We start from the raw sequence: 55,612 nt of genomic DNA, 5'->3' as shown, positions 1-55,612 counted from the left end.
GTGGGTGTTTTTCGAGGCCGCCCTCAAGCGCCAGCCAGACCCGCGCGGCCTGGAAAACGTGGCCACCACCAGCGAGCGCCTGCTGGAGGTTACGGACAGCTTGACTTCGCTGTACGAGGTGGCCCTGCAGGACGTGCTGGGCTGACCCCCTGCGGCCACAAGAGCAACTGCGTGTCTCATCGGCGCGGCGCCCGGCTGCACCGCCTTTCCCGGGGGAGGGAAGGCCGACGTGGCTGGGCTGGTTGCCCCGCTGGGCAGCAGCTGTGGCGCGCGGGACACGGCCTTGGCTCGACCGCCCAGCCGCGCGCCCCCGGCGGATGTGCCACGCCACTCTCCACTCTTTCTACTAACCAGGGGCTGGCTAACCAGGGGTTGGCGCAGGCCGTCCGTCGGGCCGAGCCGTTCAAGCGCTATTCATCCTCCGCGAGTGGCCGGATGGTGAACCTGAGCCGCGCGCCAGCACATGCTGTCGATCTCAATCAGGTCTATAGGTAAAAATTGCCTCTAGCGCCCGTGCAGCAAGCGCGGACAGCTATTGAATCGGGAGCGGTTGCCGATCAGGCTGCCTTCGGCGTGCGCGGCGCGCGGCCGTAGAACTGCGGGTAGTGCTCCTTCACTCCCTGACCGCTGAAGTCCCAACCCGTGCACTGGCCCAAGTGGCGTGGCGGCTCGTCGCCTTCATTCTGGAATGCGGCGTGAATCGTCTGGAACGTGGCCGTGGCCAGGTTGAACAGCAGTTCCCGCAGATGGGTGCAACCGGCCACGCCGCCCAGGTGGGTCTGGATGGACTGGCGCCAGCCGCGCGCCATGCTGCAGCCCACCATCGCCTGCAGGGCGCGCTGCGCTTGTGTGCAGCCCGCCAGGGGATGGGCATCCATGGCGGATTCGATGGCGCGCACCACCAGGTCGCGGTCCACGGTGACGCGCAGCCACAGGTGGTGGATGGGGTCGCCGGCGCGGCGCACGCCGTCCGGGTAGCGCAGCGACGGCAGGTCCTGCGGCTTGCTGTCGTGCAGCTCGCCCTCGATGTCCCAGAGCCCGTCCTCGCGCTCGTAACCCTGGTAGGTGACGCGTCGGACATGGCGGGCAGTGCGGGGGGCAGGGGATGACAGAGGCATGGGGTCGAGATGGGAAACGTATCAGCGGGCAAGCGAGCACTGGCGGGGCACCGCAGGGCACGCGGCTCGCAGGGATCAGCCGTGGCGGATGGCCACGGTCTTGAGGGTGGTGAAGCCGTAGAGCGCCTCGAAACCCTTCTCGCGTCCGTGTCCGCTGGACTTCACGCCGCCAAACGGCAATTCGACGCCGCCGGCTGCGCCGTAGTTGTTGATGAACACCTGGCCGCTGGCAATGCGCCGCGCCATGCGGAACTGGCGCGCGCCATCGCGCGTCCACACGCCCGCCACCAGGCCAAAGGGCGTGCCGTTGGCGAGCTCCACGGCGTGGTCTTCGTCGTCGAAGGGCATGGCGGCCAGCACGGGGCCGAAGATTTCCTCCTGCGCCAGGCGGTGCTGCGCCGGTACGTCGCGCAGCAGGGTGGGGGCCTGGTAGAAGCCCGTGTCGGGCGCTTCGTCCACCACGGTGCCCTGCGCGGCCAGGGGAATGCCAGCCACCTGCGCATCGGACAGGTAATCCCACACGCGCTGCTGCTGGCTCTGGCGGATCAGCGGCCCCAGGTCCAGGTCCATGGCGGCGGGGCCCACGCGCAGCGCCTCGAAGGCCTTTGACAGGCGCTCCAGCAGCGGTTCGTAGATCAGGGAATCGATCAGCACGCGCGAGCCAGCCGAGCAGGTTTGCCCAGCGTTCTGCACGATGGCGTTCACGAGCACGGGCACGGCGGCGTCCAGGTCGGCGTCGGCAAAGACGATCTGCGGGCTCTTGCCGCCCAGCTCCAGCGTGACCGGGCAGTGGCGCTCTGCGGCGGCCTGCTGGATCAGCGTGCCCACCTTGGGGCTGCCGGTGAAGCTGATGTGCTGGATGCCGGGGTGGCGCGCCAGCGCGTCGCCGACCTCGTGGCCGTAGCCGGTCACGAGGTTCAGCGCGCCGGCAGGGAAACCCACCTCGACCGCCAACTGGGCCACGCGCAGCAGGGACAGGCAGGCGTCCTCGGCCGGCTTGACCACGCACACGTTGCCGGCCGCCAGTGCGGCGCCCACGCAGCGCCCGAAGATCTGCATGGGGTAGTTCCACGGCACGATGTGGCCGGTCACGCCATGCGGCTCGCGCCAGGTCAACACGCTGAAGCCGTCGGGGTAGGGAATGGTCTCGCCGTGCAGCTTGTCGCAGGCGCCGGCGTAGAACTCGAAGTAGCGCGCCAGGGCGTGTGCGTCGGCCCGTGCCTGCCGGGTGGGCTTGCCGCAGTCGCGTTGCTCGATGGCGGCCAACTCCTCGGCATGCTCGGTGATCTTGGCCGACAGCCGCATCAGCAGCCTGCCACGCTCGGCCGGGGCCAGCTTGCGCCACACGCTGTGGTAGCACTGCTGCGCCGCATGCACGGCGGCATCGATGTCCTCGGCCGTGCCGCGCTGGATTTCATCGTACGGCTGGCCGTCGGAGGGGTCGATCACGGCAATGGTGCGGCCCGAAGTCGAGGCCACGCCGGCGTTGGCGATGTGGTGGAGCTGCATGGGCCTGATTGTGCGGCAGGCGTGCGCAGCGTGCTGGGCTACGAGCCGGAATGCCGTCCAGCGCCCAAGGGACGGGCGCTGGCAGCTTCTCTTTTGATAGTGCCGGGTCAGCCGGCGTGGAACTTCACCACCAGCGGCACGATGAGCAGCGCCACGATGTTGATGATCTTGATGAGCGGGTTCACCGCCGGGCCGGCTGTGTCCTTGTAGGGGTCGCCCACGGTGTCGCCGGTGACGGCGGCCTTGTGCGCTTCGCTGCCCTTGCCGCCGTGGTGGCCGTCCTCGATGAACTTTTTGGCGTTGTCCCAGGCGCCGCCGCCGGTGCACATGCTGATGGCCACGAACAGGCCCGTGACGATGGTGCCCATGAGCAGGCCGCCCAGCGCTTTCGGCCCCAGCGCCAGGCCCACGATGATGGGCACGGCCACGGGCAGCAGGCTGGGGATGATCATCTCCTTGATGGCGGCGCTGGTCAGCATGTCGACCGCGCGGCCGTACTCGGGCTTGGCCGTGCCTTCCATGATGCCCGCGATCTCGCTGAACTGGCGGCGCACCTCCACCACCACGCTGCCGGCGGCGCGGCCCACGGCCTCCATGGCCATGGCGCCGAACAGGTAGGGAATGAGCCCGCCGATGAACAGGCCCACGATGACCATCGGGTCGCTCAGGTCGAAGCGGATCGCCTGGCCGAAGCTCTCCAGCTTGTGCGTGTAGTCGGCGAACAGCACCAGTGCCGCCAGGCCCGCCGAGCCGATGGCGTAGCCCTTGGTCACGGCCTTGGTGGTGTTGCCCACGGCGTCCAGCGGGTCGGTGATGTCGCGCACGCTGCTGGGCAGCTCGGCCATCTCGGCAATGCCGCCGGCGTTGTCGGTGATGGGGCCGTAGGCGTCCAGCGCCACCACGATGCCCGCCATGCTGAGCATGGACATGGCGGCCACGGCCACGCCGTACAGGCCCGCCAGCGTGTACGACACGATGATGGCCGCGCACACGAAGATCACCGGCCAGGCCGTGGAGCGCATGGACACGCCCAGACCCGCGATGATGTTGGTGCCGTGGCCCGTGGTGGACGCCTGCGCGATGTGGCGCACGGGCGAATATTGCGTGCCGGTGTAGAACTCCGTGATCCACACCAGCGCCGCCGTCAGCACCAGGCCGGTGGCGCAGGCGCCGAACAGCCGCATCTGCGCGCCCGTGCCGCCCAGCGCGTTGTCGGGGATGACCCAGGCCGTAACGAACCAGAACGCGACGAGCGACAGCACGCCCGCGATGGCCAGCCCCCGGTACAGCGCGGGCATCACGTTGCGCATGCCCGGGCCGGCCTGCACGAAGAAGCAGCCGATGATGGAGGCGATGATGGAGACGGCCCCCAGCGCCAGTGGGTAGGTCACGGCCGCGACGGGCGCAGCACCCACCAGCAGCGCGCCCAGCACCATCGTGGCGATGAGGGTGACGGCATAGGTCTCGAACAGGTCGGCCGCCATACCGGCGCAGTCGCCCACGTTGTCGCCCACGTTGTCGGCGATCACGGCGGGGTTGCGGGGGTCGTCCTCGGGGATGCCGGCCTCCACCTTGCCGACCAGGTCCGCACCCACGTCGGCACCCTTGGTGAAGATGCCCCCGCCCAGGCGGGCAAAGATGGAAATCAGCGACGAGCCGAACGCAAAGCCGATCAGCGGGTTGAGCAGCGCCGGCAGGCTGGCCGTGGGGGTGAGCCGGCCATTGCCGACCAGGAACCACGCGAAGGCGGTCACGCCCAGCAGGCCCAGGCCCACCACCAGCATGCCCGTGATGGCCCCGCCGCGGAAGGCAACCTGCAGCGCCGGGCCCATGCCCTGCGTGGCGGCCTGGGCCGTGCGCACGTTGGCGCGCACCGAGACGTTCATGCCGATGAAGCCGCAGGCGCCGGAGAGTACCGCGCCGATGACGAAGCCCACGGCGGTGGTGCCGTCCAGGAACGCCGCAATGAGGATGGCCAGCACGATGCCGACGAAGGCGATGGTCTTGTATTGCCGTGCGAGGTAGGCCGCCGCGCCCATCTGGATGGCGCCGGCGATCTCCTGCATGCGGGCGTTGCCCGGGTCCTTGGAAAGGATCCAGCTGCGTGCCCACAGTCCGTAGGCCACAGCAATCAGTCCGCAAACCAGAGCCAGGACGAGAGGGGCAGTCAGCGCCGAGGTGGAACCAGCCATTCGTTATCTCCATCGGTTGTCAGTTGCACGGAGGGGGAAGCGCAACGCATGGGGGAAGTGCTTCCGCTGCGTTGCTTCCTCGTGCCCCGGTGGTGGGAGACGATTGGCCAACGCAGCCATTTAACGCGAAACCCCCGGTGCAAGCAAGCTGCAAGGGGCGTGCGCCTAAAATCACGGACCGCCTTGCGCACCGCCCCCGGGGCGAAGGCCGTGTCATTCCAACCACTCAACCCCCAAACCATGTCGCTGAACAACGTCAAGCCCGGCAAGAACATTCCCGAAACCTTCAATGTGGTGATCGAGATCCCGGCGGAATCCGATCCCATCAAGTACGAAGTGGACAAGGAGTCGGGTGCCGTCTTCGTGGACCGTTTCCTGACCACGGCCATGTACTACCCCTGCAACTACGGCTACGTGCCCCAGACCCTGTCGGGCGACGGCGACCCGGTGGACGTGCTGGTGATCACTCCGTACCCGCTGCACCCCGGCGTGGTGGTGCCCTGCCGCGCGCTGGGCATCCTGAAGATGGAAGACGAGGCCGGCGTGGACGGCAAGGTGCTGGCCGTGCCCACCACCAAGATCCTCAAGATGTACGAGCCCTGGAAGACCGTGGAGGATGTGAACCCCATGCGCCTGAAGGCCATCAGCCACTTCTTCGAGCACTACAAGGACCTGGAAGAAGGCAAGTGGGTCAAGGTGCTGGGCTGGGAAGGCATCGACGCCGCCCACAAGGAAATCCTGGACGGCGTGGAAAACTACAAGAAAGCCTGATGGTGGCGGGGTGCGGCCCGTATCGCACCCACTCCCTCATCCAGCCCGCCGGCACATGCCCGCGGGCTTTTTTCTTGCAGGGATTTCGGCTTCTGGCAAAATTGTCAGCATAAGTAACCGATGACTGCTATGCTGCCAGGGCGTGCGCGACGCTGGTGTGGCCGGCGGTGCTCGACCTGCGCGCAAGCGCGAGAACATTTCCATAGGAGTTGCCATGTCGTCTTCCATCGCCCAGCGTCCTTCGTACGGCAACGCCAACGCCAGCGGTGCCGCGGAATACCTGACCTTCCGCCTGGGTGAGGAGGAGTACGGCATCGACATCCTGCGCGTGCAGGAAATCCGCTCCTACGAGCAACCCACCCGCATGGCGCACGCGCCGGAGTTCATCAAGGGCGTGATCGATCTGCGCGGCGTGATCGTGCCGATCGTCGACCTGCGCCTGAAGCTGCACTGCGCCAGCGCCGACTACACCGACTTCACCGTGGTCATCATCCTCAACGTGGGCGGCACGGTGCTGGGCGCTGTGGTGGATGCCGTGGCCGACGTGGTGGCTTTGCCGGCCGATGCCATCAAGCCCGCACCGCAGTTCCAGGGGCAGGTGGATTCGTCCTTTGTGCGTGGCATCGCGACCGTGGGCGAGCGCATGCTGATCGTGGTGGACATCGAATCGCTGCTCAGCAGTTCTGAGATGGGATTGGTGCAGTCGGTCGCGACGGCCTGAGGGCCTTCGCGCTGTATCTCTGCCAAGCGCGCCCATGGGCGCGCTTTTTCATGGCCGCGTCCAGCCCGTCAGCCTGCCTGCCGGAAGGGGTTGCGCGCGTGCAGATCCTCCAGGTACTGCTCCACGCCTTCGCCTTCACGCGCCAGGAACCGGTCCACGGCTTCGGCAAACGCCGGGTGCGCCAGCCAGTGGGCGCTCTGCGCGCGCACGGGCAGGAGGGCGCGCGCCATCTTGTGTTCGCCCTGCGCACCGCCTTCGAAACGGTACACGCCCTGCGCGATGCACCACTCGATGGGCTGGTAGTAGCAGGCCTCGAAATGCAGGCAGTCCACCCGTTCTAGCGCACCCCAGTAGCGGCCATAGGCCACGGATTGCATGTCATTTGGGGTGTTTACGCAGTTGGGATAAGCGCCAACAGCTATCAAACTCGTAGCGATGGCGCGGCCTGCGCGCTCCGCCACGAAAAGCACCCAGGCCTCGGGCATGTGCTGCTGCATGGCGTGGAAGAAGGCCCGCGTCAGGTAGGGCGGATTGCCGTGCTCCAGGTAGGTGCGCTCGTAGCAGCGGTAGAAGAAGTCCCAGTCTGCCGTGGTGATCTGCGTGCCCCGCAGCACGCGAAAGCACACCCCCGCCTGGGCCACGCGCCGGCGCTCCTGGCGGATCTTCTTGCGCTTGTCCTGGTTCAGGGAGGCGAGGAAGTCCTCGAAATCCGCGAACCTTGCACTGTCCATGGGCCGCCGGTTGTGCCAGTGGAACTGCACGGTGCTGCGCAGCAGCATCCCCGCCTGGTGCGCTGCAGCCAGATCCTGCTGCGCGCCGAACAGCAGGTGCAGGGACGACAGCTCCGCCTGCTTCGCCCAGTCCAGCACGGCGCGCAGCAGGGCGTCCCGCGCGGCATCGTCGCAGGCCATCAGCCGGGTGCCGGGCACCGGCGTGAACGGCACGGCGGCCACGGCCTTGGGGTAGTACGCCAGCCCGTGGCGGGCGTAGGCATCGGCCCAGGCCCAATCGAACACGTACTCACCGTACGAGTGCGCCTTGGCGTACACGATGCAGGCGGCCTGCAGGTCCGTGCCCGCCCACAGGGTGAACACGACGGGCGTCCAGCCCTGGGCGGGCGTGGCGCTGCCGCTGTCTTCGAGCGCGCACAGGTAGGCATGGCGCAGGAAGGGCGTGGGGTGGGGCTGGTGCGCCAGCAGTGCGTCCCATGCATCGGCGCCCACGCGATGGATCGAGTCGTGCAGGTGCAATGCGTAAGCAGGCGTGCTGGCAGGGCAGGGTGTGGTCATGCAGTGGGCGGTGCCGCAATCAGGGCAGAGCGCATCATGTCCCCAAAGCCCGGACCGCGTAGCCGTGGGGATTTCTCCGCGGTGGCGCAGCCTGCTTAAAAATGAGGCGGTGCAGGGGCGGGCGTTATGAATCAACCACTTAAGCCGCATGTGCCCGCCTCGCCCGCAGCTTATCCACAGGTCTGTCCCTGGCCTGTGGGGACAAGCGCGCAGCCGGGGCGTGCCGCAGGGGCAAGGCGCGGCTCGGGGCGGCGCCAGGGCCCGGGTGACATAATCGTCCGAGACCAACCCGCCCCGCTATTCCCATGCCGTTCGTCATCAGCATCGCCCAACTCAACTTCGTGGTGGGCGACGTGCCGGGCAATGCCCAGAAGATTCTTGCGGCCGCGCGCGATGCCCATGCTGCCGGTGCCCGGCTGCTCCTTACGCCCGAACTGGCGCTGTGCGGCTACGCGGCCGAGGATCTGTACCTGCGGCCAGCCTTCGTGCAGGCGTGCGAGCAGGCGCTGGAAGGGTTGGCGGCCGCTACGGCGGATTGGCCGGGGCTGACGGTGGTCGTGGGGCACCCGCGGCGCGTGGCGCACGGGGTGGGCGAGGGGGGGCGCGGCCTGTGCCACAACGCGGCCAGCGTGCTGCGCGCGGGGCGCATCGAGCACACCTACGCCAAGCAGTACCTGCCCAACTACGAAGTCTTCGACGAACGCCGCTATTTCGTCCCCGGGGATGAGAACTGCGTGTTCGAGGTCGATGGCGTGCGCATGGGCCTGCTGATCTGCGAGGACGCGTGGTACCCCGGGCCGGCGCGCAGCGCGCGGGAGGCGGGCGCGCAGGTGCTGGTCACGCTCAATGCGTCGCCCTACCACCTGGGCAAGGCTGTCGAGCGCGAACAGGTGATGCGCGAGCGCGTGCTGGAAACCGGCCTGCCCCTGGTCTATGCGCACTTGGTCGGCGGGCAGGACGAGGTGGTTTTCGAGGGCCGGTCCTTTGCGCTGAATGCCGATGGCAGCGTGGCGGCTCGTGCGCCAGGATTTGAAGAAAAAACGCTGCTGATCAAGGTGCAGCAAGCGCAAGCAGCTATTGTTTTGGAAGCGCCAGTGGCGCCACACGAGGGCTGGGAGGCGGAGCTGTGGTCCGCCCTGGTGCTGGGCGTGCGCGACTACGTGGGCAAGAACGGCTTCCCCGGCGTGCTGCTGGGCCTGTCGGGGGGCATGGACTCGGCGCTGGTGCTGGCCATTGCCGTGGACGCGCTGGGCGCCGACAAGGTGCGCACAGTGATGATGCCCTCGCCCTACACGGCCGACATCAGCTGGATCGATGCGCGCGACATGGCCGGGCGGCTGGGGGTGCGCTATGACGAAATCGCCATCGCCCCGCAGTTCGAGGCTTTCAAGACTGCGCTGGCGCCGCAGTTCGCCGGCCTGCCCGAGGACACGACGGAAGAGAATCTGCAAGCGCGCATCCGCGGCATGCTGCTGATGGCGCTGTCGAACAAGTTCGGCAGCCTGGTGCTGACCACGGGCAACAAGAGCGAGCTGGCCACGGGCTACTGCACGCTTTACGGCGACATGGCCGGGGGCTTTGCCGTGATCAAGGACGTGGTCAAGACGCGCGTGTTCGCCTTGGCCCGGTGGCGCAACGCCAATGACCCGTATGGCACCGGCGCGAATCCCATTCCCGAGCGCATCATCACCCGTCCGCCCAGTGCCGAACTGCGTCCCGACCAGAAAGACCAGGACAGTCTGCCGCCCTATGAGGTACTGGACGCCATCGTCGAGCGCTACATGGAAAATGACGAGCCTCTGGAAGACATCGTGCGCGCCGGCTTTGAACGTGCCGATGTCGAACGTGTGACCCGGCTCATCAAGCTCAACGAATACAAGCGCCGCCAGGCGCCTGTGGGCGTGCGCGTCACGCGCCGCAGCTTCGGCAAGGACTGGCGCTACCCCATCACCAACCGATTCAGGGCCTGAGCCCCCTGTGGCGGCCGCTGGGTCGCCGTGCCGTGCCCGCCGCTTTTTAGATATTTGAGGAGTTCCCCATGCAAATGATCACCGCCGTCATCAAGCCCTTCAAACTGGAGGAAGTCCGCGAGGCCTTGGCCGAATGTGGGGTAACGGGGCTGACGGTGACCGAGGTGAAGGGCTTCGGCCGGCAAAAGGGCCATACCGAGCTGTACCGTGGTGCTGAATACGTGGTGGACTTCCTGCCCAAGGTCAAGATCGAGGTGGTGGTGCGCACCGAAGACGTGGACCGCTGCGTGGACGCGATCGTAGGCGCGGCGCGCACCGGCAAGATCGGCGACGGCAAGATTTTCGTCACCGCCGTGGAGCGCGTGGTGCGCATCCGCACAGGCGACCTGGACGACGCCGCGGTGTAACGAACGGCACGTCTGTCAATCCCGCGCACGCCAGCGCGGTGGGACAGCCGTCAGATCACGCTGCGCAGGGGGATGGCGCTGGCATTCGCGCCTGCGTCCTGTACCAGCGCGGTGAGCAGGGCATCGGGCTCCGTACCCACGCGGATCAGGCCCATCTGCCATTCCCCCATGAGCCCGCCATGTACCGCATGCTGCAGGAAGCCCAGCATGCCGCCGTAGTAGCCGTCGGTGTCCAACAGGCCGATAGGCTTGTCGTGGTAGCCCAGCTGGCGCCAGGTCCAGACTTCGAACAGCTCTTCCAGTGTGCCGATGCCGCCCGGCAGGGCGACGAAGGCATCGCTGCGCTCGGCCATCATGGCCTTGCGCTCGTGCATGGTCTGCACGATGTGCAGCTCATCGCAGAAGTGGTTCGCCAGTTCCTTGTCCACCAGAGCCTGCGGAATGATGCCCACGACCCGGCCGCCTGCCACGCGCGTGGCCTCCGCCACCGTGCCCATGAGGCCGCTGCGGCCGCCGCCGTAGACCAACTGGCCGCCGTGGCGGCCTATCCAGTGGCCCACGGCCGTGGCCGCTTCTGTGAACGAGGGGTTGTTGCCCGGGCGAGAGCCCAGGTACACGCAGATCGAAAAAGCGACATCAGCCATGTAGGAACCTTTGGTAGAGCGCGGCCGCCCACACGGCTGCGCACAGCAGCAGGCTGAGCAGCACCGCTGCGCTGCCTAAGTCCTTGGCGCGCTTGGACAGCGGATGCAGTTCATGCCCGATGCGATCGATGGCGGCCTCGATGCCGGAGTTGAGCAATTCGGTGATCAGCACCAACACCACCACCGCCGCCAGTACAGCGGTCTGCATCCAGTCCCGCCCGACGTAAAAGGACGAAGGCAGCAGCAGGGCTGCCAGGCACACCTCCTGGCGAAACGCCTTTTCTTCCCATCCTGCCCGCAGGCCCGTCAGGGAGTAGCCCGTGGCATGCCACAGCCGGCGCAAGCCGGTGCGTTGCTTGTGGGGGTGTGGTGCGGAGGACGTGGGATCAGGCATTCGGACGGTGATTGTCGCGCTATGGGAAGGCGAACTGCAGGGGTTGTGCGCATAGCTTGCGCGTCAGATGCACACGTGCGTGGCCCAGTCCGCCCCTCAACCCTTGCGGCGGGGCGGCACTTCGTAATGCACCAGGCGGGTACCGGCGAGTGCGTCGTGCCAGAACTGGCGTTGCGGGTGAAATCGGCTGAGCAGGGCCCATACCGCGACCCAGCCCGCCACGATGACGGTGGCTTCGCCCGCGGACAGTTGAAAGGGTGCGATCACCGCCAATGGGGGCAGGAACCACAGCCAGCACAACAAGTAGCGCAGCAGCGCCCGTGGTTGCGAAAGGGAGCGCCCCTGCCGGTCTTCCACCCGGATGTGCCAGGTCTTCATGGCAAGCGTGTGTCCCTGGGACCAGAACCAGACGAAGTAGATGCCGAACACCACGAACAGAAAGGCCTGCAGCGCGTGGCGGTTGTCCAGCCCATGCCGCGTCTGTGTCAGGGTGCTGAACAGGTAGCCCGCGATGAACACCACCCCGAACATCAACATGCCCTCATACAACCAGCAGGCCATGCGGCGCCGCAGCGGAGGGGCGATCGCGCGGGATGCCCCCGGGGCGGCAGCGTCGGAAGGGTGGGGGGTCTGCGGATTGGCGCGCGAGGCAGTCATGCGGGACGGCGAACGGAGATCATGCACCGATCATTGCGGCGGATGCAGGGGGGTCAGGTCCACTGGCGGTTCCGGAGCGGGTTCGGGGACCGAGGCGGGCGCAAGGGGGGGGAGCGGCGCAGGCAGTGCGGACGGGATCGTGACCGGCGATGTTTGCACGACCACGGGGGGCGGCACCGGCAAGGCCTGGGGCGAATGGAATTCCGCTGGCGGCTGGATTTTCGGAGGGTTGGGGACGGCCGGTGGCGCATTGGTGGCTGCAGGGACGCGGGCCAGTTTCTTGGGGGACACCGGGCGTACCGTGGTGGCGGCGCCGGTCGGCCGCGGCGCGGCCTTGGCCGCCAGACGCTTCTTCTCTTCCGCACTCAGCGCCTGGTATGCCTCCCATCGGGCACGCCGGCTGTCGGCCGGGAGCCTGCTGGCGGCGGCATAGTTCAGTCGCGCCTGGCTGCGCTGCTGGGTGCTGAGGCTGGCCCAATCGGTAATGCGTGCGAGCATCTTCGCCTGCTCGTCCTCAGAGAGTGCGTGAAAGCCCGCCGCCAGGTTGAGCCAGTTGCGCTTTTGCCCTTCGCTGAGCACGCTCCAGCGGTCTGCAAGGGGGTAGAGCGCTTCTTTCTGAGGAGTGCTCAGTTCTGTCCAGCGGGGGCCGGCCTCGGCTTGCGGAGCCTGCCGGGGCTCGCTGTAGATTTTGTGCCTGCCATCTCCCAGCGCCTCGGCCGGGACAGGGGTACTGGGCGCCACCCGCACATAGGCAGCCATCCACCACCCCGTCGTCGCCAGCGCACCCAGCAAGACAAAAGCCAGCAAGAATGCTGCTGGCAGGTGGGAGCGTGGGGCGTGCGGGGACGGCTCGTGCATGCAGGCAGTGATCTTATTGCGTCGTATTGGCTGTCTTGAGGTATTGCAGGAAGCCGGGGTCAGCATAGGCCGACGGGGGAAGATCGTCGGTCAGAAGCGCAGCGTCGACTTCGGCGATTTCGGTGGCCACCGTCTCGTCCTGCGCCATATTGATGAAGACCAGCCCCACCACCAGCGCCGTCAGCGGCACGGCGGATACCAGGGCGCGCCACCAGTTGCCACCTTCGCTGCCCCAGCCGCTGAGCGTGGCAGTGGAGCCTTGCGAAGACACGTGCGTGGCCGCGGCTGTCTGACGGGCAGACTGTACGGCGGGGCGCTTGCGCTGCGCCAACGCCTGCATGCGGGCGGCGCGCAGGCGCTCGGTGATGTCGTAGGGAAGGCTGGCATTGCCTTCGCTCAGGCGCGCCGTAAGGCGGCGGGCGAACGCATCCGCGGCCTGGGTGATTTCCGGCGGGTATTCTGGAGGGCGGTTCATAGCACGATTCCTTTGGCCTTCAGTGCCTTGCTGAGGGTTTGGATGGCCCGAAAGCAGTGTGTCTTGACGCTGCCTTCGGAGCAACCCATGGCGGCTGCGGTTTCTGCGACATCCATTTCCTCCCAGTAACGCATCAAAAATGCCTCCCGTTGACGCGGGGGCAGTTCTTGGATCTCGGCATCGATATCGCGCAGTACCTGGGCGCGACGCACAGAATCCTCTGCACTCTGTGCCATTTCGCCATTGGCAGCGGCGTGTACCTCGAGAAAATCAAAATCTGAACCATCGTCCGACGGGCCCTCGAAGTCGCTCAGGCTGGAAAAAAGCGCATTGCGCGTCTTCTGTCGCCGGAACCAATCCAGCATGCAGTTGGTGAGGATGCGCTGGAAGAGCATGGGCAGCTCGGCCGGCGGCTTGTCGCCATAGTGCTCGGCCAGCTTGAGCATGCTGTCCTGAACGATGTCCAACGCGGCTTCCTCATTGCGCACATGGTAAAGCGTGCGCTTGAAAGCACGCTTGTCCACGCTTTTGAGGAAGTCGGAGAGCTCTTGTTCAGTAGCCAAAGGCAAAAACCCAAGGAGGGCGAAAGCGGAGTGCGCGCGCAGGTGCGTGCGGCAAGCTGCGAAAGGCAGATTATCGCATTGCCGCGTATTTTTTATGCCGTGCTGCGCCAACTGCATGTGTGCAGTGCAATAATGTGTACTGCAATTCAAAAAGGCAAACGGGTCCCGATCCGGCGCAACACTCATGGCGCCCATGGCCGAGGCCTCAAGTCCCAAGTCGGCTTCACAAGAGTTCGTACAAGGGGCACCCAAGGTTTTTCGTTAGAGAAATTCGCAAAGGTTGATCATGGAAATCTCCAAGGCCGAACTCACGTCGGCGGCTGCGGCCTCTCGCGGCGGCAACTCCTCATCTTCTCCCGGCACCCAGGACCTCATGGGGTCCGAGATTCTCGTCAAGGCTCTGCAGGCCGAGAATGTCCAGTACATCTGGGGCTATCCCGGCGGCGCCGTGCTGTACATCTACGACGCGCTGTACAAGCAGGACACCATTCAGCACGTGCTGGTGCGCCACGAACAGGCGGCGGTGCACGCGGCCGACGGTTATGCCCGCGCGACGGGCGAGGTCGGGGTGGCGCTGGTGACTTCCGGCCCCGGATTGACGAATGCCGTGACGGGCATCGCCACGGCGTATATGGATTCGATCCCCATGGTGATCATCTCCGGCCAGGTGCCCACGCCCGCGATCGGGCTGGATGCCTTCCAGGAGTGCGACACCGTGGGCATCACGCGTCCCATCGTCAAGCACAACTTCCTGGTCAAAGATGTGCGCGACCTGGCGGTGACGCTCAAAAAAGCCTTCCATATCGCGCGCACCGGCCGTCCCGGCCCCGTGGTGGTGGATATCCCGAAGGATGTGTCGTTCAAGAAGACGGCTTTCCATGGTTATCCGCAGAGCGTGGAAATGCGCTCTTACAACCCCGTCAAGAAGGGGCATGGCGGCCAGATCCGCAAGGCACTGCAACTGCTGCTGGCCGCCAAACGACCTTATATCTACACCGGCGGCGGCGTGCTGCTGGGCAATGCGGTGCCCGAGCTGCGCACGCTGGTCGACATGCTGGGCTATCCGGTCACCCACACGCTGATGGGTCTGGGTGCCTACCCGGCCACCGACCGCAAATTCCTGGGCATGCTGGGCATGCACGGCACGATCGAGGCCAACAATGCCATGCAGAACTGCGACGTGCTGCTGGCCGTGGGCGCGCGCTTTGATGACCGCGTCATCGGCAATCCCAAGCATTTCGCGCAGAACGAGCGCAAGATCATCCATATCGATATCGACCCGTCGAGCATTTCCAAGCGCGTGAAGGTGGACATTCCGATCGTGGGCGATGTCAAGGACGTGTTGACTGAGCTGATCTCTATGATCCGCGAGACCACGACACGCCCCGACGCTGGTGCGCTGTCGGCGTGGTGGGAGCAGATCGAGAACTGGCGCGGCCGCGACTGCCTGAAGTACGACCGCGGCAACACCGAGGTCATCAAGCCGCAGTACGTGATCGAGACGCTGTGGAACATGACCCGCGATGCGGACGCCTACGTCACCTCCGACGTGGGCCAGCATCAGATGTGGGCCGCCCAGTTCTACAAGTTCGACGAGCCGCGCCGCTGGATCAACTCCGGCGGCCTGGGTACCATGGGCGTGGGCATTCCCTATGCCATGGGCATCAAGCTGGCCAAGCCCGAGGCCGAGGTGTTCTGCGTGACGGGCGAAGGCTCGGTGCAGATGAACATCCAGGAGCTGTCTACCTGCCTGCAGTACAACACGCCGATCAAGGTGCTGTCGCTCAACAACCGCTACCTGGGCATGGTGCGCCAGTGGCAAGAGATCGAGTACTCGGGCCGCTACAGCCATAGCTACATGGATGCGCTGCCCAACTTCGTGAAGTTGGCTGAGGCCTACGGCCACGTGGGCATGCTCATCGAGCGCCCGCAGGACGTGGAGCCGGCGCTGCGCGAAGCGCGCAAGCTCAAGGACCGCACGGTGTTCCTGGACTTCCGGACCGACCCCACCGAGAACGTGTTCCCGATGGTGCAGGCTGGCAAGGGCATCACCGAGATGCTGCTGGGGTCGGAAGACCTTTAAGCATCAAAAAGGCCTGTAACGCTTGCCTGGCAAGCGCTGGTAGCTATTTATTTAATAGCGTTTTCTGACGAATCTATTGTCTGCCAAGCCTGGCGCTTACCGGCGCCAGGGGAGGGCAGCGAGAAGAGGAAGCTCATCCCATGAAACACATCATCGCCGTCCTGCTGGAGAACGAACCGGGTGCGCTGTCGCGCGTCGTTGGCCTGTTTTCCGCGCGGGGCTACAACATCGAATCGCTGACCGTGGCGCCTACCGAGGACGCGTCCCTGTCGCGCATGACCATCCAGACCCATGGATCGGAAGACGTGATCGAGCAGATCACCAAGCACCTGAACCGCCTCATCGAGGTGGTCAAGGTGGTTGACCTGACCGAAGGCGCCTACACCGAGCGCGAACTCATGATGGTGAAGGTGCGCGCCGTGGGCAAGGAGCGCGAAGAGATGAGGCGCATGGCCGACATCTTTCGCGGACGCATCATCGACGTGACCGAAAAGAGCTACACGATCGAGCTGACCGGCGACCAGTCCAAGAACGACGCTTTCCTGCAGGCCATCGACCGTACCGCCATTTTGGAGACGGTGCGCACGGGCGCCAGCGGCATCGGCCGTGGCGAACGCATCCTGCGTGTGTAAGTACGACAATCCCCCCCGTTTTCCTTTCCCCCTGAACAGAATCCCAACCGGAGCGACCATGAAAGTTTTCTACGACAAAGACTGTGATCTGAGCCTCATCAAGGGCAAGACCGTGGCCATCATCGGCTATGGCAGCCAAGGCCACGCCCATGCCCAAAACCTCAACGACAGCGGCGTGAAGGTCGTGGTCGGCCTGCGCAAGGGCGGCGCTTCGTGGGACAAGGTCGGCAAGGCCGGCCTGACGGTCAAGGAAGTGAACGACGCCGTGAAGGAAGCCGACGTCGTCATGATCCTGCTGCCCGACGAGCAGATCGCCGAGGTCTATAAGAACAACGTCGAGCCCCACATCAAGCAGGGCGCCTCGCTGGCCTTCGCCCACGGCTTCAACGTGCACTACAACCAGGTCGTGCCCCGCGCCGATCTGGATGTGTGGATGGTGGCGCCCAAGGCCCCTGGCCACACCGTGCGCAACACCTACACCCAGGGCGGCGGCGTGCCCCACCTGGTGGCCGTGCACCAGGACAAGTCCGGCAAGGCCCGTGACCTGGCGCTGTCCTACGCCATGGCCAATGGCGGCGGCAAGGCCGGCATCATCGAGACCAACTTCAAGGAAGAGACCGAGACCGACCTGTTCGGCGAGCAGGCCGTGCTGTGCGGTGGCGCTGTCGAGCTGATCAAGATGGGCTACGAGACGCTGGTGGAAGCCGGCTACGCCCCCGAGATGGCCTACTTCGAGTGCCTGCACGAGCTCAAGCTCATCGTGGACCTGATCTACGAAGGCGGCATCGCCAACATGAACTACTCGATCTCGAACAACGCCGAGTTCGGCGAGTACGTGACCGGCCCTGAAGTGATCAACGAGCAGTCGCGCGCCGCTATGCGCAATGCCCTGAAGCGCATCCAGAACGGCGACTACGCCAAGATGTTCATCCAGGAAGGCCGCCTGAACTACCCGAGCATGACGGCCCGCCGCCGCAACACCGCCGACCACAGCATCGAAGTGGTGGGTGCCCAGCTGCGTGCGATGATGCCCTGGATCGCCAAAAACAAGCTGGTGGACCAGACGCGCAACTGATGCGCGAGCGCGGCCGGGCCGCGCTGGCGTCTTTCCCCAAGGCCACCCTGGTGGCCTTTTTTGCGTGCGGGGCAGCGGCTACACTGCGTCCTTTTCCGCACGCGTGTGCGGAACAAAAATACTATTGATTTTATAGCTGTTGGCGCTTGCTGGATGGGCGCTGGAGGTCGATTGAATGCATGATGGCAACGATGCCGCCGAAAACACGGGCGTGATGGTGCGCAAGCGCCGCAAGGGCATCTACATCCTGCCCAACCTGTTCACGCTGGCAGCGTTGTTTGGCGGGTTCTACGCCATTGTCATGGCCATGAATGGCCGCTTCGACTATGCGGCGGTGGGGGTGTTCTGCGCCATGGTGCTGGACAGCCTGGATGGCCGCGTGGCGCGCATGACCAACACGCAAAGCGCGTTCGGTGAGCAGATGGACTCGCTGTCGGACATGGTGTCCTTCGGCGTGGCGCCTGCACTGATCGCCTACGAGTGGGCCCTCAGCGGCCTGGGGCGCTGGGGCTGGATCGCGGCCTTCGTCTACTGTTCATGCGCTGCCCTGCGGCTGGCGCGCTTCAACGTCAACACCGGCACCGTGGACAAGCGCTGGTTCCAGGGGCTTCCATCTCCGGCCGCGGCGGCGCTGGTGACGGGCTTCATCTGGCTGCTGTCCGACGCGGGTGTGCAGCGCGGGCAGGACGGCCTGCTGACCTGGAGCCAGCTCACCTGGGTGATGTTCGGGCTGACGCTGTACGCCGGGCTCACCATGGTGACCAATGCGCCGTTCTACAGCTTCAAGGACCTGCACCTCAAGCGCAGCGTTCCCTTCACGGCCATCGTGCTCATCGTGCTGGGGATCGCCATCATCAACATCCATGCGCCCACGGTGCTGTTCAGCATTTTCGTGGCTTATGGATTGAGCGGCTACGGCGTGTATGCATGGCGGCGTGCCAAGGGGTATCGGGCCAGCGTGATCAGCACCTCCAAGGACGAGCCCGAGGAGCGCGGGTTGCACGAGTAGCCCTGCGTGTCGCCGTGTGTTTTTTGTGCTAGAGTCGTTCGCATGCATTTCCTGTCGCTAGCACTACTACTGAACTTGTCCCTCGGGCAGGCATAGTAGCGCGCGCGTACACACCTACTTCCCACGGCCCGTGAGCACCAGCGACGGGCCGTTTTTGTTTTTCCGGGGTCGCTGGAGCACAGGTCAGACACCTACCTTGTTCCACGAAAGAGAGAATTCCGATGCTGCAGAACCCCGCCGCCAAATACCGTCCCTTTGCCCCCGTGCGCCTGACGGACCGCACCTGGCCCGACGCGGTGATCGACCGCGCGCCCATCTGGTGCAGTGTGGACCTGCGCGACGGCAACCAGGCGTTGATCGAGCCCATGGACATCGCGCGCAAGATGCGCATGTTCGAGCAACTGGTGAAGATCGGATTCAAGGAGATCGAGGTAGGCTTCCCGTCGGCCTCCCAGGTCGAGTTCGACTTCGTGCGCAAGCTCATCGAGGAAGACCGCATTCCTGACGACGTGACCATTCAGGTGCTGACCCAGGCGCGTGACCATCTGATCCGTCGCACGTTTGAGGCTTTGGAAGGCGCGCCCCGCGCCATCGTCCACCTCTATAACGCCACCGCGCCCGTGATGCGCCGCGTGGTGCTGGACATGAGCGAGGACGAAATCGTGGAACTGGCGCGTGGCAACGCGCAGATGTTCAAAGACATCGCTGCCCAGTACCCCCTTACCGACTGGACGTTCCAGTATTCGCCTGAGATGTACTCGGACACCGAACTGGAGTTTTCCAAGCGTGTGATCGATGCGGTGACCGACGTGTGGCAGCCGACACCCCAGAAGAAGTGCATCATCAATCTGCCGACCACGGTGGAGCATTCCACGCCGAACATCTTCGCGGACATGGTCGAGTGGACGCACCGCCACATCCAGCGCCGCGACAGCGTGGTGCTGTCGGTGCACCCGCACAACGACCGCGGCACCGGCACGGCAACGGCGGAGCTGGCCTTGATGGCGGGCGCCGACCGCCTGGAGGGCTGCCTCTTCGGCAACGGCGAACGTACGGGTAACCTGGACGTGGTGAACGTGGCCCTCAACATGTACACGCAAGGCGTGCATCCGGGGCTGGACTTTTCGGACATCGACGGCATCCGCAGCACCGTGGAGTATTGCAACCAGTTACCCGTGCACCCGCGCCATCCGTACGTGGGCGATCTGGTCTATACCTCGTTCTCCGGTTCGCATCAGGACGCCATCAAGAAAGCATTTGCCGCCCGGCGCGAGGGCGACATCTGGGAGATGCCCTACCTGCCGATCGATCCCAAGGATCTGGGGCGCAGTTATGAAGCCATCATTCGCGTCAACAGCCAGTCCGGCAAGGGCGGCATCGCGTATCTGTTGGAGAGTGAATACGGCGTGCAACTGCCGCGGCGCTTGCAGATCGAGTTCAGCCAGGCAGTGCAGCGCGAAATGGACGCCAGCGGCAAGGAGCTCACGGCCGCCGATCTGTGGAGTTTGTTCGAGCGCGAATACCGTCTGGACGAGGCAGCAACGCCGGTATACCGTATGGAAGGCGAAAACGGCACGGTTGCATTGCGCGGACAACTGCCCTGGCAAGGCCAGACGCTGCAGATTGAAGGCGAAGGCGCAGGCCCGATCGACGCATTCGTACAGGCCGTGGCCGCTGCGCTGGACTGCGATGTGCGCGTGCTGGACTACAACGAACATGCCATCAGCGAGGGCGCCCACGCCAAGGCCGTGGCCTATGTCGAGATGCGCATCGATGATCGCCACACCGTATATGGGGTGGGCATGGATGCCAATATCGTGTCAGCCTCGATCCGTGCCATTCTTTCGGGGCTGCAGCGTGCTCCGCAAATACAAGCCCAGGTGATGGTTGCCTGATTCCCTATCCCCACAACGACCTCAAGAGACGATCCATGACCGACAAGCTCATCATTTTCGACACCACCTTGCGCGACGGCGAACAGTCGCCGGGAGCTTCCATGACGCGCGATGAAAAGCTGCGCATTGCCCGTCAATTGGAGCGGCTGCGTGTGGATGTGATCGAGGCGGGTTTTGCCGCCAGTTCCAACGGCGACTTCGAATCGGTGCAGGCCATTGCGCGCGCAGTGAAGGATTCCACGGTCTGCTCGCTGGCACGTGCCAACGACCGGGACATCGCCCGTGCTGCCGAGGCGCTCAAAGAGGCAAACCGCGCGCGCATCCACACGTTCATCGCCACCAGCGCGCTGCACATGGAAAAAAAGCTGCGCATGACGCCCGAGCAGGTGCTGGAGCAAGCCAGGCAGGCGGTGCGTTTTGCACGCAACCTGGTGGAGGACATCGAATTCAGCCCCGAGGATGGCTACCGCAGCGATCCGGACTTCCTGTGCCGCGTGATCGAGACGGTGATCGCGGAGGGCGCCACCACCATCAACGTGCCCGACACCGTGGGTTACGCCATTCCCGAGCTGTACGGCAACTTCATCAAGAACCTTCGCGAGCGCATTCCCAACAGTGACAAGGCCATCTGGTCCGTGCACTGCCACAACGATCTGGGCATGGCGGTCGCCAACTCGCTGGCGGGTGTGAAGATCGGCGGGGCACGCCAGGTGGAGTGCACCATCAACGGCCTGGGCGAGCGTGCGGGCAATTGTTCGCTGGAGGAGGTGGTGATGGCCGTGAAGACGCGGCGCGACTACTTCGGCCTGGACGTCGGCATCGATACCCAGCACATCGTGGCCGCCAGCCGCATGGTCAGCCAGACCACCGGCTTTGTGGTGCAGCCCAACAAGGCCGTGGTGGGCGCCAATGCGTTCGCCCACGCCTCGGGCATCCACCAGGACGGCGTGCTCAAGGCGCGCGACACGTACGAGATCATGCGCGCCGAGGACGTGGGCTGGAGCGCCAACAAGATCGTGCTGGGCAAACTCAGCGGCCGCAATGCGTTCAAGCAACGTCTGCAGGAACTGGGCGTCCAGTTGGAGAGCGAAGGCGAAATCAACGTGGCGTTTGCCAAATTCAAGGAACTCGCCGACCGCAAGAGCGAGATCTTTGACGAGGACATCCTGGCACTCGTGAGCGACGAAAGCGTGACCAGCGAGAAGGAGCAGTTCGGCTTCGTGTCCCTGGCGCAGCACAGCGAAACGGGCGAGCGGCCCGAGGCGACCATCGTGTTCACCGTGGACGGCAAGGAAGTCCGCAGCTCCTCGGAGGGCAACGGCCCGGTCGATGCCTCGATGAAGGCCATCGAGGCGCATGTGCGCAGCGGTGCCGAGATGGTGCTGTACTCGGTGAACGCCATCAGTGGCTCCACCGAAAGCCAGGGCGAAGTCACCGTGCGGTTGCAGAGCGCCGGCCGGGTGGTGAATGGCGTAGGGGCCGACCCCGACATCGTGGTGGCATCGGCCAAGGCCTACCTCAGTGCCCTGAATAAATTACAAAGTAAAGCTGAGCGCGTGGCAGCGCAGGGCTGATACCGCGTCCTATAATTCAGGCACTTTCTAAAAGAGTCGCGCAAGGCATTGATCTTGCGCGACTTTTTTTGATTTTGTACACTGCCACACAGTTTTTGCTGCTTGGAGCATTTGATGCATATGCGCGCTCGCATCGTCTCCCGTATCTCTCAGGGATTGGCCCTTCTGGTGATGGGCATCGCACTGGCCTCGCCGGGCGTGCATGCGGCCGAACGCAAGAAGGCGGTGGCAAAAAAAGCCGCGTCCACCACGGTTGCCAAACGCACCCCCGCTAAATCGTCGGCCAAGGCGCCCCGCCGGACCGTGGCCGTGAAGGCGGCGCGCGCGTCTGCGGTGAGTGCCCGTGCGCCCGTGCGCGTAGCCGCGGAGCCCGCGCGCCTCTCGTTCGGGCAGTTGGCAGGGCTGCACGATGTGAGCGATCCGCTGGACCTGAAGTCGAGCGTGGCACTGGTGATCGATCAGGACACGAAGGAAGTTCTCCTCAGCAAGAATGACCATGCCGTGCTGCCCATCGCTTCGTTGACCAAGCTGATGACCGGCTTGCTCGTTTCCGAGGCGCACTTGCCCATGGACGAGCTCATCACGATCACGCAGGACGACGTGGATACGGAAAAGGGCAGCGGCTCACGGCTTGCGGTGGGAACGACACTCTCGCGCGGTGAACTGCTGCATCTGGCACTCATGTCCAGTGAGAATCGCGCCGCCCATGCGCTGGGACGCACGTTCCCGGGCGGGCTGGATACGTTCGTGGCACGCATGAATGCCAAGGCGAAGCTGCTGGGCATGGCGGATACGCGCTTTGTGGAGCCCACTGGCCTGTCCAGCCGCAACCAGTCCAGCGCGCACGACCTGGCGACGCTCGTGAATGTGGCGCATGGTGATGCGTTGCTGCGTGAACTCTCCACGTCTCCAAGCCACGAGGTCGCCATTGGCCGGCGCACCCTGCAGTACAACAACACCAACCGGCTGGTGAAGAGCCCTTCGTGGGATATCGGCCTGCAGAAGACTGGCTACATCTCGGAAGCGGGGCGCTGCCTGGTGATGCAGGCCGAGGTGGCGGGCCGCAAGCTGATCATGGTGTTCCTCGATTCGGCAGGAAAGTTCAGCCGTCTGGGCGACGCAGAGCGCGTGCGCTCCTGGGTCGAGAAGACTCACCCCAGCGCCGGCGCCATCCTGCACGCAGGAACCAACGGTTAGCCGCGGCTGACTGCGGCCACGGGTCGCATGCGTCTTGCGACACACCCGCCGGACGGCCGGCGTCAGGCCATTCAGGTCTTGAGCGGGCCGTCCAGGGCCGTGCGCTGCCCCGCCGTATAACCCAGCGCCTGGGAGATTTCATCGGCGGTGGACTGGAGCTTGGGCAGCCATCCGTCATCCAGTCGGTCAGCGGGCGCTGAAATTGACAGGCCTGCCACGAGCTGGCCCTGGTCGTCAAAGACCCCCGCCGCGATGCAGCGCACCCCGAGTTCCAACTCCTCGTTGTCCCGCGCAATGCCGTATTGGCGCGCCTTGCCCAGCTCACGTTCCAGGATGGGCAACTGGGTGATGCTGTTGCGCGTGTGCCCTGGCAGGCCGGTACGCGTGGCGTACGCGCGCACGCGCTGCGGATCGTCGGCCGCAAGGAAGAGCTTGCCCGTAGAGGTGAGGTGCAGCGGGGCGTGGCCGCCAATGGCGCGCACCACCTGCATGCCCGAACGCTCGCTGTAGGCGCGTTCCACGTACACGATCTCGTCCCCCTGGCGCACGCTGAGGTTCACCGGTTGCTGGATCTGCTTGTGCAATTGCCGCATGGGTGCCATGGCGGCGTCGCGCACGCTCAGGCGCCCCTTCACCAGATTGCCCAGCTCCAGCAGGCGCATGCCCAGGCGGTAGCTGCCCGACTCAGGACGGTCCACGAAACGGCCGATGGTCAGGTCATTGAGGATGCGGTGGGTGGTGGACGGATGCAGGCCCGTCTTCTCGCTGATCTCCTTCAGCGAGATGGCTTCCTCGCGCGAAGCGAGTACGTCAATCAACTGGAACATGCGCTCCAGCACCTGGACACTGGGTTTGGCGGGCGCGTCCGGCGAGTGTTTCTTCATGAGGCAGGGCAGAACCAAGGAACCGGTGATTTTATCTTGTGAAATGCCGCGCTGCTTTTACTCACTGGCTGTCTGGCCGGTCCGTGCCTTCCTCCGTGCGGCGCCAGGCCTCGTGCAGGGAGCTGCCGCAGCGAAGACTTGAACGCAGGTTGATAAAAACTTGCGGCCTAGCCACCCCAATGGGTAGGCCAGGCCGGGACCGGATCTTCAACTGCGGAGCAAGGTCCCGCTGCGCTCAAGCGCCGCGGGTGACCGGTTGGGCAGCACCACGACCGTAGGTGCCGTACTTGCCCAGTTCCCATTTGGCAATGGCGTTGCGGTGCACCTCATCCGGGCCGTCGGCGAAGCGCAGGGTGCGCGCGTTGGCATAGGCGTAGGCCAGCGGGAAATCGTCGCTCACGCCGCCGCCGCCATGCACCTGCATGGCCCAGTCGATCACCTGGCAGGCCATGCTGGGGGCGACGACCTTGATCATGGCGATCTCGGTCTTTGCGACCTTATTGCCCACGGTGTCCATCATCCAGGCGGCCTTGAGCGTGAGCAGGCGCGCCATGTCGATCTTGCAGCGGGCTTCGGCAATGCGTTCCTGGGTCACGCTCTGTTGTGCCAGCGTCTTGCCGAAGGCCACCCGGTTGCTGGCGCGGCGGCACATCAGTTCCAGCGCGCGCTCGGCCTGGCCGATCAGGCGCATGCAGTGGTGGATGCGCCCGGGGCCCAGGCGTCCCTGGGCGATCTCGAACCCACGGCCTTCGCCCAGCAGGATGTTGTCCACCGGCACGCGCACGTTCTCGAAGAGGACTTCGGCGTGGCCGTGCGGCGCATCGTCATAACCGAACACGTTGAGTGCACGCACCACCGTGATGCCTGGCGTATCGGCTGGCACCACGATCATGCTTTGTTGCGAGTGCTTGGGCGCCTCGGGGTCGGTCTTGCCCATGGTGATGAACACCTTGCAGCGCGGGTCGTTGGCGCCGCTGGTCCACCACTTGCGCCCATTGATCACGTAATGGTCGCCCTGGCGCTCGATGCGCGTTTCGATGTTGGTGGCGTCGCTGGAGGCGACATCGGGCTCGGTCATGGCAAAGGCCGAGCGCATGCGCCCTTCCAGCAGCGGCTTGAGCCACTGGGCCTTGATGGCCTCGGACCCATAACGCGCGATGGTCTCCATGTTGCCCGTGTCGGGGGCCGAGCAGTTGAACACCTCGCTGGACCACAGCACGCGGCCCATGATCTCCGCCAGCGGCGCGTACTCGGCGTTGGTCAACCCGGCGCCTTCGTAGCCCGATGCTTGGGCGGTGTCCACCGGCAGGAACAGGTTCCACAGCCCCGCGGCCTGCGCCTTGGGTTTCAGGTTTTCGATGGTTTGCAGTGGTGTCCAGCGCCTGCCCGCGGCGGTGTTGGCCGCCATCTCCTCGGCATAGGCCTTCTCGGCGGGGTAGATGTGGTCGTCCATGAACTGGATCAGGCGCGCCTGCAGTTCCTTGGTCTTGGGCGAGTAATCGAAGTCCATGGGGTGCTTTCTCGTCAGTGGGGAAGGGGGATCAACTCTTTTGCGCGAAGGACCAGGCCAGCTGCGCCATGGGCCGTGCGGTGGCGCCAGCGGCCTTGGCCTGTGCGCTGGCGGCCGTGCCGGCCTCCACGCGCTTGGCAATGCCTTGCAGGATGGCGGCGATGCGGAACATGTTGTAGGCCAGGTAGAAGTTCCAGTCCCGGTGCAGCGCATCCACGTCGGTGATGCCGCTGCGTTCGCAGTAGCGCTGGATGTAGTCGCGCTCGCACGGGATGCCCAGCGCCGCCAGGTCCAGCCCGCCGATGCCCCGGCTCAGCGATGCGGGGATGTGCCAGCTCATGCAGTGGTAGGCAAAGTCCGCGAGCGGATGGCCCAGGGTAGACAGCTCCCAGTCCAGCACCGCGATCACACGTGGCTCGGTGGGGTGAAACACGAGGTTGTCAAGCCGATAGTCGCCATGCACGATGGACACGCGGGTTGCGTCGCGCGCGCTGTCGGGCATGTGCGCGGGCAGCCATTGCATCAGTGCGTCCATCTCGGCGATGGGCTGGGTGACCGAGGCGGTGTACTGCTTGCTCCAGCGCGAGATCTGGCGTTCGAAGTAATTGCCCGGCTTGCCGTAGTCCGCCAGGCCGCGCGCCGTGAAGTCCACCCGGTGCAGGGCGGCGATCACGCGGTTCATCTCGTCGTAGATCGCCGCGCGTTCGGCCGGCTGCATGCCAGGCAGCGACTGGTCCCACAGCACGCGGCCCTGCATGAACTCCATCAGATAAAAAGCGCGACCGATGACGGACTCGTCCTCGCACAGCGCAATCATGCGCGGCACGGGCACGTCGGTGCCGGCGAGCCCGCGCATGACCGCGTATTCGCGCTCGATGGCGTGTGCCGACGGCAGCAGCTTGGCCACCGGGCCGGGCTTGGCGCGCATCACATAGCTGCGCGTGGGGGTCACGAGCTTGTAGGTGGGGTTGGACTGGCCGCCTTTGAACATCTCCACCGTCAGCGGTCCGGCAAACCCTTCCACATGCTGCGACAGCCAGGCAGTGAGCGCGTTGGTGTCGAAGGCATGCTGCTCGGAGACGGGGCGTGTGCCGATGAAGTGCTCGAAGTTGCTCATGGGGATGGAGGGTTCTTTCAAAAAAGTGAGCTGCTTGCGCTTGTCAGCTATGGAATTCAAAGGCTTTTTACATGGAAACCATTGCGGGGCAAGCGCTGGAAGCTATGGTTTTTGTAAACCTGGCTCATTGGTTGGCTTCGGAGATGCGCATCAGCGCATCCCGGTCGCGTATCACGAGGCCGCCGGGCTCGATGCGGATGGCGTCCTCGCGCTCCATGGCCTTTAGCTCCTGGTTCACGCGCTGGCGTGACGCGCCCAGCAACTGCGCCAGTTCTTCCTGGGCCAGTTGCAGGCTGATGCGCACTTCGTTGCCGTCGGACAGGCTGGGCACGCCATAGCTGCGCACCAGGTGCAGCAACTGCTTGGCCAGCCGCGAGCGCAGGGGCAGGGTGTTGAGGTCTTCCACCAGCCCGAACAGCTGCCGGATGCGCCGCGCATGCAGCCGCAGCATGGCCTCGTACAGTTCCGAGTGCTGTGCAAGGATCTTCTTGAAGTCGGCCCGCGCCACGCACAGGATGGTGGTGTCGCCATGGGCGTAGGCATCGTGCGTGCGCCGGTCCCCGTCGAAGATCGCCACGTCGCCGAACCAGATGCCCGGCTCCACATAGGTCAGCGTGATCTGCTTGCCGGAGATCGAGGTGGAGCTCACGCGCACGGCGCCGCGCGCGCAGGCAATCCATTCCTCGGGCGGGTCGCCGCGTGCTGCGATGAGTGCGCCATCCTTGAAGCGTTTGACGTAGGAACATCGCAGTATGTCGTGGCGCAAAGAAGGGGAGAGGGAAGAAAACCAGCGACCTGAGTTGATCGCCTCGCGTTCATCGATGGTAAGAATCGGATCGTCCATGGTCTGTCGTTTGCGTGACTGGGTTGCAGTCCATTGTCGCGTGAGGGACCGGGGCGCGGGGAGCGGGCTGTCACATGGGCGTCCGCGGGCGCGCGCGTGCAGGCGCCGCTGCCGCGGAGCCAGCAATGCCATGGATGGGTTTGAATGAGACAAGCCGCCGGCGCTTGACCGTCAAGCGTTAGCAGCTATAAAAATAGTAGCTTTAAGCGCGTGGGTCGGCAGAAGCCGCCCGGGTTTCGCCCGCCGGGGCATGCTGGAGGTTGCGCACGAAGTGGCTGCGTTCCAGCGCGAGCTGTTCGGTGAGGCTGTGGTGTCGCGCCTCACTCACCAGTTCCTTGATGCTCGCCAGCGCATGGGGCGGGCCATCGTTCAGGCGCTGGGCCAGCGCCAGCGCCTCATGCAGGGCGCGGCCGGGATCGGCCAGCCGGTTGACCATGCCCAGGGACTGCAGTCGTGCGGCGTCGATGCGGTCGCCGCACATCAGGATCTCATGCGCCAGCGCGCGGGGCAGCATTTGCGCCAGGCTCCAGCTGGCACCGCCATCGGGCGACAGGCCCGCGTGAACATGGTTCATGGCAAACACCGCGTTGCGCGCGGCCACCATCAGGTCGCATGCCAGCGCGAGTGAAAACCCCGCGCCCTTGGCTTCACCCTCCACGGCGGCGATCACGGGCTTGGGATGGGTGCGTATCGCCTCGATCCAGTGGTGCAGCAGATCCAGGCCATGCACTTGCGCTGGCGCGCTCTGATGCCGCAACGCCTGCAGCCGCTGGGGGCTGCTGCCGGCGCTGAACAGGCCGTCCGCGCCCGTGATGACCACGCAGCGCACGTCGGGATTGCGCTCCGCCACGTTCAGGGCCTCGATGCCCGCCGCGCAGATCGCCGGCTCCAAGGCATTGCGCAGCTCGGGGTGGCGAAGGGTCAAGACCAGGGTCTGGCCCTGGCTGGTGCTTTGCAGTTCGGCGGGCATGGCGGCGCGGGTGGTTGCAGGGTCAGGGTTCTTCGTGCGTCAGGCTCAGGCCGATGGCGCCGCGCCGGCGCAGCCAGGGGCTGGGGCGGTAGCGCGGGTCGCCGTACACGGTCTGCATGTTGAAGAGCACTTCCAGGATGTTGGTGGGGCCCCAGCGGTCGCCCATGGCCAGCGGGCCCAGCGGGTAGCCCAGGCCCAGGGTCACGGCGGTCTCCAGGTCCTTGGGACTGCAGATGCGCTGCTGGCAGATGTCCGCGGCGATGTTGACGATGCTGGCCACGACGCGCTGTGTGACGAAGCCGCCGCTGTCGCGGATCACGCTCACTGGCTTGCCGTCGCGCGCGAACAGCGCGTGCGCGGCGTCGCGCATGTCTTCGCGTGTGGCGGGGTTGGTCGCCAGCACGCGCCGGCGGGTGGCCGCGTCGTCGATCAGCATGTCGATGCCGATGGTGCGTGCGGGGTCCAGGCGCTCCACCACGGCCACGGTGGTCACGTCAAAGCCGAGTGGCGCGACCAGTGTGAGCGCCTGGGCCGAGGGCGAGGTGCCCGTCTCGATCGTTGCCCCCAGGTCCTTGAGCAACTGGTAAAGCTCGGCGCGGCGGGCTGCGCGCGTGGAGACCCAGACCGGCGGGAGGCCCGATACCTCGGGCACCGGCGGCTCGGCCGGCAGCTCGGGCGCACCGTCCACGTAGCGGTAAAAGCCCTCGCCGGACTTGCGGCCCAGCAGGCCGCCGCTCAAGCGCTGCGCCGTGATCACGCTGGGGCGAAAGCGCGGCTCGTCGTAGTACTGGCGGTAGATCGACTCCATGACCGGGTGCGACACATCGAGCGCGGTGAGGTCCAGCAACTCGAAGGGGCCGAGCTTGAAGCCCACCTGGTCGCGCAGGATGCGGTCCACGGTGGCGAAATCGGCCACGCCCTCGCTCACGATGCGCAGCGCCTCGGTGCCGTAGCCCCGCCCTGCGTGGTTGACGATGAAGCCCGGCGTGTCCTGCGCCATCACCGGGGTGTGGCCCATGGCGCGCGCATAGCCGGCCAAGCGGGTGCAGACATGGGGGTCCGTGCGCAGGCCGGCCACGACCTCGACCACCTTCATCAGCGGCACCGGGTTGAAGAAGTGAAAGCCTGCCACGCGCTGTGGCCGCTGCAGCGGTGCGGCCACGGCGGTGATGGACAGCGATGACGTGTTGCTGGCCAGCACGGCTTCGGGCGAGACGATGGCTTCGAGCTGTTTGAGCAGTTCCTGCTTGGCATCCAGTCGCTCGACGATGGCTTCCACCACCAATTCGCAAACCGCGAAGTCGTGCAGCGACGTGACGGGCACCAGCCGCTGCACCAGGCCCGGCAACAGGCTCTCGTCCAGCCGACCCTTGTCCACCAGACGCTGCCACTGCTGGTGGATGTGGGTGCGGGCGGCGTCGGCGGCGCCGCCATGGGTGTCGTAGAGGTAGACCGTGCTGCCTGCCTGGGCGGCGATCTGCGCGATGCCGCGGCCCATGGCGCCAGTGCCCACGATGCCGATTGAAGTGAAGACCGTTTGCATGGCGGCAATTATCTAGCGCTATCGGATGCGACAGGGTTATGGCAAAATTTATAAACAAATTGAAACCATTGTGTTTATGCGTAACCTACTTGTCGGCGCCTGGATCTATGCCGCAGCGTTTGGGGCCAGCGCGCTTTCGCTTGGCGGCAGCCACGGCACAGTGGTTCTGGGGTCCACGATCGATCTCACCTTCGAGGTACGGCCCGATCCCGGCAAGACCGTCGCGTCTTCCTGCCTCGGGGCGCGGCTGGTCTTAGGCGCAACCACTGTCCCCGAAACGCGTGTGCATGTCACTCCCCTGGAAGGAGGCGCCATTCCGATGGTGCGCGTGCAGGCGCTCATTCCCGTGGATGAGCCGGTGCTGACTGCCACGCTCACCGCCGGCTGCGAAGGGCGTGTGTCGCGCACCTACACGTTCTTGGCAGACCCGCCCGGCACTGCACCCCCAGCGGCACGGCAGCCCATCGATCTGTCGCGCCTGGCGGTGCCCGCACCACGCGCTGCGCCGCAAGTGCGGAATGCATTGGGCGGCGAGGGGGAGGACGCACGCACGGTCCGGCGGCCTGGTGCGCAGCCGCGTGTTCCCGCGGCGTCCACGCATGCCCCGGCCGAGCGGGCGGCACGCCCATCGCGGGCAGCTAAGACCGCCACGACGCTGCGCACCAGCGCCAAAGTCTCGCCGCCCGCGGCTGCGGCGGCTCCCTCCCGCCTGGTAATGGAACCCCTGGATTTGGGTCCTGACAATGCGTCCGCGCTGCAGCTCACGCGCGAGCCGCCCCAGATGTCGCCGCGCCCCAGCGAGGCCTTGCGTGCGGAGTCGGCCGCGTGGTGGCAGGCGCTGGACACTTCGACGGCCCAAACACAGCGGTTTGAAGAGCGGCTCAAGAGGCTCGAGGCCGATGCGGCCGCGCAGGGCCAGCTGGTGGAGCGCGAGCGCGCAACGGCGGCTGAGCTGCGCGAGCGCCTGGCGCAGGTGGAGTCGCAGGGGTTCCCCGCGACCGTGGTGTACATGCTCGCGGGGCTGCTGGTGCTCGCGCTGGTCTGCATTGCCTGGCTGCTGCGCCGCACGCGGCGCGAGGCGCTGCAGGCATGGCGTGACTCGGTGGCACTCAGCGGTGGCCTGCGGGACGGGGCCGTGGCCGCGGAAGGCCCTGACGGCAAGCTCCGGCTGCAGGTGGAGCCGGATGCGCGCGATGTCTGGCAGCCGACGGCGCCGCCGCCGCAAGGGCCGGACAGTGGGCCGCTTCCGCTCACGCCTACTACCGCGCCAGTGAGTGCACCCGCGGCGGCTCCAGGCCCCGCGGTGGCGGCGCCGGCTGTGGAGCCCTTGCAGGCAAGGGCCCAGTCTGGTGTGCAGCCCGAGTCGCTGTTCGATCTGCAACAGCAGGCCGAATTTTTCACCTCGGTGGGCGAGCACGAGCAGGCGATCCATGTGCTGCGCCAATACATCGCGCAGCACGGCGAAGACTCGCCGCTGGCGCATCTCGAACTGCTGCGCCTGTACCACCAACTGGGGCGAACCGACAGCTTCGACGGCCTGCGCGCGCAGGTCGAGGAGCGGTTCAACGTACGCGTGCCTCCATTTGCACAGTTCCAGCAACTGGGCCGGAGCCTGGAAGAGCATCCCGAGGCGCTGGCACGGGTCGAGGCGGCGTGGTCCTCGCCCGAGGTCCTGGCCGTGCTGGAGGGCCTCTTATTTCACCGGGGACAGACGCAGGGCGAGGGGCCCTTCGACCTGGCGGCGCTGGACGATCTGCTGCTGCTGCTGTCCATCGCCCAGACCACGCCCGCACATTTGCGCGGTGCGCCGCCGCCCCGCGCGCGCACCACCCCGCGTGCCACGCCAGCGCTCCACCCGATGGGCGCGCAGGATGGGACGGGCCGGTCGCTGGACTCGATGGCGGCCGGCCTGGCGCTGCTGCCGGTGGATGACGGCTCGCCAGCATCCACTTGCGCCGCCGCGGTGGACGTGGACGTGTCCGGGCCGCCTCACATCACCCTCAGCGATCTGCCGCCCGTGCCCGTCACCCCGGCGCCCGCGCAAGGGCAGGCCGTGGGTTTTGGCATGGAAAACGACAAGCTGGAGTTGCGCTTCGAACTGGAGCAGTCGCAAAAGAACCGCTTCTGAAGCGCGAACGCCCCCCGTGCGCGGACGGGGCTATCGCCTGCCGGCGTCGATGGCCCGCATGAGCTGCGCCGCAGCGGCTTCCGGCTGATCGGCCGCCACCACGGCGCGCACCACGGCAATCGACCCCACTCCGGTGGCCAGCACTTGCGGGAACTGGGCCAGGCCAATGCCGCCGATGGCAACCAGCGGATAGCCGCGCATCAGCCGGGCATAGCCCGCCAGCCGCGCCACGCCCTGGGGCACTGTGGCCATTTTCTTGAGCGTGGTGGGGAACACCGCGCCCATGGCGATGTAGCTGGGGCTGGCCGCGTCGGCGCGCACCATCTCGGCGTAGCCATGCGTGCTCACGCCCAGGCGCACCCCGGACCCGCGCAGCGTGCGCAGCTCTTCGGGGCTCAGCGCATCCAGATCCTCCTGGCCCAGGTGCACGCCATAGGCCCCGGCCGCGATGGCCTGGCGCCAATGGTCGTTGATGAACAGCAGCGAAGCGGTGCCTTGCACGGCCTGCACTGCGGCGCGTACCTCGCGCGTGATGGCCGCAGGGTCGTCACTTTTGAAGCGCAGCTGCACCGTCGGCATGCCGGCCTGCGCCATGCGGCCCACCCATTGGGCATCGGGCAATACGGCGTAGAGACCCAGGTTCTGCGGGCAGGCTGCAAAGGGGTGCGCATGGGGGCGCGGCTGCAGTCCGAAGTCGGCGGGCTCGTCGGGCCACTGCGCCGGGTCGAAGCGGCCGGTGCGCCGCGTCTGCGCAGCCCAGGCGCGGGCCAGGCAGTCTGCGTCATGGGCGATGAAACCCAGGGCGCTGCAGGCCGCAAGGGCTGCGCGGTACACGGGGTCTTCCACGGTTGTCGCCGGCATCGGCTGCGGCGGGAAGTCCGCAAACGCCGACGCATGGTGCTGGCGGATGGCTTGCTCCATGGCGGCTGCAGAAGGCAATGGCGCGGCGGCTTGCGGCATGCTCAGTCCTGCGCGTGGTGCCAGAACGGCGTGCCCAGCACGGGCGTGCTGGGTTGCGCCGCCTCCTGCGGTGTCATCGCGCCGGCCATGCGGGCGGCGCGGCCTGCGGCCACGGCATCGGTAAAGGCGCCGGCCATTTGCACGGGGTCGGTCGCCAGGGCCACGGCCGTGTTGAGCAGTACGCCGTCGTAACCCCATTCCATCACCTGGCAGGCGTGGGACGGCAGGCCGAGGCCGGCGTCCACAAGCAGCGGCACGTCCAGGCGCTCGCGCAGCAGCTGCAGGCCATAGGGATTCACCGGGCCGCGGCCCGTGCCGATGGGCGCCGCCCACGGCATGACGGCCTGGCAGCCCACGTCCACCAGGCGCTGGCACAGCACCAGGTCTTCAGTGCAGTAGGGCAGCACGTAGAAGCCTTCGCGGACCAGTTGCTCGGCTGCCTGCACCAGGTTCAGCGTATCGGGCTGCAGCGTGTAGTCGTCGCCGATCAGCTCCAGCTTGATCCAGGGGGTCTCGAAGACTTCACGCGCCATATGGGCGGTGGTGATGGCTTCCTGCAGGCTATGGCAGCCGGCGGTGTTGGGCAGCACGGGCACCTGCAGGCGCTTGAGCAACTCCCAGAAGCTGCTGCCGGATTCGGCCGGGTTGCTGCCCTGGCGGCGCAGCGATGCGGTGAGCATCGCGGGCCGCGCGCGCTGCACGGCGGCCTCCAGCACGGCGGGGGACGGATACCGCGCGGTGCCCAGCAGCAGGCGGCTCTGGAACGCCTGGCCGTAGAGCACCAGCGTGTCGGGGGAGGATGTAGGACTGTTCATGAGCAATGGTTTCAACCGCCGGTGACCGGCGCAATGATTTCGATCTGGTCGCCGGACTGCAGCGCGTGCGCGGCATAGCGGGCACTGGGCACGAACTGCAGGTTCACGGCCACGGCAAACGGGGGCTGGGGTGCCAGGTGGGCCACGGCGTCGGCGACGGTGGCGCCATCGGGCACTTGCACGGCGTTTTGGTTGATGAATACGTTCATGTGTGCAGCGCAGCTTCGAGGTCGAGCTGCAGCGAGAGGTCGAATTCAGGGGCGAGCTCGGATTGTCCCGTGTTCAGCACCTGCATGACCACATCGAGCATGGCCGGCGCGATCATGAAGCCGTGGCGGTACAGACCGTTGACCTCCAGCACGCGATCCTGCACTACGCGCACGGCGGGCAGGTTGTCGGGCAGGGTGGGGCGGCAGTGGGTGGAGATCTCCAGGATACGCGCCTCGGCAAAGCCCGGGTGCACGGCGTAGGCGGCGCTCAGCAGCTCCAGCGTGGAGCGTACGCTGGCGGGCGACATGTCGTCGGATTCGATCTCGGTGGCGCCGATGACGAACAGGTGGTTCTCCTTCGGTGCGATGTAGATTGGGTAGCGGGGATGCACGATGCGCGTGGGGCGCTGCAGCGTCACATCGGGCGCGTGCAGGCGTACCACCTCGCCGCGCAGCCCGCGCAGTTGCGGCCATTGCGCACGCGCGCCCAGGCCCCGGCAGTCCAGCACCCAGTCGGGCTGGCCGGCCTGGCCGGGAGTGAAGTCGGCCGGCTGGCGCGCGCTGCCCCAATGCGTGACCACGCCCAACTGGTCCATGGTGGCGGCCAGCGCGGCCAGGGCCTGGCGGTTGTCCAATTGGCCCTCGCCGGGCAGGTACAGGCCCTGGTGGAAGCGCTGTGCGGCCGTGGGCTCCAGTGCAGCCACGCCAGCACTGTCCAGCGCCTGCATGCGCGGCAGCCCGGGCACCAGGCCTTGGGTCTGCTCGAACTTCAGGCGCATGCGCGCGGCTTCGGGCGCGTCCTGGCGGTGCCACAGGATCAGCGTGCCGTCATGTTGGAAGTACACCGGTGCGGCCAGCGGTGCCAGCAGCTCGGGCCAGCGCGCCAGCGAGTGCACGCCCATGCGCACCACGCCGGGCTCGGCCACGATGGATTCGGCCAGGGGGGCCACCATGGCGGCGGCCACGTAGGCTGCGGCGCCTTCGGCGGCACGGGTGCCTGCCTCGTGCACCTCAACGGCGTGGCCCTGGCGGGCGAGTTCGACGGCCAGCAGGCGGCCCATGAGGCCCGCGCCCAGGATGGTGACGCGGGAGGAGGAGCGAAGGGTGGGGAAAGTGTGCATCGTGTCCGTGATGAAAGGCCAGGCCAAACAACCAAAGGACAAAACGGGAGCGCGCGGCGCGCCGATGCTGTTGAAACTCCCCACGCCAGCATGACCTGGATCGGGTGCTTAGGGTATTTCTCAGTCGCCTGCCGCTTTCGTCAACACGTTGTTAGTGCGGCGGGGACACCCCTGTTTCGTCCGTGGCCGGCATTACAGCACAGGGGTGGTGCCCCTGTTGTTGACGTGGCGCAGGCTCTGGCGTTGCCGCGGCTGCGTTGAATGCGCTGCGGCTTGGCCGATAATTTTTGCCATGAACCAAGAGACACAGACGCCCGGCGGTGGCCGGCGCTATGCGCGCGTGTTGACCATCGCGGGCTCGGACAGCGGCGGCGGCGCGGGCATACAGGCCGACCTGAAGACCTTCAGCGCCCTGGGCTGCTACGGCATGACCGCGATCACCGCCATCACCGCGCAGAACACGCGCGGCGTGACGGGCATCCACGGCATTCCGCCCGAGATGCTGCGCGCACAGATCGACGCCGTGGTCGAGGACATCGGCGTGGACGCGGTGAAGATCGGCATGCTGCATTCGCCCGAGGTGGTGCAGGTGGTGGCCGACGCGATTCTTCGCCATGGCTTGCCCAACGTGGTGCTGGACCCGGTGATGGTCGCCACCAGCGGCGACCGGCTGATTGCCGAGGAGACCGTGGGCACGCTGGTGCGCGCGCTGTTCCCGCTGGCCGCCGTGGTCACCCCCAACCTGGACGAGGCCGGCTGGCTGCTGGGCCGCGCCATTGCCGACGAAAGCGCGCTGGACGCGGCCGCCACCGATCTGCTGGCGCTGGGCGCGCGCGCGGTGCTGCTCAAGGGCGGGCATCTGCCGGGCGACCGGGTGGTGGATGTGCTGGCCCTGCCTGGCGACGAGCGCCACCGCCTGGAAGCTGCGCGCATCGTCACGCACAACGGCCACGGCACGGGCTGCACCTTGTCGTCGGCGATCGCTGCGCACCTCGCATTGGGCCAGCCGCTGGCGCAGGCGGTGCGGTTGGCTCGCCAGTACATTCTGGGCGCGATCGCTGCCGGGGCCGATGTGCGCACCGGCCACGGCCACGGGCCGCTCAACCATGGCTATGCGCCGGTGGCGCAGCGTGTGATCGAGTAACGGGCGGCTGAGGGAGCGCCGGGCACCGCGCGCGCCACAGGCCCACACCGCCGCGGCACCCGAAATATCACCAGCCCCAGGTCAGGCGCCGGGCCACCCAGCCCTTTTGCCCGTCTTCGCGCTGCACCCGGGCCCAGCTACCCGACTGGCCCAGGCTGCGCACCACCTCATGCTGCTGCAGCTTGCCCACGGTCTTGTGCTGCTGGCCGGGGCCGGCGCGCAGGTTGGCGACGCGTGCCGTCACCACGCGGTGCGGCGTCTTGCTGGTCAGCGGCGCGTACACCCAGCCGAGCGGCTCCTCGAAATCCCGCACTTGGAGCCAACGGCCCTTGCGCTGCTGCACCTGCAGCGGATAGCCCCGGCCCAGCTCCCACAGCGTCGCCGAGCGGGTGCTGGGTTTCTCGCGCACGTTGACCGCATTGCCCTTGATGCTGACGAACTCGCGCGCCTGCACGCCGGCGGGCATGAGCAGGGGCAGGGCCAGCGCGGCGGCGGCCAGGGCTTTGGATAGGATGCGATGCGGCAGGGGCAGTGCGAAGGGCACGGGGTGATCTCCTTGGAGTTGGAACTGAGGGATGACAACCCCCAGGTGGAGGGCCGCCCGCGTGCGAAGTTCCGGCCGTTTCAGGCGCGAACCGATGGCCGAAACGTCAATTGCTATGAAAAATAGAGCTGCCAGCGCAATCTACAAGCCATTCTTAGACAGCTTTCTATTTGGAAACAAGGCAGAACGCGCGCTGCAAGCTCCTGCTTCAATAGCGCCCGGCGCATTGCCGCAGGGCGCGCCGCGCCGTCGCCGCAGGTCAACGGGCCGGGGCGACGCCCAGCCGGGCCTGCAGCCGTTCGCTGCTGGTGGTGTATTCCAGGGGCAGCTTGTGGCCCGCCTGCCGTTCGGCCTCGGCGAAGGCGGCGAGGGTGGCTTCGTGGAAGCCGCACAGGATCAGCTTGCGCTTGCCGGGGTAGGTGTTGATGTCGCCGACGGCGTAGATGCCGGGGACGCTGGTGGCGAAAGTGGCCGTGTCCACGGCCAGCTGCTTGCGGTCCATCGCCAGGCCCCAGTCGGCGATGGGCCCTAGGCGCGGAGAGATGCCCAGGTAGGCCAGCAGCAGGTCCAGCGGCTGGCGCTGTGGCTCGCCTTGCGGGTCCAGCAGGGCCAGCGCCTGCAGGGTGCCGTCGGGCGCGGTCTCCACGCCCGTGATCTGGCCGATCACGACCTGGATGCGGCCCGCCTCGCGCAGTGCCTGCAGTTGCGCCAGCAGCGCGGGCGCGGCCTGGAAGGCATCGCGCCGGTGCAGCAGCAGCACCTGCGCGGCAGCGTCCACGCAGTCCAGCGCCGCCTGCACGGCCGCCTCGTCGCCGCCATGTACCACCACGCGCTTGCCGGTCGCGGCACGGGTGGCCGTGGCGGCGTCAGGGTGGTAGAGCAACTGGCCGGGGGCCAGCGCCTCTACCCCCTCGGCCTTGATGGCGCGCGGCACGAAGGCGCCCACGCCCGCGGCGATGAAGACGCTGCGCGCCAGCAGCGCGGTGCCGGCGGTGGTGGTGAGCAGAATACGTCCGTCGGCCTGCGCGGCCAGCGCGTGGACCTGCTGGCCCAAGTGCAGCGTGGGGGAGAAAGGGGCGATCTGCCGCTGCAGCAGTTCCACGAGCCCCTGGCCCGTGCACACAGGGATGCCGGGAATGTCGTAGATGGGTTTGTCGGGATACAGCTCGGCGCACTGGCCGCCCACATGGGGCAGCGCATCAACCAGGTGCGCCGCGATGCCCTGCAGCCCGAGCTGGAAGACCTGGAAGAGCCCCACCGGCCCGGCGCCGATCACCACGGCGTCCGCAGCCTGGGGCGTCGGGCTGCTGGGGGATGGGTGCATGTGGGCGTGGCGGGAGCGCGGGAGTCAGCGCTCCAGCAGGTCCAGCTTGCCGGGCTTGCCGTTCCAGTCGTCAGCGTCGGGCAGCGGTGCCTTGCGCTTGGTGATGCTCTTGAACTTGGGCGTCAGCTCGGCGTTGATCTTGATGAAGGCCAGCTGGTCGCTGGGCAGGTCTTCCTCGGCAAAGATGGCGTTGGCCGGGCATTCGGGGATGCACACGGCGCAGTCGATGCACTCGTCGGGGTCGATCACGAGGAAGTTGGGACCTTCGCGGAAGCAGTCCACGGGGCACACATCCACGCAATCGGTGTATTTGCACTTGATGCAGTTTTCGGTGACGACGTGAGTCATGAGTAGTTGTGTTCTGGTATGGGGTTAGCCCGCGATTTTAGGCCGACCGCCGCCTCAGCAGGCCAGCCAACCATGCCTGAGGCGCGGAAACCTTAACGTTGATCAAGCTTTTGGGGCCGGTGCGTTCACCAGCACGGCGCCCGCCGTCTTGTGGCTGGCGGTGTCGACCAGGATGAGCGAACCGAGCACGCGGCTGCGCGCGAACGGCGCCGCGGGCAGGGGTTCCTGCAGCAGCAGCTCCACATGGCCGATGGCATTGGGCTCCAGCTGGGTGGCGTCTTCCTCGGCCAGGGTGTTGATGTCCAGGCGGTGGACCACGCGGCGCACCTTGACCTTGACCCAGCGGTGGCCGTGCAGCGCCCAGTACACGCGGCCAGCCACCAGCGGCTCGTCGTCCATCCACGCGACGGTGGCGGTGATCTCGCGCTGGCCGGGCCATGCGGGCACAGTGGCGGGGGTGTCGAAGTCGTCCTCGGCCGCGGCAGCGGGGGCGGGCGCAGCCACGATCCAGTCGCCGCGCGAGACGTCCACCTCGCGGTCGAGGGTGATGCCCGCGCTCTGGCCCGCGGCCACGCCGGTGGCGCGGCGCGCATGGTCCAGCACCTGCGCCACCTGCGCCAGCTGGCCGCTGGGGAAGATGGCGACCTGCGCACCCGGCTGCACGCGGCCCGTGCCCACCCGGCCCCAGAACACGCGGCGCCCCTGCGAAGTGTCGGACGAGGAAGAAAATTTCTCCACCCACTGCACCGGGAAGGCCAGGGGCAGGCCGGCGTCGGGCGGGGTGTTGGGCAGCCGCTCCAGGATCTGCAGCAGGCTCGGGCCCGCGTAGTCACACCAGCCGGGCTTGGCCTCTACCACGTTCCAGCCCTTGAGCGCCGACACCGGCACCACGCCCGCCACCGCGATGCCCGCGTGCCGGGCGAACTGCTCCAGCGCGGCACGGATGTGACGGTAGGCGAGCTGTGGGTCGGCCACGGCGTCGAGCTTGTTCACGGCAAACACCAGCGAATGCACACGCAGCAGGTGCACCAGCAGGCTGTGGCGGCGCGTTTGCGGCAGCAGCGTGAGTTGCGGGTTCTGCCAATCAAGTTTGGTGGCGTCCACCAGCACCACGGCGGCGTCGGCCTGGGAGGCGGCGGTGACCATGTTGCGCGTGTACTGTTCGTGGCCGGGCGCGTCGCCGATGATGAACTTGCGCGCCTCGGTGGCGAAGTAGCGGTAGGCCACGTCGATGGTGATGCCCTGCTCGCGCTCGGCACTGAGGCCGTCGGTCAGCAGCGCCAGGTCGGTCTCTCCGCCGCGCTGCACGCCGGCCAGGTGGTCCTGCAGCACGGCGCGGCTGTCCACCAGCAGGCGGCCGATCAGCGTGCTCTTGCCATCGTCCACGCTGCCGCAGGTGATGAAGCGCAGCGCGGAAATGTGATCATTTGTGCCGCTAGCGCTTTCTGGTTGTGCGCTGGAAGCTATTGAATTGATAGTGGCGGTGGTCATCAGAAATACCCGTCTTTCTTGCGCTTTTCCATCGAGGCGTCGCTGGTCTTGTCGTCCATGCGCGTGGCGCCGCGCTCGCTGACCTCGGCGGCCAGGGTCTCGATCACGATTTCGCCTGCCGTGGCGGCCGGGCTTTCCACCGGGCAGGTGCAGGTGATGTCGCCCACGGTGCGAAAGCGCACGGTGCGCGTCTGCACCGCTTCGCCGTCCTTCGGGGGCGTGAGCGGCGTGACGGGCACCAGCAGGCCGCGGCGCTCCACCACTTCGCGCGGGTGGGCGTAGTACAGCGATGGCAGGGCGACCTGCTCGCGCTCGATGTACTGCCACACGTCCAGCTCGGTCCAGTTGCTGATGGGAAAGACGCGGAAATGCTCGCCGGGGGCCAGGCGGGTGTTGAACAGCGTCCACAGCTCGGGGCGCTGCGCCTTGGGCTGCCATTGGCCGAAGCTGTCGCGGTGGCTGAAGATGCGCTCCTTGGCGCGCGCCTTCTCCTCGTCCCGGCGCGCACCGCCGATCAAGGCGTCGAAGCGAAACTCCTCAATCGCTTCGAGCAGCGTGACGGACTGGTGCACGTTGCGCGATTCGCCGGGGTGGGCCAGGCGCACGGTGCCGCGCGCCATCGAGTCCTCGACGCTGCGCACGATGAGTTCGGCGCCCAGTTCCTTTGCGCGGAAGTCACGGAAGTCGGTCACCTCGGGGAAGTTGTGCCCCGTGTCGATCATCAGCAGCGGGTAGGGAATGCGGCCCGCGCCGAAGGCCTTCTCGGCGCACTTGAGCATGACCAGCGAGTCCTTGCCGCCCGAGAACAGCAGGGCGGGGCGCTCGAAGGCCGCGGCCACCTCGCGCAGGATGAAGATGGTTTCTTCTTCTAGCGCGTCCAGGTGGCGGTTGCTGAGCTGGTTGAGCACTTGGGAGTCAACACGGGCGTTCATTCGATGTTCCAGTCAAATCTGGCTCCAGCGCTTGTGGGGCAAGCGCAGGCAGCTATCGTTTTTAGTGGGCCAGGTGCAGGCCGCATTCGCGGTTGTCTTCGCCCTTGGTGGGGTCCACGTAGTCAAAGTTGTTGGGCAGGCCGTGCTGTTGACAGTACTCGTGCAGCTGTTTGGACGACCAGTGCAATAGCGGCGCGACCTTGATCAGGCCGTCGGGGTTGATGCTCACGGGGTCCATCTGCGCGCGCACGGCGGTGTCGGTGGCGCGCAGCGCGGTGAACCACACCCGGGGTGCCGTTTCGCGCAGGGCGCGGGCGAAGGGTTCGAGCTTCACCTCTTCGGTGAACGCGGCGTGGCGCGGGTCGTCCAGGGCGGGCGTCGGGCCTTCCACGGCCTCGCGGTGGGCGCGCGAGCGGCGCGGCAGGTAGATCTTCAGGTTGAGCCCCAGCTGCTTCGTCACCGCGTCGGCAAAGCGGTAGGTGGCCTCGGTGTTGTAGCCGTTGTCCATCCAGACCACAGGCACGCCCGGCTGCACGCGGGTGACCAGGTGCAGGATCACGGCCTCGAACGGGCGGAAATTGGTGGTGACGATGGGCGTCTGGCCCAGGCCCAGCGCCCAGGCCACCAGCGCGGCGGCATCGTGGCCGTGCTCGGCGTTGACGCGGGCGAGTTCGGCGGCGCTGACTGCCGTGGCGGTGCTCATGCGGCCTCCCGGGCGAACAGCGGGCGCGGCTCCAGCACGTCGCCCTGGTAGAAGGCGGCATAGCGCGCGAACTGGCGTTCGGCCGCGGCCGGGTCCACGCCGGGCGCCAGCACCGCGCTGCTGAAGCCGCTGCGGTGCATGTGCACCAGCTGGTCGATCAGCACGTCGCCCGTGGCGCGGATATCGCCCGCAAAGCGGTAGCGGCGGCGCAGCAGCAGCGCCTGGCTGTAGGCGCGGCCGTCGGTGAACTTGGGGAACTGCAGCTCGATGCGCTGCACGCCCTCCAGCGCGCCTTCGGCGGCCAGCGCGGCCAGGTCGGCATCGTTGGCGATCTGCAGGGTTTTGAGGTCGTCAGCGCCCAGGGATAAAGCGCCAGCAGCTATGATTTTCATAGTATTCAAGGTCTTTTGAGTGGGGTCAGGCCACGGCCTCTTCAGCCGCCTTGGGGTGGCGCGCACCATTGGCGGCGGCCTTGAAGGGGTCCTGGCCCACGCGGCGCAGGGTGTCGATGAACAGCTCGCCGCCCTTGCGCAGCGCGCGGTAGGTGTCCAGCAGCGCCTCGATCACGTCGGGCACTTCGGCGGCCGAGAACGACGGGCCGACCACCTTGCCGCCGATGGCCGGGCCGGACAGCTGCGTACCGTCGGAGCCGCCCAGCGTGATCTGGTACCACTCCTTGCCGTCCTTGTCCACGCCCAGGATGCCGATGTGGCCGCTGTGGTGGTGGCCGCAGCTGTTGATGCAGCCGCTCATGTGCAGGTCGATGGGGCCGATGTCGAACAGCTCGTCCAGGTCTTGGTAGCGCTCGGTGATCGCCGCGGCGATGGGCAGTGAACGCGCGTTGGCCAGCGAGCAGAAGTCGCCGCCCGGGCAGGCGATCATGTCCGTCAGCAGGCCGATGTTGGGCTGCGCCAGGCCCAGCTTGCGCGCGGCCTCGTACAGCGCGGGCAGGTCGGCTTCGTGCACCCAGGGCAGCAGCAGGTTCTGCTCGTGCGTCAGGCGCGCCTCGCCGGCGCTGAACTGGTCGGCCAGCTGGGCCAGGGCGTCCAGCGTGTCGCCGTCGGCATCGCCGGGCGCAAAGCCCACGCGCTTGAACGACAGTGTCACCGCCTTCAGCCCCGCCATGCGGTGGCCGCGCACGTTCTGCTGCAGCCAGCGCTGGTACAGCTGGCCGGAGGTGTTCACGCCATGCGGGCGGCCGGCGGGCCGCAGCGGTGGCACGACGAAATGGCCGGTCACGCGGTCCAGCTCGGCCTGGGTGATGGTGTGGGGGGCGCCGTCCTGCTCCAGGATGGCGCGGTATTCGGCCTCCACCGCGTCGATGAACTGCTGGCCTTCGCTCTTGACCAGGATCTTGATGCGCGCCTTCCACTTGTTGTCGCGGCGGCCGTAGCTGTTGTACACGCGCACGATGGCTTCGATGTAGTTCAGCAGCTGGTCCCACGGCAGAAATTCACGCACCACGGTGCCGATGACGGGCGTGCGCCCCATGCCGCCGCCCACCTTGACGGCAAAGCCCACCTCGCCAGCCGCGTTCTTCAGCGCTTGCAGGCCGATGTCATACCAGCCGGTCGCGGCACGGTCTTCCGCGGCGCCGTTGAAGGCGATCTTGAACTTGCGCGGCAGGTAGGTGAACTCGGGGTGCAGCGAGCTCCACTGGCGCGTGATCTCGGCGAACGGCCGGGTGTCCAAGATCTCGTCCTCGGCGATGCCGGCGTAGGCCTCGCAGGTGATGTTGCGGATGTCGTTGCCGCTGGTCTGGATGCCGTGCATGTGCACGCTGGCCAGCAGGTCCATCACGTCGGCCGCGCGGGTGATGGGAATCCAGTTGAACTGCACGTTGGTGCGCGTAGTGAAGTGGCCGTAGCCGTAGCGCAGCGGGGGCGCGGCCAGCGTCAGGCCCGGCTGGGCGGCCTGCAGCTGGTCCTGCGTGGCCTGGGCATGGGCCAGCAGCTCGGGCGTGGGGCGGTCGTATTCGCGGGCGATGTGGGCCAGCATGCGCAGCTGGGCGCTGTTGATATCGCCATAGGGCACGGCGATGCGGGCCATGGGCGCGTAGCGCTGGATGTACCAGCCGTTTTGCAGGCGCAGGGGCAGCAGTTGCTCGTCGGTCAACTCGCCGCGCTGCCAGCGTTCGAGCTGATCGCGGAATTGCTGGGCGCGCAGGTGGACGAACTGGCGGTCGAATTCGGTGTACTGGTACATGGCAGGGCCGTGGGCGTTTCAACACAGGTGCCGCCGGGCCCCGAATGGCGCCCGCAGCATCGATGGGCGCACTTTAAAAGTCTGTCTTATAAAGACAAACTATTTTTTAATGCTTCATATATTCCGTTATTTGTATATGAAATGCATGTCGGTTCACTGTGGCTCATACCCTAGCCAGCGCTCGCTGCTCAACGCGCGCGCCAGAGGGGCGTCCAGCGGCAGGGGCTCACTGTGCAGCCGCGCGGCGATCAGTTCGCCGCACAGCAATGACAGCGTGAGCCCGCGCGCGCCCATGGCAGTGCACAGCCACAGGCCGGGCTGGCGCACCGGGTCCACCGGCCCCACGATGGGGCGGCGGTCCAGCGCACCGCAGCGCACGGCCGCCCAGGTGCGCACGGGGCCGTCCGGCGCGGTGGCGGCCTGGGTGAAAGCGGCGTCCATGGCAGCGCCCAGGGGGGGCAGCAGCGCGTGCAGTTTGGCCTGATTGGTGGCCAAGCCCTTGGCGTGGTCGTCAGGGCTGGGGGGCAGGGCGGTCTTCAGGCGCTCGAACGTGGAGCCCAGCACCCAGCCTGCGCCGTCCTGCAGCGGCACACGGGGCACCAGGTTGCCGTTGCCATTGACCGGCTGGGGCGGCCAGGGGGCGCCCGCGGGGGCCTGGGCATGCAGGCCCCAGGCCAACTGGCCGCGCAGCGGATTCATGGGCCAATGCGCGTGCGTGAGCGGGCCGGTGTGGTGCCCGGCGCAAACCACGGCAAGTTCCGCCTCGGCCAGGACTCGCCCTTCGGCGTCCAGTGCCTGCCAGAGGGGCTGGCCGTCGACGGTGGTGCGGCGCAACTCCGCCACTGCCGAGCTGCCGCGCCAGTGGATGGCCGGGTCGTTCAGCAGGTGGGCGATGAGCTGGGGCGGGCGCACCCAGCCCGCGTGCTCGTGCCAGCAGGCCACCGTGTCCGCCGATAAGCCGTTGGCCTGCAGTTGTGCGGGTGTTGCGGGGCGACTCCAGTCCAGGCCAGGCCCGTCGCTCCAGGCCAATCCTGTGGTGCCGTCCACACGGTGCTCCAGCGTGCCGCACGCGCTCCAGTCGGTGCCGCGCGTCTCGGCTGGAAGCTGCGCCAGCGTATTCAGCGTGGTGCGTACCCCCGCGCGCGACAGGCGCGAGATCAGGTTGTCGTCCTGCGAGACATTGGGCGCGAACACCCCCGCCGGCAGGCCGGATGCACCGGTGGCAGGGTGATCGGCCCGGTCCAGCACCTGGACCTGCCAGCCACGGTGCGCCAGGCTGGCCGCCACGGCGGCGCCCGCCAGTCCTGCGCCCACCACCAGGCAGCGGGCCGGGGCGGCCACCGTGGCGTCTGGCAGCACGGGCTGGCCGGCGCGTGGCTCCCAGCGGGGCGCGTAGGTGGCCTGCAGGTTGTCGCGCTTGGGGCGGACACCTGGCACCTTCTGCACCTCGAAGCCGCACTGCACCAGCCCGTCCCGCACGCCGCGCGCCACCGTCCACGTCGCCAGGCGGGTGCCGCGACGGCAGCAGCGCGCCACGGCCTTGAGGGTGTGGATGTCCCACATTTGCGGGTTGTGCTGGGGGTCGAAGCCGTCCAGGTACACCGAATCCGCCGTGGGCTGCTGCTGCCTCAGCAGGGCTTGCGCGTCACCGATGTACAGCGTGAGCAGCACCTGCCCGCCGTCGAACGAGAGCCTGTGCACGCCCGGCAGCAAGCCCCAGTACTGCGCCGCCAACTGTTGGGCCAGCGATTGCAGTGTGGAATCGATGGGCGCGGCGCGCAGCAGATCGGCCGCGCTCACGGGCCAGGCCTCGCAAGACACGAAGTGCAGCCGCTGTGGCCGGTGGGGGTCGGCGCGCCAGGCGGCCCAGGTCACGAGGAAATTCAGGCCCAGGCCGAAGCCGGTTTCCAGCACGCGCCACTGCGGCTGGTTCTGCCAGGCCTGGGGCAGGCCGCAGCCGGCGAGAAATGTGCCGCGGGCTTGTTCCAGGCCGCCTTGCTCGCTGTGGTACCGGTCTGAGAAGCGCGGGCTGTAGGGCGTGCCGTCTTCCAGCCATTCAATCGGTTCGGACATGGTGTTGGGAGGCGCGAAAAGATTACAGAAACAGTGTCATTCCCAGCGCTGCTGGTACGAGAACACCGGCAGGCGCCAGTGGTAGTGCAGTGCCAGTAGCCGCAGCGCCAGGCCGGCGGCGAAGCACACCAAAGTGCTGAGGTTGTTTTCCACTTCCATCGTGCGCAGTCCCAGGAACAGCAGGCACACGGCCAGGGACACGCTGGCGTACAGCTCGCGCCGAAAGACCACGGGCACCTGGTTGCACAGCACGTCGCGCAGGATGCCGCCGCTGATGCCCGTGAGCATGCCGGACATCACCACCACCACGGGCGGGTAGCCCAGCTCCAGGGCCACGTTGCATCCGATCAACGAGAACGCGATCAACCCCATGGCGTCCAGCAGCAGGAACACGCGCTTGATCCGGTGCAGGTAGCGCGCCACCACCGTCGTCAGCAGGCCTGCGGAGATCACCAGGTACACGTATTCCGGGTGCTGCGTCCAGCCGATCGGGTAGTGGCCCAGCACCATGTCACGGATGGTGCCGCCGCCCAGCGCGGTCACAAAGGCGATCACGCTGACACCGAAGATGTCCATGTTGCGCCGGCCTGCGGCCAGCGCGCCAGACATGGCCTCGGCCGTGATGGCCACAAGGTAGATCACCAGCAGGGTGGTGAACTGTGAGAACTGGAACGAGTCCAGCAAGGACACCGACGGCAACATGAATATCTCCTCAGGGAGCCGGGCCTGGGCCGCCTGCCAGGCGCAGTGGGCTACAACGGCAACGCCCCCGCCACAGTGATGCGACGGGGGCGACTGCAAAGAGGCGCTGCTTCAGCGCAGCGCTGCGTTATGCGCCGGGCGGGACGCAGCCAGCCTCAGCGTCTGCGCCGCGCCAAAGAAGTGGCTTTAGCGAAACCGCTTCTTGCAGCGCTGCACTGCGTTACGCGCTGGGCGGCACATAACCCGCCGCAGCGTCTGCGCCGCTGCCGAAGAAGTGGTTTTCCATCTGGCGGGCGAGGTATTGGCGCGCGCGCGCGTCAGCCAGGTTCAGGCGGTTCTCGTTGACCAGCATGGTCTGGTGTTTGATCCAGTCGGCCCAGGCTTGCTTGCTCACGTTGTCATAGATGCGTTTGCCCAGATCGCCGGGGTAGGGCGCAAAGTCGAGGCCTTCGGCTTCCTTGCCGAGCTTGATGCAGTGGACGGTACGTGCCATGGAGCGATTCCTTGCTGAAACTTCAGACGTCAATGGAATAACGAACTGAAATCTTATTGGTTTGGATTTTGAAGGGCGACTTCCAGAATGCCTTGCATCGGTGAACCGCACCGACGCACCCTGCAACGAAAGCCCTTCATGAACAATCGCCGCGACTTTATCAAGTTTCCCCTGGCCACCGCCCTGACGGCGGTCATGTCCCTGACGTCTTTGCCGTCGTTCGCGCAGCCCGCCCAGTTCCTCAACGTGTCCTACGACCCCACGCGTGAACTCTATGTGGCCTACAACCAGGCCTTCGCACGCCACTGGAAGGCCAAGACGGGGCAGGAAGTGCAGTTCAAACAGTCGCACGGCGGCTCGGGCAAGCAGGCGCGTTCGATCATCGATGGCATCGACGCCGACGTGGCTACGCTGGCCCTGGGCGGAGACGTGGATGCGCTGGCCCAGCACGGCCTGCTGGCGCCCGCTTGGCAAAAGCGCCTCCCGCACAACTCGGCGCCCTATACCTCCACCATCGTGTTCTTGGTGAAGAAGGGCAACCCCAAGGGCGTGAAGGATTGGGATGACTTAGTCAAGCCCGGCGTGCAAGTCATCACACCCAACCCCAAGACCAGCGGCGGGGCCCGTTGGAACTATCTTGCCGCCTGGGAGTTCGCCAAGCGCAAGTACGGCAGCGACACTCAAGCCAAGGATTTCGTGTCCAAGCTCTACAAGAACGTGCCGGTGCTCGACACGGGTGCGCGCGGCTCGACCATCACCTTCGTGCAGCGCGGTGTGGGCGACGTGCTGCTGGCCTGGGAGAACGAGGCGTTTCTTGCGCTCAAGGAGTTCGGCAAGGACAAGTTCGAGATCGTCGTGCCATCGCTGTCCATCTTGGCCGAACCCACGGTGGCGGTGGTGGACAAGGTGGTGGACAAGAAGGGCACGCGCGCGCTGGCGGAGGAGTACCTTGCTTACCTCTATTCCGACGAGGGGCAGGACATTGCTGGAAAGAACTTCTACCGTCCAACCAGCGAGAAGGCCAAGGCCCAGTACGACAAGCAATTCCCCAAGCTCACACTGGCCACCATCGACCAGGCTTTCGGTGGCTGGGCCAAGGCCAATCGGGAGCATTTTGCGGACGGCGCACTGTTTGACCAGATCTACAGCCGGCGTTGATCCGTCTTTGGATGAAAATCGGCGCTAAGCGTTGATGAGTAAGCGCTATAAGCTATCAAAAATATAGTTTGCAAAGCGCCCCGCGCTCCTTTGGCGAAGTGAGGGACGTGGGTCCGGGCCTCGGCGCGAGGGACAGCACACCCATGGCGGGGCACGCCGTGCCGCGGCAGGCGCCAACCCTTCGCGCGCGACTGCACTACCATGCCGCCCATGCTGACCGTTCACCACCTGGAAACCTCGCGCTCCCAGCGCATTCTGTGGCTGCTGGAAGAACTGGGCGTGCCCTACGACATCCGCCGTTACTCGCGTGACCCCGTGACCAGGCTGGCGCCACCAGAGCTCAAGCGGGTGCACCCGCTGGGCAAGTCGCCCGTCATCACCGAAGGCGACATGGTGGTGGCCGAATCTGGCGCCATCATCGAATATCTGGCCGAGCGCTACGGTGCACAGGCGCCGGCGGATCTGGCCCATCTGGAACCCGCGCGCGGCACGGCAGAACATCGCCAGTGCAGGTTCTGGATGCATTACGCCGAGGGGTCCCTGATGAACTGGCTGGTGATGAAGCTGGTGTTCGACACCATTGCGCGCCAGCCCATGCCGTTTTTTGTGCGCCCCATCGCGCGCACCCTGTGCGCCAAAGTGCAGCAAAGACTCATCGGCCCGAACGTGCAAACCGCCCTGGCCTTCATGGATGCGCACCTGGCCCAGCACGACTGGTTCGCCGGGGGCCACCTGACCATGGCCGACTTTCAGATGAGCTTTGCCGTGGAGGCGGCCCTCGCGCGCGGGGGCGACGAAACGGCCTGGCCGCACCTGGTGGCCTACCGCCAGCGTATGCGGGCGCGTCCGGCCTACCAGCGGGCGCTGGAGCAGGGCGGCCCCGTGGTGATGCAGGCCTGAGGGGCACTGCCGCGCCATCAGCCAGACCAGTCCTTCCCGTCCCATGCAAGCCAGCGCCCTTGTGTGGCTGCGGCGCGATCTGCGCTGCCATGACCACGCCGCCCTTTACCACGCACTGCGCCGTTTCGAGCGCGTGTACTGCGTCTTCGTCTTTGACACCGACATCCTCGATTTGCTGCCGACCCGGTGCGATCGGCGGGTGGAGTTCATTCACGCCAGCGTGTGCGCATTGGATGAGGACCTGCGCGCGCTGGCGGCACGCAGCGGCGCCCCCGGTGGCGGCCTGATCGTGCGCCACGGTACAGCGGTGCAGTGCATCGTGCAATTGGCCCGCAGCCTGGGCGTGCGCGAAGTGCTGGCCAATCGCGACTACGAACCTGCAGCCCTGGCCCGCGACCGACGGGTGGCAGACGGCCTGGCGGCGTGTGGCATCGCGTTCAGCGACTACAAGGACCAGGTGCTGCTGGAGCAGGGCGAGGTGCTGAACCAGCAGGGCCAGCCCTACAGCGTCTTCACGCCATACAAACGCACTTGGCTGCAGAAGCTGGATGCCTTCCAGACCAAGCCTTATCCCGTGGAGCGCCACGCTCAGCACCTGGCCGTGCCCCCTGCGGGGGAGCGGCTGCCCACGCTGGCGGATCTGGGCTTCGTGCCCACCAACCTGGCTGACTTGCAGCTGCCTGTGGGCTCGCGCGGCGCGCAGCAGTTGCTGCAGGATTTCCTGCCGCGCATGGCGGCTTACAAGCTGGCGCGCGACTTTCCTGGGCGCAAAGGCGTGTCCTACCTGTCGGTGCATCTGCGCTTTGGCACCGTGTCCATCCGCCAGCTGGCCTCACTGGCCGCGCGACAGGCCGCGCAAGGCTGCGAAGGCGCGCAGACCTGGCTGTCCGAACTGGCGTGGCGCGACTTCTATTTCATGATTCTGTGGCACCACCCGCACGTGGTCACCCAGGCATTCCGCCCCGAGTACGACCGGGTCCAGTGGGATGACGCGCCTGAGTACTGGCAGGCATGGTGCGCAGCGCGCACTGGCTATCCGTTGGTCGACGCCGCCATGCGCCAACTGCTGCAAACGGGCTACATGCACAACCGGCTGCGCATGGTGGTGGCGAGCTTTTTGACCAAGGATTTGGGTATCGATTGGCGCCGTGGCGAGCGCTTCTTTGCCCAGCACCTGAACGACTACGACCTGGCTGCCAACAATGGCGGCTGGCAATGGGCGGCGTCAACCGGCTGTGACGCTCAGCCCTGGTTTCGCATCTTCAACCCGGTGGCGCAGTCGCAGAAGTTTGACCCCGATGGCAGGTTCATCCGCCGCTATCTCCCGGAGCTGGCGTGTGTTCCTGATAAGCACCTCCATTTCCCTGCAGGCATGAAGCCGCTGGAATTGCAGGCCTGTGGGTTGCGTTTAGGCATCGACTATCCGCTGCCGATAGTGGACCACGCCAGAGCACGGGAGCGTACTCTGATGCGGTTCCATTTCTTGGGTCGCGGGCGAGAGGCATCCTGAAAGGCGGGGAACCGGGATGTTCCCTCTTGAAACCCGTGAGGAAGCATGTTTTTTCAAGGGAACAGTCAGATCTTTGAAAAAGTGTCTGTGCAGCATCTATAATGGAGGGCTCCGGAGAGGTGGATGAGCGGTTTAAGTCGCACGCCTGGAAAGCGTGTGTGGGCTAATCCCCACCGCGGGTTCGAATCCCGCCCTCTCCGCCAGGCGTTCCAAGGGTTAGCAGGTACTCATCTGCTAACCCTTTTTCGTTGCGATTCCTCTAAGAACGAGGCCCGCAGCAGAGGCAGCCCCCCGCAAACCATATAAGGTTGGCGTGTGAACCAAGCTGGGCCGGTTATGCCTTCCTGGATGGCGAGATGACCGCCTCGCCTGCGACGGATGCGGGCCAGCCTGTGCAGGGCAAGCGGCCCACGTTGACTCCCCGGCACAGCGCGAACCTGTGGGTGACCGAGGCACTGGGGCACGGCTTTGGCCTGGGCGGCGGCCTGAACTATGTGGGAGCGCGGTTCGCCAACCCCGGCAACACGGTTACCTTGCCTGGCTACACCACGGTGGATGCCATGGCCTACTTCCGCTTAGGCGCCTGGCATGTGCAACTCAAGCTGAACAATCTGTTCGACCACCGCTATATGGTGGCGGGCCATGGCAGTTCGCCGAACCTGAACCTGCCGGGAGCCCCGCGTTCGGTGCAGGTGGTGGCACGCTGCCGATTTTGAGATCCAGGCCCCGGGGCCATGCCCGCAGGAGTCTTGCCGTGCCGACGAAGGCTCGATCATGGGCAACCAGCCGTCCTGAAAGTCCGCGCACAGTGACCGAAACGAACAACGGGCCTTACAGGCCCGTTGGTTCTTCAAGCAAGGTTGGTGTGGCGCACCCACCCCGCAGTCATTTCCGCAGGCTCACACCTGGTCTGCCGAAAGCCCGGCGGTTTGGCTGAAGCCGCCGTCCACATAGGTGATCTCGGCGGTCACGCCGCTGGCCAGGTCGGACAGCAGGAACGCGGCCACGTTGCCCACGTCTTCGATCGTCACGTTGCGACGCAGCGGGGCGGCGTCAGCCACGCGGCCCAGCAGCTTGCCGAAGTCCTTGATGCCGCTGGCGGCCAGGGTCTTGATGGGGCCCGCGCTGATGCCGTTGGCACGGATGCAGCGGCCGTCTTCAGTGCGGCCCACGGCTTCGGCCAGGTAGCGCACGCTGGCTTCCAGGCTGGCCTTGGCCAAGCCCATGGTGTTGTAGTTGGGGATGGAGCGCAGGGCGCCCAGGTACGACAGCGTCAGGAGCGCCGACTTGTCGTTCAGGTAGGGCAGGGCCGCCTTGGCCATGGCCGGGAAGCTGTAGGCGCTGATTTCGTGGGCCACCTTGAAGGCTTCGCGAGAGAGGCCTTCCAGGAAGTTGCCGGCGATGGCCTCGCGCGGAGCAAAGCCGATGGAGTGCACGAAGCCATCGAACTTTCCCCAGGCGGCGCCGATGTCGGCGAACAATTTGTCGATCTGCGCGTCGTCGGCCACGTCGCAGTCAAAGACCAGCTTGGAGTCGAATTCGGCGGCGAACTCGGTGATGCGGTCCTTGAAGCGCTCGCCCACGTAGCTGAAGGCCAGTTCCGCGCCTTGTTGATGGCAGGCCCTGGCGATGCCGTACGCGATCGAGCGATTGGACAGCACGCCCGTGATGAGCAGCTTCTTGCCGGCGAGAAAACCCATTGTTGTTCTCCTGAAATGCGATGTGCGAAGGGAAATGGCAAGCGTGGCGCGGGGGCTTGCGGGCCGCTTGCGTGGTGCAGAATTGTCGCATGCGGTTCTGGCGTATCTGTTTATTGATCGGTTGGCTGGGAGGGAGCAGCGTGGCGGGCGGGGCGGCCTGGGCCGCGCATGCCTACGCGATGTGGGGGGCGCCCGCGCTGGCGGCCGACTTCGCGCACTTCCCCTACGTCAACCCACAGGCGCCCAAGGGCGGCGAGTTGCGCCTGGTGAGCAATCTGCGCACCTCCACCTTCGACAAGTACAACCCATTCACGATCCGCGGCAACGCACCGGCCTACCTGTCGGCGCTGATGTTCGACTCGCTGCTCACCGGCTCGCTGGACGAGACAGCCACCGGCTATGGACTGCTGGCCGAGGATGTTGCGGTGGCGCCGGATGGCCTGTCAGCCACCTTCAGGCTGCGGCCCGAGGCGCGCTTTCACAACGGCAAGCCGGTGCTGGCCCAGGATGTGAAGCACAGTTTCGACACCCTGATGGGCCCTTACACCTCACCGGGCTACAAAACGCTCCTGATCGAGGTGGCCGGTGTGGATGTGCTGGACGACCGCACCGTGCGCTACCGCTTCAAGGCGCCCAACCGCGAACTGCCGCTCACCGTCGGGGGGCTACCCGTGTTCAGCCGCGACTGGGGACTGGGCGCCGACGGCAAGCCCAAGCCCTTCGACCAGGTGGTGATGGACATCCCCATCGGCAGTGGCCCCTACAAGATCGGCCCCGTCAGCTTCGGCAAGGACATCACCTATGTGCGCGACCCCCAGTATTGGGCGCGCGACCTGCCCGTGCGCAAGGGGACGGCCAACTTTGACCGTGTGCTGGTCAAGATCTACAAGGACAACACCGCGCGGCTGGAGGCGCTGAAGGCCGGCGAGTTCGATCTGATGCGGTTTTTCAGTGCGGGCGACTGGGCGCGGCGGGTCAACGGCCGCAAGTTCGACACGGGTGAGTTGGTCAAGGGCGAGTTCGCCAACAAGCTGCCCTCGGGCTTTCAGAGCTACGTACTGAACACGCGCCGCCCGCTACTGCAGGACCGCCGCGTGCGAGAGGCCCTGGGGCTGGCGTTCGACTTTGAGTGGATGAGCCGCCAGCTTTTCTATGGTGCCTATCAGCGCGTGCGCGGCATTTTCGGCAACACCATGTGCGAGACCCACGGCATGCCCACGCCGCAGGAGCTGGCGTTGCTGGAGCCCTGGCGCAAGGATCTGCCCCCCGCGGTCTTCGGCCCCATGTTCGAGCCGCCCACCACCGACGGCGCCACCACGCTGCGCGACAACCTGCGTCGCGCGCAGGCGCTGCTCCAGGAGGCAGGCTGGCAGGTGCAGGATGGGGTGCTGCGCAACGCCAGCGGCCAGGCCATGGTGCTGGAATACATGGACAGCAGCGAAGGCGGCGTGCGCACGTTGTCCTCGTGGATGCGTAACCTGCAAAAGCTCGGCATCACGCTCAGGTTCCGCTCGGTGGACTTCGCGCTGTACCAGCAGCGTCTGCAGAAGTTCGACTTCGACATCACCACCATTGCCTACCAGGGCACCAACAACCCGGGGCAGGAGTTTGCCGACCTGTTCGGCAGCGCGGCGGCAGACCAGGAAGACTCGGGCAATTTCCCCGGCGTAAAGAGCCCGGCCGTGGACGCAATGATCCGTGCCATGGTGTCCGCCAAGACACAGGAGCAGATGCTGCCCGCGTGCCATGCGCTGGACCGCATCATTGCGCATGGCCACTACCTCATTCCGCAGTGGTCCGCGGGCACCCATCGCATGGTCTACAACGCCTGGCGACTGGACCGGCCCGAAGTGGTGCCGCCGTATTCGACCGGAGAGATGTGGGCGGTGGATACGTGGTGGGCCCGTTCGCCTGCGTTGACCGCCGAGACCGCGCCCAAGGCCGCGACGCCGCGCAAGGACTGAAACCGCCATGTTCGCCTACATCCTCAAGCGCATCCTGCTCATGCTGCCCACGCTGTTGGGCGTGTTGCTGTTGACCTTCGTGGTGATCCAGTTCGTGCCGGGCGGTCCGGTGGAGCAGTACCTGGCCGAGGCCAAGGCCGGCGCTGCCGGCATGGGCGGGGGCGGCGAGGGCGGCGGCATGGCCTATCGCGGCGCGCAGGGCGTCGATCCCAAGCGGCTGGAGCAGATCAAGCAGCTCTATGGCTTTGACAAGCCGGCGCACGAGCGCTTCTTTCAGATGCTGGGCCAGTTCGCGCGCTTCGACCTGGGGCGCAGCTTCTTTCAGAACAAGGACGTGTGGCAACTCGTGAAGGAGAAGCTGCCCGTGTCCGTCAGCCTGGGGTTGTGGACCTTCTTCATCAGCTACCTCGTGGCGGTGCCGCTGGGTGTGGCCAAGGCGGTGCGCGCCGGCTCGCGCTTTGACTTCGTTACCACGCTCATCATCCTGGTGGGCTACGCGATCCCGGGTTTCGTGCTCGGCGTGGCGCTGCTGGTGATCTTTGGCGGGCAATTGCAGTGGTTCCCGCTGCGCGGGCTGACCTCGGCCAACTGGGACGAGCTGGGCCTGTGGGCCAAGGTGACGGATTACCTGTGGCATATCGCGCTGCCCATCACGGCCATGGTGGCCGGCAGCTTTGCGGTGACGGCGATGCTGACCAAGAACGCTTTTCTGGAAGAGATCCGCAAGCAATATGTGCTCACCGCGCGTGCCAAGGGATTGACCGACCGGCAGGTGCTCTACAAGCACGTGTTTCGCAATGCGCTGATTCCCATCATCACGGGCTTCCCATCCGCCTTCATCGGCGCGTTCTTCGCGGGCTCGCTGCTCATCGAGACGCTGTTCTCGCTCGACGGCCTGGGCCTGCTGTCCTATGAGAGCGTGATCCGTCGCGACTACCCCGTGGTGTTGGGCACGCTGTACCTGTTCACGCTGATCGGGCTGGTGACCAAGCTCATCAGCGACCTGTGCTACGTGTGGGTGGATCCCCGCGTCAAGTTTGATTGAAATATGGCTCCAACGCCCGACCACCAAGCGCTAGCAGCTATTGATTCGGTAGCTAATGGGGCGCCAGCTGCGCCCGTTGCCGCCTCGGCGTCACCCAGCCGGCGCGCCTGGCAGCGCTTTCGTGCCAACCGCCTGGGGTTCTGGAGCCTGCTGGTGTTCTGCGCGCTGGTCGTGGTCAGCCTGGGGGCAGAACTGGTCAGCAACGACCGGCCCCTGGTCGTGCGCTATGAGGGTCAGACGTA

51 protein-coding genes, 1 tRNA gene, 2 pseudogenes and 1 riboswitch (2 of these 55 cut by a window edge) are annotated in these 55,612 nt (G+C 66.4%); of the genes and pseudogenes, 22 read left to right on the top strand and 32 right to left on the bottom strand.

The genetic code is table 11. From position 1 onward, the window contains the following. Window positions 1-145: pseudogene (locus tag BV908_RS07685) on the top strand (hypothetical protein) (its annotated part extends 50 nt beyond the left edge of the window); the annotation flags it as partial. Window positions 146-557: 412 nt separating this feature from the next. On the opposite strand, the gene BV908_RS07680 reads toward BV908_RS07685, so the two are convergent. The 3 genes from BV908_RS07680 to BV908_RS07670 all read right to left on the bottom strand — a co-directional run bounded on the left by BV908_RS07680 (window position 558) and on the right by BV908_RS07670 (window position 4,819). Then, the gene (locus tag BV908_RS07680; RefSeq protein ID WP_103737739.1) at window positions 558-1,118 is read right to left on the bottom strand and encodes a DUF2889 domain-containing protein; all 561 of its coding nucleotides are present in this window, start codon (window positions 1,116-1,118) and stop codon (window positions 558-560) included. Between the two features lie 75 nt (window positions 1,119-1,193). Then, entirely contained in the window at window positions 1,194-2,627 is a 1,434-nt protein-coding gene (locus BV908_RS07675; RefSeq protein WP_047351344.1) for an aldehyde dehydrogenase family protein, read from the bottom strand. A gap of 107 nt (window positions 2,628-2,734) precedes the next feature. Next, complete coding sequence (locus BV908_RS07670; RefSeq protein WP_103737738.1) at window positions 2,735-4,819, bottom strand: sodium-translocating pyrophosphatase; 2,085 nt, start codon at window positions 4,817-4,819, stop codon at window positions 2,735-2,737. Between the two features lie 240 nt (window positions 4,820-5,059). Between BV908_RS07670 and ppa the strand changes: the two genes are divergently transcribed. Both ppa and BV908_RS07660 read left to right on the top strand, forming a co-directional pair. Next, the gene (ppa, locus tag BV908_RS07665) at window positions 5,060-5,590 is read left to right on the top strand and encodes an inorganic diphosphatase (RefSeq protein WP_015913465.1); all 531 of its coding nucleotides are present in this window, start codon (window positions 5,060-5,062) and stop codon (window positions 5,588-5,590) included. Between the two features lie 214 nt (window positions 5,591-5,804). After that, a complete protein-coding gene (locus BV908_RS07660; protein WP_011805023.1) occupies window positions 5,805-6,311 on the top strand; it encodes a chemotaxis protein CheW in 507 nt (168 codons plus the stop codon). Window positions 6,312-6,379: 68 nt separating this feature from the next. Here BV908_RS07660 and BV908_RS07655 read toward each other — a convergent pair whose 3' ends face one another. Continuing rightward, on the bottom strand, window positions 6,380-7,600 hold the full coding sequence (locus BV908_RS07655) for a GNAT family N-acetyltransferase (RefSeq protein ID WP_103737737.1): 1,221 nt from the start codon (window positions 7,598-7,600) through the stop codon (window positions 6,380-6,382). 305 nt (window positions 7,601-7,905) lie between these two features. On the opposite strand from BV908_RS07655, the gene BV908_RS07650 reads away from it, so the two are divergent. Both BV908_RS07650 and BV908_RS07645 read left to right on the top strand, forming a co-directional pair. After that, the gene (locus BV908_RS07650) at window positions 7,906-9,570 is read left to right on the top strand and encodes an NAD+ synthase (protein WP_103737736.1); all 1,665 of its coding nucleotides are present in this window, start codon (window positions 7,906-7,908) and stop codon (window positions 9,568-9,570) included. A 68-nt stretch (window positions 9,571-9,638) separates the two neighbouring features. Then, a complete protein-coding gene (locus BV908_RS07645) occupies window positions 9,639-9,977 on the top strand; it encodes a P-II family nitrogen regulator (protein ID WP_011805026.1) in 339 nt (112 codons plus the stop codon). A gap of 50 nt (window positions 9,978-10,027) precedes the next feature. Here the strand turns inward: BV908_RS07645 and BV908_RS07640 are convergent, their stop codons facing one another. From BV908_RS07640 to BV908_RS07615, 6 genes are all read right to left on the bottom strand, one after another. After that, complete coding sequence (locus BV908_RS07640) at window positions 10,028-10,621, bottom strand: TIGR00730 family Rossman fold protein (RefSeq protein WP_103737735.1); 594 nt, start codon at window positions 10,619-10,621, stop codon at window positions 10,028-10,030. Further along, window positions 10,614-11,015: a diacylglycerol kinase gene (locus tag BV908_RS07635; protein WP_103737734.1), complete on the bottom strand. Its 402-nt coding sequence runs from the start codon at window positions 11,013-11,015 to the stop codon at window positions 10,614-10,616. The genes BV908_RS07640 and BV908_RS07635 overlap by 8 nt, the downstream gene beginning before the upstream one ends. A gap of 96 nt (window positions 11,016-11,111) precedes the next feature. Continuing rightward, complete coding sequence (locus BV908_RS07630; RefSeq protein ID WP_103737733.1) at window positions 11,112-11,672, bottom strand: RDD family protein; 561 nt, start codon at window positions 11,670-11,672, stop codon at window positions 11,112-11,114. Window positions 11,673-11,702: 30 nt separating this feature from the next. Next, entirely contained in the window at window positions 11,703-12,530 is an 828-nt protein-coding gene (locus BV908_RS07625; RefSeq protein ID WP_103737732.1) for a DUF3106 domain-containing protein, read from the bottom strand. Window positions 12,531-12,543: 13 nt separating this feature from the next. Next, window positions 12,544-13,005 (bottom strand): DUF3619 family protein, encoded by a 462-nt coding sequence (locus tag BV908_RS07620; RefSeq protein WP_011805031.1) that lies wholly within the window; start codon window positions 13,003-13,005, stop codon window positions 12,544-12,546. Beyond that, complete coding sequence (locus BV908_RS07615; RefSeq protein WP_011805032.1) at window positions 13,002-13,568, bottom strand: RNA polymerase sigma factor; 567 nt, start codon at window positions 13,566-13,568, stop codon at window positions 13,002-13,004. The genes BV908_RS07620 and BV908_RS07615 overlap by 4 nt, the downstream gene beginning before the upstream one ends. Before the next feature lie 286 nt (window positions 13,569-13,854). Here BV908_RS07615 and BV908_RS07610 point away from each other — a divergent pair, with 286 nt between their 5' ends. The 7 genes from BV908_RS07610 (at window position 13,855) to BV908_RS07580 (ending at window position 23,033) form a co-directional block, all read left to right on the top strand. Next, window positions 13,855-15,651, top strand: a complete 1,797-nt coding sequence (locus BV908_RS07610) for an acetolactate synthase 3 catalytic subunit (RefSeq protein ID WP_103737731.1) — start codon at window positions 13,855-13,857, stop codon at window positions 15,649-15,651. Between the two features lie 140 nt (window positions 15,652-15,791). Further along, window positions 15,792-16,283 (top strand): acetolactate synthase small subunit, encoded by a 492-nt coding sequence (gene ilvN / locus BV908_RS07605; protein ID WP_103737730.1) that lies wholly within the window; start codon window positions 15,792-15,794, stop codon window positions 16,281-16,283. A 58-nt stretch (window positions 16,284-16,341) separates the two neighbouring features. Beyond that, on the top strand, window positions 16,342-17,358 hold the full coding sequence (ilvC, locus tag BV908_RS07600; RefSeq protein WP_011805035.1) for a ketol-acid reductoisomerase: 1,017 nt from the start codon (window positions 16,342-16,344) through the stop codon (window positions 17,356-17,358). A 175-nt stretch (window positions 17,359-17,533) separates the two neighbouring features. Continuing rightward, complete coding sequence (gene pssA / locus BV908_RS07595) at window positions 17,534-18,367, top strand: CDP-diacylglycerol--serine O-phosphatidyltransferase (protein WP_011805036.1); 834 nt, start codon at window positions 17,534-17,536, stop codon at window positions 18,365-18,367. Between the two features lie 221 nt (window positions 18,368-18,588). Beyond that, window positions 18,589-20,262, top strand: a complete 1,674-nt coding sequence (gene leuA, locus BV908_RS07590) for a 2-isopropylmalate synthase (protein WP_103737729.1) — start codon at window positions 18,589-18,591, stop codon at window positions 20,260-20,262. Window positions 20,263-20,297: 35 nt separating this feature from the next. Continuing rightward, window positions 20,298-21,836, top strand: a complete 1,539-nt coding sequence (locus tag BV908_RS07585; protein ID WP_011805038.1) for a 2-isopropylmalate synthase — start codon at window positions 20,298-20,300, stop codon at window positions 21,834-21,836. 114 nt (window positions 21,837-21,950) lie between these two features. After that, window positions 21,951-23,033, top strand: coding sequence for a serine hydrolase (locus tag BV908_RS07580; protein ID WP_103737728.1), 1,083 nt, complete (start codon window positions 21,951-21,953; stop codon window positions 23,031-23,033). 71 nt (window positions 23,034-23,104) lie between these two features. Here the strand turns inward: BV908_RS07580 and BV908_RS07575 are convergent, their stop codons facing one another. The 6 genes from BV908_RS07575 to BV908_RS07550 form a co-directional block, all read right to left on the bottom strand. Further along, window positions 23,105-23,917 carry an IclR family transcriptional regulator gene (locus BV908_RS07575; protein WP_011805040.1) on the bottom strand — a complete coding sequence of 271 codons (813 nt, stop codon included), beginning with the start codon at window positions 23,915-23,917 and terminating at the stop codon, window positions 23,105-23,107. A gap of 235 nt (window positions 23,918-24,152) precedes the next feature. Then, the gene (locus BV908_RS07570) at window positions 24,153-25,427 is read right to left on the bottom strand and encodes an acyl-CoA dehydrogenase family protein (protein ID WP_103737727.1); all 1,275 of its coding nucleotides are present in this window, start codon (window positions 25,425-25,427) and stop codon (window positions 24,153-24,155) included. A 31-nt stretch (window positions 25,428-25,458) separates the two neighbouring features. Further along, window positions 25,459-26,544, bottom strand: a complete 1,086-nt coding sequence (locus BV908_RS07565; protein WP_103737726.1) for a phosphotransferase — start codon at window positions 26,542-26,544, stop codon at window positions 25,459-25,461. Between the two features lie 124 nt (window positions 26,545-26,668). Further along, window positions 26,669-27,388: a Crp/Fnr family transcriptional regulator gene (locus BV908_RS07560; protein ID WP_047351330.1), complete on the bottom strand. Its 720-nt coding sequence runs from the start codon at window positions 27,386-27,388 to the stop codon at window positions 26,669-26,671. Window positions 27,389-27,590: 202 nt separating this feature from the next. Continuing rightward, entirely contained in the window at window positions 27,591-28,358 is a 768-nt protein-coding gene (locus BV908_RS07555; protein ID WP_103737725.1) for an enoyl-CoA hydratase, read from the bottom strand. Between the two features lie 22 nt (window positions 28,359-28,380). Beyond that, window positions 28,381-29,901, bottom strand: coding sequence for a 3-hydroxyacyl-CoA dehydrogenase (locus tag BV908_RS07550; RefSeq protein ID WP_103737724.1), 1,521 nt, complete (start codon window positions 29,899-29,901; stop codon window positions 28,381-28,383). 283 nt (window positions 29,902-30,184) lie between these two features. On the opposite strand from BV908_RS07550, the gene BV908_RS07545 reads away from it, so the two are divergent. Then, complete coding sequence (locus BV908_RS07545; RefSeq protein ID WP_246867470.1) at window positions 30,185-32,029, top strand: hypothetical protein; 1,845 nt, start codon at window positions 30,185-30,187, stop codon at window positions 32,027-32,029. Between the two features lie 30 nt (window positions 32,030-32,059). Here BV908_RS07545 and BV908_RS07540 read toward each other — a convergent pair whose 3' ends face one another. Genes BV908_RS07540 through BV908_RS07525 form a run of 4 tightly spaced genes read right to left on the bottom strand, consistent with a single transcriptional unit; the run spans window position 32,060 to window position 35,134 of the window. After that, window positions 32,060-32,989 (bottom strand): thiamine phosphate synthase, encoded by a 930-nt coding sequence (locus tag BV908_RS07540; RefSeq protein WP_103737722.1) that lies wholly within the window; start codon window positions 32,987-32,989, stop codon window positions 32,060-32,062. Between the two features lie 2 nt (window positions 32,990-32,991). Beyond that, window positions 32,992-33,804, bottom strand: coding sequence for a thiazole synthase (locus tag BV908_RS07535; protein ID WP_103737721.1), 813 nt, complete (start codon window positions 33,802-33,804; stop codon window positions 32,992-32,994). 11 nt (window positions 33,805-33,815) lie between these two features. Next, window positions 33,816-34,013, bottom strand: a complete 198-nt coding sequence (gene thiS / locus BV908_RS07530) for a sulfur carrier protein ThiS (protein ID WP_103737720.1) — start codon at window positions 34,011-34,013, stop codon at window positions 33,816-33,818. Then, a complete protein-coding gene (locus tag BV908_RS07525; protein ID WP_103737747.1) occupies window positions 34,010-35,134 on the bottom strand; it encodes an FAD-dependent oxidoreductase in 1,125 nt (374 codons plus the stop codon). Before BV908_RS07525 ends, thiS begins: the two co-directional genes overlap by 4 nt. A gap of 60 nt (window positions 35,135-35,194) precedes the next feature. Next, a riboswitch (TPP riboswitch) is annotated at window positions 35,195-35,317 on the bottom strand. 109 nt (window positions 35,318-35,426) lie between these two features. Between BV908_RS07525 and thiD the strand changes: the two genes are divergently transcribed. Next, window positions 35,427-36,278, top strand: a complete 852-nt coding sequence (gene thiD, locus BV908_RS07520; protein WP_047351324.1) for a bifunctional hydroxymethylpyrimidine kinase/phosphomethylpyrimidine kinase — start codon at window positions 35,427-35,429, stop codon at window positions 36,276-36,278. Window positions 36,279-36,345: 67 nt separating this feature from the next. On the opposite strand, the gene BV908_RS07515 is transcribed toward thiD, so the two are convergent. From BV908_RS07515 to BV908_RS07465, 11 genes are all read right to left on the bottom strand, one after another. Continuing rightward, window positions 36,346-36,744, bottom strand: coding sequence for an SH3 domain-containing protein (locus BV908_RS07515; protein ID WP_250645006.1), 399 nt, complete (start codon window positions 36,742-36,744; stop codon window positions 36,346-36,348). 337 nt (window positions 36,745-37,081) lie between these two features. Continuing rightward, window positions 37,082-38,146, bottom strand: a complete 1,065-nt coding sequence (locus BV908_RS07510; RefSeq protein ID WP_103737719.1) for an NAD(P)/FAD-dependent oxidoreductase — start codon at window positions 38,144-38,146, stop codon at window positions 37,082-37,084. A 24-nt stretch (window positions 38,147-38,170) separates the two neighbouring features. Continuing rightward, window positions 38,171-38,494, bottom strand: a complete 324-nt coding sequence (fdxA, locus tag BV908_RS07505; protein ID WP_047351321.1) for a ferredoxin FdxA — start codon at window positions 38,492-38,494, stop codon at window positions 38,171-38,173. 102 nt (window positions 38,495-38,596) lie between these two features. After that, window positions 38,597-39,985, bottom strand: coding sequence for a GTP-binding protein (locus tag BV908_RS07500; protein ID WP_103737718.1), 1,389 nt, complete (start codon window positions 39,983-39,985; stop codon window positions 38,597-38,599). Next, the gene (gene cysD / locus BV908_RS07495) at window positions 39,985-40,917 is read right to left on the bottom strand and encodes a sulfate adenylyltransferase subunit CysD (RefSeq protein WP_011805056.1); all 933 of its coding nucleotides are present in this window, start codon (window positions 40,915-40,917) and stop codon (window positions 39,985-39,987) included. Before cysD ends, BV908_RS07500 begins: the two co-directional genes overlap by 1 nt. A 61-nt stretch (window positions 40,918-40,978) precedes the next feature. After that, window positions 40,979-41,620, bottom strand: coding sequence for a phosphoadenosine phosphosulfate reductase family protein (locus BV908_RS07490; protein ID WP_011805057.1), 642 nt, complete (start codon window positions 41,618-41,620; stop codon window positions 40,979-40,981). Continuing rightward, window positions 41,617-42,012 carry a DUF934 domain-containing protein gene (locus tag BV908_RS07485; RefSeq protein ID WP_011805058.1) on the bottom strand — a complete coding sequence of 132 codons (396 nt, stop codon included), beginning with the start codon at window positions 42,010-42,012 and terminating at the stop codon, window positions 41,617-41,619. Before BV908_RS07485 ends, BV908_RS07490 begins: the two co-directional genes overlap by 4 nt. A 25-nt stretch (window positions 42,013-42,037) precedes the next feature. Continuing rightward, the gene (locus BV908_RS07480; RefSeq protein WP_103737717.1) at window positions 42,038-43,825 is read right to left on the bottom strand and encodes a nitrite/sulfite reductase; all 1,788 of its coding nucleotides are present in this window, start codon (window positions 43,823-43,825) and stop codon (window positions 42,038-42,040) included. A gap of 153 nt (window positions 43,826-43,978) precedes the next feature. Then, a complete protein-coding gene (mnmC, locus tag BV908_RS07475; protein ID WP_103737716.1) occupies window positions 43,979-45,898 on the bottom strand; it encodes an FAD-dependent 5-carboxymethylaminomethyl-2-thiouridine(34) oxidoreductase MnmC in 1,920 nt (639 codons plus the stop codon). Between the two features lie 36 nt (window positions 45,899-45,934). Beyond that, entirely contained in the window at window positions 45,935-46,600 is a 666-nt protein-coding gene (locus tag BV908_RS07470; RefSeq protein ID WP_011805061.1) for a trimeric intracellular cation channel family protein, read from the bottom strand. 220 nt (window positions 46,601-46,820) lie between these two features. After that, window positions 46,821-47,093 (bottom strand): oxidative damage protection protein, encoded by a 273-nt coding sequence (locus BV908_RS07465; RefSeq protein WP_011805062.1) that lies wholly within the window; start codon window positions 47,091-47,093, stop codon window positions 46,821-46,823. Between the two features lie 138 nt (window positions 47,094-47,231). Between BV908_RS07465 and BV908_RS07460 the strand changes: the two genes are divergently transcribed. From BV908_RS07460 to BV908_RS07440, 5 genes and pseudogenes are all read left to right on the top strand, one after another. Continuing rightward, window positions 47,232-48,251: a sulfate ABC transporter substrate-binding protein gene (locus BV908_RS07460; protein ID WP_015913438.1), complete on the top strand. Its 1,020-nt coding sequence runs from the start codon at window positions 47,232-47,234 to the stop codon at window positions 48,249-48,251. 210 nt (window positions 48,252-48,461) lie between these two features. Further along, window positions 48,462-49,151, top strand: coding sequence for a glutathione S-transferase (locus BV908_RS07455; RefSeq protein ID WP_199856264.1), 690 nt, complete (start codon window positions 48,462-48,464; stop codon window positions 49,149-49,151). 43 nt (window positions 49,152-49,194) lie between these two features. Further along, entirely contained in the window at window positions 49,195-50,661 is a 1,467-nt protein-coding gene (locus BV908_RS07450; protein ID WP_103737715.1) for a deoxyribodipyrimidine photo-lyase, read from the top strand. A 113-nt stretch (window positions 50,662-50,774) separates the two neighbouring features. Then, window positions 50,775-50,864, top strand: a tRNA-Ser gene (locus BV908_RS07445). A gap of 123 nt (window positions 50,865-50,987) precedes the next feature. Continuing rightward, a pseudogene (locus BV908_RS07440) lies at window positions 50,988-51,377 on the top strand (TonB-dependent receptor); the annotation flags it as partial. A 183-nt stretch (window positions 51,378-51,560) separates the two neighbouring features. On the opposite strand, the gene fabI reads toward BV908_RS07440, so the two are convergent. Then, the gene (gene fabI / locus BV908_RS07435) at window positions 51,561-52,361 is read right to left on the bottom strand and encodes an enoyl-ACP reductase FabI (RefSeq protein ID WP_047351315.1); all 801 of its coding nucleotides are present in this window, start codon (window positions 52,359-52,361) and stop codon (window positions 51,561-51,563) included. Window positions 52,362-52,450: 89 nt separating this feature from the next. On the opposite strand from fabI, the gene BV908_RS07430 reads away from it, so the two are divergent. The 3 genes in view from BV908_RS07430 to BV908_RS07420 are tightly spaced (at most 7 nt apart) and all read left to right on the top strand, a layout consistent with a single transcriptional unit that may run on beyond the window. Next, a complete protein-coding gene (locus BV908_RS07430) occupies window positions 52,451-54,325 on the top strand; it encodes an extracellular solute-binding protein (protein ID WP_103737714.1) in 1,875 nt (624 codons plus the stop codon). A 7-nt stretch (window positions 54,326-54,332) separates the two neighbouring features. Continuing rightward, entirely contained in the window at window positions 54,333-55,370 is a 1,038-nt protein-coding gene (locus BV908_RS07425; protein WP_011805074.1) for an ABC transporter permease subunit, read from the top strand. A gap of 3 nt (window positions 55,371-55,373) precedes the next feature. Continuing rightward, window positions 55,374-55,612 carry the 5' portion of an ABC transporter permease gene (locus BV908_RS07420; RefSeq protein ID WP_103737713.1) on the top strand. The gene runs 859 nt beyond the window's last position, so only the first 239 of its 1,098 coding nucleotides appear in the window; its start codon is at window positions 55,374-55,376; its stop codon lies beyond the right edge, outside the window.

It is taken from the genome of Diaphorobacter sp. LR2014-1 (assembly GCF_002916785.1).
Classification (GTDB): Bacteria; Pseudomonadota; Gammaproteobacteria; order Burkholderiales; family Burkholderiaceae_C; genus Diaphorobacter; species Diaphorobacter nitroreducens.
This window is presented reverse-complemented; position numbering and strand designations above follow the sequence as displayed.

Excerpts from the sequence above, each read along its gene's own strand:
- BV908_RS07640 (WP_103737735.1), bottom strand. The coding sequence starts at position 10,621 with ATGGCTGATGTCGCTTTTTCGATCTGCGTGTACCTGGGCTCTCGCCCG.
- BV908_RS07560 (WP_047351330.1), bottom strand. The coding sequence starts at position 27,388 with ATGGACGATCCGATTCTTACCATCGATGAACGCGAGGCGATCAACTCA.
- BV908_RS07620 (WP_011805031.1), bottom strand. The coding sequence starts at position 13,005 with ATGAACCGCCCTCCAGAATACCCGCCGGAAATCACCCAGGCCGCGGAT.
- BV908_RS07660 (WP_011805023.1), top strand. The coding sequence starts at position 5,805 with ATGTCGTCTTCCATCGCCCAGCGTCCTTCGTACGGCAACGCCAACGCC.
- leuA (WP_103737729.1), top strand. The coding sequence starts at position 18,589 with ATGCTGCAGAACCCCGCCGCCAAATACCGTCCCTTTGCCCCCGTGCGC.
- BV908_RS07510 (WP_103737719.1), bottom strand. The coding sequence starts at position 38,146 with ATGCACCCATCCCCCAGCAGCCCGACGCCCCAGGCTGCGGACGCCGTG.
- BV908_RS07450 (WP_103737715.1), top strand. The coding sequence starts at position 49,195 with ATGCAAGCCAGCGCCCTTGTGTGGCTGCGGCGCGATCTGCGCTGCCAT.
- BV908_RS07455 (WP_199856264.1), top strand. The coding sequence starts at position 48,462 with ATGCTGACCGTTCACCACCTGGAAACCTCGCGCTCCCAGCGCATTCTG.
- BV908_RS07515 (WP_250645006.1), bottom strand. The coding sequence starts at position 36,744 with ATGCCCGCCGGCGTGCAGGCGCGCGAGTTCGTCAGCATCAAGGGCAAT.
- BV908_RS07680 (WP_103737739.1), bottom strand. The coding sequence starts at position 1,118 with ATGCCTCTGTCATCCCCTGCCCCCCGCACTGCCCGCCATGTCCGACGC.
- BV908_RS07500 (WP_103737718.1), bottom strand. The coding sequence starts at position 39,985 with ATGACCACCGCCACTATCAATTCAATAGCTTCCAGCGCACAACCAGAA.
- ppa (WP_015913465.1), top strand. The coding sequence starts at position 5,060 with ATGTCGCTGAACAACGTCAAGCCCGGCAAGAACATTCCCGAAACCTTC.
- BV908_RS07470 (WP_011805061.1), bottom strand. The coding sequence starts at position 46,600 with ATGTTGCCGTCGGTGTCCTTGCTGGACTCGTTCCAGTTCTCACAGTTC.
- BV908_RS07465 (WP_011805062.1), bottom strand. The coding sequence starts at position 47,093 with ATGGCACGTACCGTCCACTGCATCAAGCTCGGCAAGGAAGCCGAAGGC.
- BV908_RS07535 (WP_103737721.1), bottom strand. The coding sequence starts at position 33,804 with ATGAACAGTCCTACATCCTCCCCCGACACGCTGGTGCTCTACGGCCAG.
- BV908_RS07565 (WP_103737726.1), bottom strand. The coding sequence starts at position 26,544 with ATGAGCAACTTCGAGCACTTCATCGGCACACGCCCCGTCTCCGAGCAG.
- BV908_RS07655 (WP_103737737.1), bottom strand. The coding sequence starts at position 7,600 with ATGACCACACCCTGCCCTGCCAGCACGCCTGCTTACGCATTGCACCTG.
- BV908_RS07555 (WP_103737725.1), bottom strand. The coding sequence starts at position 28,358 with ATGCCCGCCGAACTGCAAAGCACCAGCCAGGGCCAGACCCTGGTCTTG.
- BV908_RS07525 (WP_103737747.1), bottom strand. The coding sequence starts at position 35,134 with ATGCACACTTTCCCCACCCTTCGCTCCTCCTCCCGCGTCACCATCCTG.
- BV908_RS07675 (WP_047351344.1), bottom strand. The coding sequence starts at position 2,627 with ATGCAGCTCCACCACATCGCCAACGCCGGCGTGGCCTCGACTTCGGGC.
- BV908_RS07575 (WP_011805040.1), bottom strand. The coding sequence starts at position 23,917 with ATGAAGAAACACTCGCCGGACGCGCCCGCCAAACCCAGTGTCCAGGTG.
- BV908_RS07485 (WP_011805058.1), bottom strand. The coding sequence starts at position 42,012 with ATGAAAATCATAGCTGCTGGCGCTTTATCCCTGGGCGCTGACGACCTC.
- BV908_RS07460 (WP_015913438.1), top strand. The coding sequence starts at position 47,232 with ATGAACAATCGCCGCGACTTTATCAAGTTTCCCCTGGCCACCGCCCTG.
- pssA (WP_011805036.1), top strand. The coding sequence starts at position 17,534 with ATGCATGATGGCAACGATGCCGCCGAAAACACGGGCGTGATGGTGCGC.
- BV908_RS07480 (WP_103737717.1), bottom strand. The coding sequence starts at position 43,825 with ATGTACCAGTACACCGAATTCGACCGCCAGTTCGTCCACCTGCGCGCC.
- mnmC (WP_103737716.1), bottom strand. The coding sequence starts at position 45,898 with ATGTCCGAACCGATTGAATGGCTGGAAGACGGCACGCCCTACAGCCCG.
- BV908_RS07630 (WP_103737733.1), bottom strand. The coding sequence starts at position 11,672 with ATGACTGCCTCGCGCGCCAATCCGCAGACCCCCCACCCTTCCGACGCT.
- thiD (WP_047351324.1), top strand. The coding sequence starts at position 35,427 with ATGAACCAAGAGACACAGACGCCCGGCGGTGGCCGGCGCTATGCGCGC.
- BV908_RS07490 (WP_011805057.1), bottom strand. The coding sequence starts at position 41,620 with ATGAGCACCGCCACGGCAGTCAGCGCCGCCGAACTCGCCCGCGTCAAC.
- BV908_RS07585 (WP_011805038.1), top strand. The coding sequence starts at position 20,298 with ATGACCGACAAGCTCATCATTTTCGACACCACCTTGCGCGACGGCGAA.
- BV908_RS07550 (WP_103737724.1), bottom strand. The coding sequence starts at position 29,901 with ATGCAAACGGTCTTCACTTCAATCGGCATCGTGGGCACTGGCGCCATG.
- cysD (WP_011805056.1), bottom strand. The coding sequence starts at position 40,917 with ATGAACGCCCGTGTTGACTCCCAAGTGCTCAACCAGCTCAGCAACCGC.
- BV908_RS07610 (WP_103737731.1), top strand. The coding sequence starts at position 13,855 with ATGGAAATCTCCAAGGCCGAACTCACGTCGGCGGCTGCGGCCTCTCGC.
- BV908_RS07635 (WP_103737734.1), bottom strand. The coding sequence starts at position 11,015 with ATGCCTGATCCCACGTCCTCCGCACCACACCCCCACAAGCAACGCACC.
- BV908_RS07425 (WP_011805074.1), top strand. The coding sequence starts at position 54,333 with ATGTTCGCCTACATCCTCAAGCGCATCCTGCTCATGCTGCCCACGCTG.
- ilvC (WP_011805035.1), top strand. The coding sequence starts at position 16,342 with ATGAAAGTTTTCTACGACAAAGACTGTGATCTGAGCCTCATCAAGGGC.
- fdxA (WP_047351321.1), bottom strand. The coding sequence starts at position 38,494 with ATGACTCACGTCGTCACCGAAAACTGCATCAAGTGCAAATACACCGAT.
- BV908_RS07650 (WP_103737736.1), top strand. The coding sequence starts at position 7,906 with ATGCCGTTCGTCATCAGCATCGCCCAACTCAACTTCGTGGTGGGCGAC.
- BV908_RS07645 (WP_011805026.1), top strand. The coding sequence starts at position 9,639 with ATGCAAATGATCACCGCCGTCATCAAGCCCTTCAAACTGGAGGAAGTC.
- BV908_RS07540 (WP_103737722.1), bottom strand. The coding sequence starts at position 32,989 with ATGCCGCAAGCCGCCGCGCCATTGCCTTCTGCAGCCGCCATGGAGCAA.
- ilvN (WP_103737730.1), top strand. The coding sequence starts at position 15,792 with ATGAAACACATCATCGCCGTCCTGCTGGAGAACGAACCGGGTGCGCTG.
- BV908_RS07625 (WP_103737732.1), bottom strand. The coding sequence starts at position 12,530 with ATGCACGAGCCGTCCCCGCACGCCCCACGCTCCCACCTGCCAGCAGCA.
- fabI (WP_047351315.1), bottom strand. The coding sequence starts at position 52,361 with ATGGGTTTTCTCGCCGGCAAGAAGCTGCTCATCACGGGCGTGCTGTCC.
- BV908_RS07670 (WP_103737738.1), bottom strand. The coding sequence starts at position 4,819 with ATGGCTGGTTCCACCTCGGCGCTGACTGCCCCTCTCGTCCTGGCTCTG.
- BV908_RS07570 (WP_103737727.1), bottom strand. The coding sequence starts at position 25,427 with ATGGACTTCGATTACTCGCCCAAGACCAAGGAACTGCAGGCGCGCCTG.
- BV908_RS07430 (WP_103737714.1), top strand. The coding sequence starts at position 52,451 with ATGCGGTTCTGGCGTATCTGTTTATTGATCGGTTGGCTGGGAGGGAGC.
- BV908_RS07580 (WP_103737728.1), top strand. The coding sequence starts at position 21,951 with ATGCATATGCGCGCTCGCATCGTCTCCCGTATCTCTCAGGGATTGGCC.
- thiS (WP_103737720.1), bottom strand. The coding sequence starts at position 34,013 with ATGAACGTATTCATCAACCAAAACGCCGTGCAAGTGCCCGATGGCGCC.